Source organism: Pseudoduganella sp. (assembly GCF_041914865.1).
Classification (GTDB): Bacteria; Pseudomonadota; Gammaproteobacteria; order Burkholderiales; family Burkholderiaceae_D; genus Rugamonas.
Genome location: NZ_JAYSCO010000008.1, coordinates 1 through 56,999 on the forward strand (window position 1 = coordinate 1; position 56,999 = coordinate 56,999).

48 protein-coding genes and 2 tRNA genes (1 of these 50 running past the window's edge) are annotated in these 56,999 nt (G+C 64.0%); 13 read left to right on the plus strand and 37 right to left on the minus strand.

Going from position 1 to position 56,999, the window contains the following annotated elements:
- Positions 1–88 precede the first annotated feature (88 nt).
- The 9 genes from ACE3TQ_RS05645 to ACE3TQ_RS05685 all read right to left on the minus strand — a co-directional run bounded on the left by ACE3TQ_RS05645 (position 89) and on the right by ACE3TQ_RS05685 (position 11,242).
- A tRNA-Val gene (locus tag ACE3TQ_RS05645) sits at positions 89–164 on the minus strand.
- Positions 165–205: 41 nt separating this feature from the next.
- The gene (locus ACE3TQ_RS05650; RefSeq protein ID WP_028102781.1) at positions 206–478 is read right to left on the minus strand and encodes an HU family DNA-binding protein; all 273 of its coding nucleotides are present in this window, start codon (positions 476–478) and stop codon (positions 206–208) included.
- Between the two features lie 270 nt (positions 479–748).
- Complete coding sequence (gene lon, locus ACE3TQ_RS05655) at positions 749–3,157, minus strand: endopeptidase La (protein WP_374580990.1); 2,409 nt, start codon at positions 3,155–3,157, stop codon at positions 749–751.
- A gap of 232 nt (positions 3,158–3,389) precedes the next feature.
- Positions 3,390–4,658: an ATP-dependent Clp protease ATP-binding subunit ClpX gene (clpX, locus tag ACE3TQ_RS05660; protein WP_374580991.1), complete on the minus strand. Its 1,269-nt coding sequence runs from the start codon at positions 4,656–4,658 to the stop codon at positions 3,390–3,392.
- 133 nt (positions 4,659–4,791) lie between these two features.
- The gene (gene clpP / locus ACE3TQ_RS05665) at positions 4,792–5,409 is read right to left on the minus strand and encodes an ATP-dependent Clp endopeptidase proteolytic subunit ClpP (RefSeq protein WP_374580992.1); all 618 of its coding nucleotides are present in this window, start codon (positions 5,407–5,409) and stop codon (positions 4,792–4,794) included.
- 58 nt (positions 5,410–5,467) lie between these two features.
- Entirely contained in the window at positions 5,468–6,805 is a 1,338-nt protein-coding gene (gene tig, locus ACE3TQ_RS05670; protein ID WP_374580993.1) for a trigger factor, read from the minus strand.
- A 34-nt stretch (positions 6,806–6,839) separates the two neighbouring features.
- Positions 6,840–6,926 (minus strand) — tRNA-Leu (locus ACE3TQ_RS05675).
- A gap of 162 nt (positions 6,927–7,088) precedes the next feature.
- Positions 7,089–10,172 carry an efflux RND transporter permease subunit gene (locus tag ACE3TQ_RS05680; RefSeq protein ID WP_374580994.1) on the minus strand — a complete coding sequence of 1,028 codons (3,084 nt, stop codon included), beginning with the start codon at positions 10,170–10,172 and terminating at the stop codon, positions 7,089–7,091.
- Positions 10,169–11,242, minus strand: a complete 1,074-nt coding sequence (locus ACE3TQ_RS05685) for an efflux RND transporter periplasmic adaptor subunit (protein WP_374580995.1) — start codon at positions 11,240–11,242, stop codon at positions 10,169–10,171. Before ACE3TQ_RS05685 ends, ACE3TQ_RS05680 begins: the two co-directional genes overlap by 4 nt.
- A 163-nt stretch (positions 11,243–11,405) precedes the next feature.
- On the opposite strand from ACE3TQ_RS05685, the gene hpnC reads away from it, so the two are divergent.
- The 5 genes from hpnC to ACE3TQ_RS05710 all read left to right on the plus strand — a co-directional run bounded on the left by hpnC (position 11,406) and on the right by ACE3TQ_RS05710 (position 16,253).
- Complete coding sequence (gene hpnC / locus ACE3TQ_RS05690; RefSeq protein ID WP_374580996.1) at positions 11,406–12,239, plus strand: squalene synthase HpnC; 834 nt, start codon at positions 11,406–11,408, stop codon at positions 12,237–12,239.
- 38 nt (positions 12,240–12,277) lie between these two features.
- Complete coding sequence (gene hpnD / locus ACE3TQ_RS05695; protein WP_374580997.1) at positions 12,278–13,111, plus strand: presqualene diphosphate synthase HpnD; 834 nt, start codon at positions 12,278–12,280, stop codon at positions 13,109–13,111.
- Positions 13,104–14,507, plus strand: a complete 1,404-nt coding sequence (hpnE, locus tag ACE3TQ_RS05700; RefSeq protein WP_374580998.1) for a hydroxysqualene dehydroxylase HpnE — start codon at positions 13,104–13,106, stop codon at positions 14,505–14,507. The genes hpnD and hpnE overlap by 8 nt, the downstream gene beginning before the upstream one ends.
- Before the next feature lie 133 nt (positions 14,508–14,640).
- On the plus strand, positions 14,641–15,426 hold the full coding sequence (locus ACE3TQ_RS05705) for a DUF1700 domain-containing protein (protein ID WP_374580999.1): 786 nt from the start codon (positions 14,641–14,643) through the stop codon (positions 15,424–15,426).
- An 11-nt stretch (positions 15,427–15,437) separates the two neighbouring features.
- Complete coding sequence (locus ACE3TQ_RS05710) at positions 15,438–16,253, plus strand: head GIN domain-containing protein (protein ID WP_374581000.1); 816 nt, start codon at positions 15,438–15,440, stop codon at positions 16,251–16,253.
- Here the strand turns inward: ACE3TQ_RS05710 and ACE3TQ_RS05715 are convergent.
- The 9 genes from ACE3TQ_RS05715 to kbl form a co-directional block, all read right to left on the minus strand.
- Positions 16,227–17,447, minus strand: a complete 1,221-nt coding sequence (locus tag ACE3TQ_RS05715) for a TIGR03862 family flavoprotein (RefSeq protein WP_374581001.1) — start codon at positions 17,445–17,447, stop codon at positions 16,227–16,229. The two genes, ACE3TQ_RS05710 and ACE3TQ_RS05715, sit on opposite strands and share 27 nt — an antisense overlap.
- Complete coding sequence (locus tag ACE3TQ_RS05720; RefSeq protein WP_374581002.1) at positions 17,420–18,031, minus strand: diguanylate cyclase domain-containing protein; 612 nt, start codon at positions 18,029–18,031, stop codon at positions 17,420–17,422. Before ACE3TQ_RS05720 ends, ACE3TQ_RS05715 begins: the two co-directional genes overlap by 28 nt.
- A gap of 4 nt (positions 18,032–18,035) precedes the next feature.
- Positions 18,036–18,824, minus strand: coding sequence for a substrate-binding domain-containing protein (locus ACE3TQ_RS05725; RefSeq protein WP_374581003.1), 789 nt, complete (start codon positions 18,822–18,824; stop codon positions 18,036–18,038).
- Positions 18,825–18,979: 155 nt separating this feature from the next.
- Positions 18,980–19,234 (minus strand): molybdopterin converting factor subunit 1, encoded by a 255-nt coding sequence (gene moaD / locus ACE3TQ_RS05730; RefSeq protein ID WP_374581004.1) that lies wholly within the window; start codon positions 19,232–19,234, stop codon positions 18,980–18,982.
- A gap of 1 nt (position 19,235) precedes the next feature.
- A complete protein-coding gene (gene glp, locus ACE3TQ_RS05735) occupies positions 19,236–20,432 on the minus strand; it encodes a gephyrin-like molybdotransferase Glp (protein ID WP_374581005.1) in 1,197 nt (398 codons plus the stop codon).
- Between the two features lie 9 nt (positions 20,433–20,441).
- The gene (thrC, locus tag ACE3TQ_RS05740) at positions 20,442–21,917 is read right to left on the minus strand and encodes a threonine synthase (RefSeq protein ID WP_374581006.1); all 1,476 of its coding nucleotides are present in this window, start codon (positions 21,915–21,917) and stop codon (positions 20,442–20,444) included.
- Between the two features lie 103 nt (positions 21,918–22,020).
- A complete protein-coding gene (locus tag ACE3TQ_RS05745; protein ID WP_374581007.1) occupies positions 22,021–23,400 on the minus strand; it encodes an L-serine ammonia-lyase in 1,380 nt (459 codons plus the stop codon).
- 20 nt (positions 23,401–23,420) lie between these two features.
- On the minus strand, positions 23,421–24,383 hold the full coding sequence (locus ACE3TQ_RS05750) for an NAD-dependent epimerase/dehydratase family protein (protein ID WP_374581008.1): 963 nt from the start codon (positions 24,381–24,383) through the stop codon (positions 23,421–23,423).
- A 21-nt stretch (positions 24,384–24,404) separates the two neighbouring features.
- Positions 24,405–25,607 carry a glycine C-acetyltransferase gene (gene kbl, locus ACE3TQ_RS05755; protein WP_374581009.1) on the minus strand — a complete coding sequence of 401 codons (1,203 nt, stop codon included), beginning with the start codon at positions 25,605–25,607 and terminating at the stop codon, positions 24,405–24,407.
- A 114-nt stretch (positions 25,608–25,721) separates the two neighbouring features.
- On the opposite strand from kbl, the gene ACE3TQ_RS05760 reads away from it, so the two are divergent.
- Positions 25,722–26,297 carry a helix-turn-helix domain-containing protein gene (locus tag ACE3TQ_RS05760; protein WP_374581010.1) on the plus strand — a complete coding sequence of 192 codons (576 nt, stop codon included), beginning with the start codon at positions 25,722–25,724 and terminating at the stop codon, positions 26,295–26,297.
- 3 nt (positions 26,298–26,300) lie between these two features.
- Entirely contained in the window at positions 26,301–26,630 is a 330-nt protein-coding gene (locus ACE3TQ_RS05765; RefSeq protein WP_374581011.1) for a hypothetical protein, read from the plus strand.
- Here ACE3TQ_RS05765 and ACE3TQ_RS05770 read toward each other — a convergent pair.
- The 8 genes from ACE3TQ_RS05770 to ACE3TQ_RS05805 form a co-directional block, all read right to left on the minus strand.
- Positions 26,627–27,040: a hypothetical protein gene (locus tag ACE3TQ_RS05770; protein WP_374581012.1), complete on the minus strand. Its 414-nt coding sequence runs from the start codon at positions 27,038–27,040 to the stop codon at positions 26,627–26,629. The genes ACE3TQ_RS05765 and ACE3TQ_RS05770 overlap by 4 nt on opposite strands.
- Positions 27,034–27,399, minus strand: a complete 366-nt coding sequence (locus ACE3TQ_RS05775) for a DUF6404 family protein (RefSeq protein WP_374581013.1) — start codon at positions 27,397–27,399, stop codon at positions 27,034–27,036. The genes ACE3TQ_RS05770 and ACE3TQ_RS05775 overlap by 7 nt, the downstream gene beginning before the upstream one ends.
- A 25-nt stretch (positions 27,400–27,424) precedes the next feature.
- Positions 27,425–27,817, minus strand: coding sequence for a GFA family protein (locus ACE3TQ_RS05780; protein ID WP_374581014.1), 393 nt, complete (start codon positions 27,815–27,817; stop codon positions 27,425–27,427).
- Positions 27,814–28,464 (minus strand): hypothetical protein, encoded by a 651-nt coding sequence (locus tag ACE3TQ_RS05785; RefSeq protein WP_374581015.1) that lies wholly within the window; start codon positions 28,462–28,464, stop codon positions 27,814–27,816. Before ACE3TQ_RS05785 ends, ACE3TQ_RS05780 begins: the two co-directional genes overlap by 4 nt.
- Positions 28,464–30,866: a zinc-dependent metalloprotease gene (locus ACE3TQ_RS05790; RefSeq protein ID WP_374581016.1), complete on the minus strand. Its 2,403-nt coding sequence runs from the start codon at positions 30,864–30,866 to the stop codon at positions 28,464–28,466. The genes ACE3TQ_RS05785 and ACE3TQ_RS05790 overlap by 1 nt, the downstream gene beginning before the upstream one ends.
- Before the next feature lie 3 nt (positions 30,867–30,869).
- On the minus strand, positions 30,870–33,044 hold the full coding sequence (locus ACE3TQ_RS05795) for a prolyl oligopeptidase family protein (protein ID WP_374581017.1): 2,175 nt from the start codon (positions 33,042–33,044) through the stop codon (positions 30,870–30,872).
- 91 nt (positions 33,045–33,135) lie between these two features.
- The gene (locus tag ACE3TQ_RS05800; RefSeq protein WP_374581018.1) at positions 33,136–35,532 is read right to left on the minus strand and encodes a putative bifunctional diguanylate cyclase/phosphodiesterase; all 2,397 of its coding nucleotides are present in this window, start codon (positions 35,530–35,532) and stop codon (positions 33,136–33,138) included.
- Entirely contained in the window at positions 35,516–36,151 is a 636-nt protein-coding gene (locus ACE3TQ_RS05805) for a methylamine utilization protein (protein ID WP_374581019.1), read from the minus strand. Before ACE3TQ_RS05805 ends, ACE3TQ_RS05800 begins: the two co-directional genes overlap by 17 nt.
- Positions 36,152–36,213: 62 nt before the next feature.
- Here ACE3TQ_RS05805 and ACE3TQ_RS05810 point away from each other — a divergent pair, with 62 nt between their 5' ends.
- Together ACE3TQ_RS05810 and ACE3TQ_RS05815 are read left to right on the plus strand one after the other, a co-directional pair.
- On the plus strand, positions 36,214–38,115 hold the full coding sequence (locus ACE3TQ_RS05810) for a GGDEF domain-containing protein (RefSeq protein ID WP_374581020.1): 1,902 nt from the start codon (positions 36,214–36,216) through the stop codon (positions 38,113–38,115).
- Positions 38,112–38,678, plus strand: a complete 567-nt coding sequence (locus ACE3TQ_RS05815) for a DUF5625 family protein (protein ID WP_374581021.1) — start codon at positions 38,112–38,114, stop codon at positions 38,676–38,678. The genes ACE3TQ_RS05810 and ACE3TQ_RS05815 overlap by 4 nt, the downstream gene beginning before the upstream one ends.
- Here the strand turns inward: ACE3TQ_RS05815 and ACE3TQ_RS05820 are convergent.
- From ACE3TQ_RS05820 to ACE3TQ_RS05845, 6 genes are all read right to left on the minus strand, one after another.
- A complete protein-coding gene (locus tag ACE3TQ_RS05820; RefSeq protein ID WP_374581022.1) occupies positions 38,662–39,009 on the minus strand; it encodes a hypothetical protein in 348 nt (115 codons plus the stop codon). The genes ACE3TQ_RS05815 and ACE3TQ_RS05820 overlap by 17 nt on opposite strands.
- The gene (locus ACE3TQ_RS05825; RefSeq protein ID WP_374581023.1) at positions 38,954–39,925 is read right to left on the minus strand and encodes a tetratricopeptide repeat protein; all 972 of its coding nucleotides are present in this window, start codon (positions 39,923–39,925) and stop codon (positions 38,954–38,956) included. The genes ACE3TQ_RS05820 and ACE3TQ_RS05825 overlap by 56 nt, the downstream gene beginning before the upstream one ends.
- Positions 39,926–40,000: 75 nt before the next feature.
- A complete protein-coding gene (locus ACE3TQ_RS05830) occupies positions 40,001–42,049 on the minus strand; it encodes a TonB-dependent receptor (RefSeq protein WP_374581024.1) in 2,049 nt (682 codons plus the stop codon).
- Between the two features lie 77 nt (positions 42,050–42,126).
- A complete protein-coding gene (locus ACE3TQ_RS05835; protein WP_374581025.1) occupies positions 42,127–42,474 on the minus strand; it encodes a hypothetical protein in 348 nt (115 codons plus the stop codon).
- 72 nt (positions 42,475–42,546) lie between these two features.
- Positions 42,547–43,320, minus strand: a complete 774-nt coding sequence (locus tag ACE3TQ_RS05840; protein ID WP_374581026.1) for a hypothetical protein — start codon at positions 43,318–43,320, stop codon at positions 42,547–42,549.
- 72 nt (positions 43,321–43,392) lie between these two features.
- Positions 43,393–44,643, minus strand: coding sequence for an Hsp70 family protein (locus ACE3TQ_RS05845; RefSeq protein ID WP_374581027.1), 1,251 nt, complete (start codon positions 44,641–44,643; stop codon positions 43,393–43,395).
- Between the two features lie 117 nt (positions 44,644–44,760).
- On the opposite strand from ACE3TQ_RS05845, the gene ACE3TQ_RS05850 reads away from it, so the two are divergent.
- Complete coding sequence (locus ACE3TQ_RS05850; protein WP_374581028.1) at positions 44,761–45,852, plus strand: LacI family DNA-binding transcriptional regulator; 1,092 nt, start codon at positions 44,761–44,763, stop codon at positions 45,850–45,852.
- 404 nt (positions 45,853–46,256) lie between these two features.
- Here ACE3TQ_RS05850 and cphA (ACE3TQ_RS05855) read toward each other — a convergent pair whose 3' ends face one another.
- Together cphA (ACE3TQ_RS05855) and cphA (ACE3TQ_RS05860) are read right to left on the minus strand one after the other, a co-directional pair.
- The gene (gene cphA / locus ACE3TQ_RS05855; RefSeq protein WP_374581029.1) at positions 46,257–48,827 is read right to left on the minus strand and encodes a cyanophycin synthetase; all 2,571 of its coding nucleotides are present in this window, start codon (positions 48,825–48,827) and stop codon (positions 46,257–46,259) included.
- A gap of 15 nt (positions 48,828–48,842) precedes the next feature.
- Positions 48,843–51,020 carry a cyanophycin synthetase gene (cphA, locus tag ACE3TQ_RS05860; RefSeq protein WP_374581030.1) on the minus strand — a complete coding sequence of 726 codons (2,178 nt, stop codon included), beginning with the start codon at positions 51,018–51,020 and terminating at the stop codon, positions 48,843–48,845.
- A 106-nt stretch (positions 51,021–51,126) separates the two neighbouring features.
- On the opposite strand from cphA (ACE3TQ_RS05860), the gene ACE3TQ_RS05865 reads away from it, so the two are divergent.
- The 3 genes from ACE3TQ_RS05865 to ACE3TQ_RS05875 all read left to right on the plus strand — a co-directional run bounded on the left by ACE3TQ_RS05865 (position 51,127) and on the right by ACE3TQ_RS05875 (position 54,354).
- Complete coding sequence (locus tag ACE3TQ_RS05865; RefSeq protein ID WP_374581031.1) at positions 51,127–53,412, plus strand: ABC transporter ATP-binding protein; 2,286 nt, start codon at positions 51,127–51,129, stop codon at positions 53,410–53,412.
- Complete coding sequence (locus ACE3TQ_RS05870; protein ID WP_374581032.1) at positions 53,402–53,869, plus strand: DUF1854 domain-containing protein; 468 nt, start codon at positions 53,402–53,404, stop codon at positions 53,867–53,869. The genes ACE3TQ_RS05865 and ACE3TQ_RS05870 overlap by 11 nt, the downstream gene beginning before the upstream one ends.
- Positions 53,870–53,967: 98 nt before the next feature.
- Positions 53,968–54,354 carry a bacteriohemerythrin gene (locus tag ACE3TQ_RS05875; RefSeq protein WP_374581033.1) on the plus strand — a complete coding sequence of 129 codons (387 nt, stop codon included), beginning with the start codon at positions 53,968–53,970 and terminating at the stop codon, positions 54,352–54,354.
- A gap of 61 nt (positions 54,355–54,415) precedes the next feature.
- Here ACE3TQ_RS05875 and fnr read toward each other — a convergent pair whose 3' ends face one another.
- The 3 genes from fnr to ACE3TQ_RS05890 all read right to left on the minus strand — a co-directional run.
- Entirely contained in the window at positions 54,416–55,189 is a 774-nt protein-coding gene (fnr, locus tag ACE3TQ_RS05880) for a fumarate/nitrate reduction transcriptional regulator Fnr (RefSeq protein WP_374581035.1), read from the minus strand.
- Between the two features lie 102 nt (positions 55,190–55,291).
- Positions 55,292–55,927 carry a response regulator gene (locus tag ACE3TQ_RS05885; RefSeq protein WP_374581036.1) on the minus strand — a complete coding sequence of 212 codons (636 nt, stop codon included), beginning with the start codon at positions 55,925–55,927 and terminating at the stop codon, positions 55,292–55,294.
- A protein-coding gene (locus ACE3TQ_RS05890; RefSeq protein ID WP_374581037.1) for a response regulator crosses the window boundary here: on the minus strand, positions 55,920–56,999 show its 3' portion. The gene runs 39 nt beyond the window's last position; only the last 1,080 of its 1,119 coding nucleotides appear in the window; its start codon lies off the right edge, out of view — the gene reads right to left on this strand; the stop codon is at positions 55,920–55,922. The genes ACE3TQ_RS05885 and ACE3TQ_RS05890 overlap by 8 nt, the downstream gene beginning before the upstream one ends.

The window sequence follows — 56,999 nt, forward strand, 5'->3', positions numbered from 1 at the left end:
CCGCGACCCCCGGCGTGACAGGCCGGTATTCTAACCAACTGAACTACCGCTCCAGCATTCACAACACAGGTACTACGATTTGTTTAAGTGGTGGGCGTTGAGAGGGTCGAACTCCCGACCTAATCCTTGTAAGGGATCCGCTCTACCAACTGAGCTAAACGCCCGCTTAAACTGCCCGGTAAGCATTACTGCTTACCGAAGGCCATTATTGTACAGCATCTTTCAGTGCTTTGCCAGCCTTAAATTTAGGAACTTTGGCGGCGTCGATTTTGATCTCTTCCTTGGTGCGTGGGTTGCGGCCGGTACGGGCTGCGCGCTCGCTCACGGAGAAGGTGCCAAAGCCGACCAGGGTGACGCTGTCGTTCTTGGCCAGGGTGGTGGTTACGCCGTCGATCATCGCGTCCAGGGCGCGTGCTGCAGCAGCCTTGGAGATGTCAGCGGAAGTCGCGATGTGGTCGATCAGTTCGGTCTTGTTCATTACAGTCCCCGTCACAAAGGTTTATATCGTTTATACCGTTTTCTATGCTGCGTTTTCGTTTGCATAAAAATCTCAGGGCCGTATTAGACAGGGCGGGATTGCTTTGTGTCAAGGGTAAATGCAAAACGGGCGCCAGCGATGGCGCCCGTTTTGGCTGGTTGAACCCGGTAAACCGGGGTCTGACCCAAGGGTCAGACCCTGTCTGCCCGCATTCCGCGGCTCCGGCACACACGGGGTCTGACCCTTGGGTCTGACCCTGCCCTGCCGGGTTTAATGCTTGACTACTTCGCTGCCGTCGGTGGTGGAAGCCACCGCCGGCACCTCGACCGCCGTCGCCACTTCAACAATCGGCTCCGGCTGGCGTTCCAGCGCCACTTCCAGCACTTTGTCGATCCAGCGCACCGGCACGATTTCCAGCTTGTTCTTCACATTGTCCGGAATTTCGGCCAGGTCCTTCACGTTCTGCTCGGGAATCAGCACGGTCTTGATGCCGCCGCGATGCGCTGCCAGCAGCTTCTCCTTCAAACCGCCGATCGGCAGCACTTCGCCGCGCAGGGTAATCTCGCCGGTCATCGCCACGTCCGCGCGGACCGGGATGCCGGTGAAGGTCGACACCATCGCCGTGGTCATCGCAATACCAGCCGATGGGCCATCTTTCGGCGTTGCGCCTTCCGGCACGTGGATGTGGATGTCCTGCTTCTCGAACACTTCGTTCTTGATGCCCAGGCGCGATGCGCGGCTGCGCACCACGGTGCGGGCAGCTTCGATCGACTCCTTCATCACGTCGCCCAGCGTACCGGTGCGGATCACATTGCCCTTGCCCGGCATGCCGACCGATTCGATGGTCAGCAGGTCGCCGCCCACTTCGGTCCAGGCCAGGCCGACCACCTGGCCGATCTGGTTCTGCTTTTCGGCCACGCCGAAGTCGTAGCGGCGCACGCCCAGGAACTTGTCCAGGTTTTTCGGCGTGACGGCCACCTTCTTGTCCGACTTCTTCAGCAGCAGCAGCTTCACGACCTTGCGGCAGATCTTGGAGATTTCACGCTCCAGCGAACGCACGCCTGCTTCACGGGTGTAATAGCGGATGATGTCGCGCACCGCCGCTTCGCTGACCGAGATCTCGCCTTCTTTCAGGCCGTTGTTCTTGATCTGCTTCGGCAACAGGTAGCGCAAGGAGATGTTGGTCTTCTCGTCTTCCGTGTAGCCGGACAAGCGGATCACTTCCATACGGTCCAGCAGCGCAGGCGGGATGTTGTACGAGTTCGAGGTCGCCACGAACATCACGTCCGACAGGTCGAAGTCGACTTCAATGTAGTGGTCCGAGAAGGTGTGGTTCTGTTCTGGGTCCAGCACCTCCAGCAGGGCCGACGACGGATCGCCGCGGAAGTCCGCGCCCATCTTGTCGATTTCGTCCAGCAGGAACAGCGGGTTGCGCACGCCGACCTTGGCCAGCGACTGCAGCACCTTGCCCGGCATGGAGCCGATATAGGTGCGGCGGTGGCCGCGGATCTCGGCTTCGTCGCGCACGCCGCCCAGCGCCATCCGCACGTATTTGCGGTTGGTGGCCTTGGCGATCGACTGGCCGAGCGAGGTCTTACCCACGCCTGGCGGACCGACGAAGCACAGGATCGGTGCTTTCAGCTTGTCCACGCGCTGCTGCACCGCCAGGTACTCGACGATGCGTTCCTTGATCTTTTCCAGGCCGTAGTGGTCGTGGTCCAGCACCTTTTCGGCGTTGGCCAGGTCGTTGTTGACCTTGGACTTCTTCTTCCATGGCAGCGACACCAGGGTGTCGATGTAGTTGCGCACCACGGTGGCTTCGGCCGACATCGGCGACATCAGCTTCAGCTTCTTCAGCTCGGCCTGCGCCTTTTCCAGCGCTTCCTTCGGCATCTTGGCGGCGGCGACCTTCTTCTCGAGTTCGTCGATATCGGCGCCCTCTTCGCCCTCGCCCAGTTCCTTCTGGATGGCTTTGACTTGCTCGTTCAGGTAGTACTCGCGCTGCGACTTCTCCATCTGGCGCTTGACGCGGCCGCGGATGCGCTTTTCCACCTGCAGGATATCCAACTCGCCTTCCAGCTGGCCGAGCAGGTGCTCCAGGCGCTTGGCAACGTTAATGATTTCCAGGATGACCTGCTTCTGCTCGAGCTTGAGCGGCAGGTGCGCCGCCACGGTGTCGGCCAGGCGGCCGGCATCGTCGATGCCCGACAGCGAAGCCAGGATCTCAGGCGGGATCTTCTTGTTCAGTTTGACGTACTGGTCGAACTGCTGGACGATGGCTCGGCGCATCGCCTCGATTTCGGACTCGTCGCCGATTTCGGATTCGAGCGGCACCAGGTCGGCCACGAAATGGGTTGGGCTATCGGTGATTTTCTTGATGCGGGCACGCTGTGCGCCTTCCACCAGCACCTTCACGGTGCCGTCAGGCAGCTTCAACATCTGCAGGATGTTGGCCACGCAGCCGATTTCATAAATATCCGATGGCGAAGGTTCGTCCTTGGCGGCCGCTTTCTGTGCGGCGAGCATGATGCTCTTGCCTTGCTCCATGGCGGCTTCGAGCGCCTTGATGGACTTTGGTCGGCCAACAAACAACGGGATTACCATGTGCGGGAACACGACTACGTCACGCAGTGGCAACAGAGGCAGTTGAGTTTGCTCAGTTAATTTGGTAGTTGTCATGGCGTACCTTATTTAAAAACCTGGCCTTTATGTGTGCCCCAGCGGCAATTTCACAAGGCCAGTACTGCAATTATATTTGCTTTGAGAAAATGCAGTAGCACTCTAATAAAATCTGGATCCGGAACAAAAAAAGCCACGCGCGACCGCAATCGCGAGTGGCTTTTCGACTGAAGCCGGCGTTCTATTATTGAGGTTGATTGTAACGCCTTGCCTCAGGGATTCAAAACCCTATTTAGTTTTCCCCTGCTGCTTTTGGGGATTCCTGGTAAATCAGTAGGGGTTTTGCGCCACTGGTGATCGTATTTTCATCAATTACGACTTTGGTGACGTTCTGCTGGTTAGGCAGGTCGAACATAATGTCCAGCAACGCGTGTTCCAAAATGGAACGCAGGCCGCGGGCGCCGGTCTTGCGTGCCAGCGCCTTGCGGGCGATGGCGTGCAGCGCGGCAGGACGGATTTCCAGTTCGGCGCCTTCCATTTCCAGCAGCTTCGAGTACTGCTTGACCAGTGCATTCTTCGGCTCGACCAGGATCTCGATCAGCGCTTCCTCGGTCAGTTCCGACAGGGTCGCCACAACTGGCAGACGACCCACCAGTTCCGGGATCAGGCCGAACTTGATCAGGTCTTCCGGCTCGGCTTCCATCATCAGGTCGCTGTTCGAGCGCTGTTCCTTGCTCTTCACTTCCGCCGAGAAGCCGATGCCGGACTTTTCGGAACGGTTGGAAATGATCTTCGCCAGGCCGTCAAATGCGCCGCCGCAGATGAACATGATGTTGGTGGTGTCGATCTGCACGAAGTCCTGGTTCGGGTGCTTGCGGCCGCCTTGCGGTGGCACGGACGCCATGGTGCCTTCGATCAGTTTCAGCAGGGCTTGCTGCACGCCCTCGCCCGACACGTCGCGTGTGATCGACGGGTTGTCGGACTTGCGCGAAATCTTATCGATCTCGTCGATATAGACGATACCGCGCTGCGCCTTCTCCACGTCGTAGTTGCAGCTCTGCAACAGTTTCTGGATGATATTCTCAACGTCCTCACCCACGTAACCGGCTTCGGTCAGGGTGGTGGCGTCGGCGATCACGAACGGCACGTTTAGCATGCGCGCCAGGGTCTGCGCCAGCAGGGTCTTGCCGGAGCCGGTCGGGCCCACCAGCAGGATGTTGGACTTGGCCAGTTCGACGTCGTCCTTCTTGCCCAGGTGCTTGAGGCGCTTGTAGTGGTTGTACACCGCCACGGACAGGATGCGCTTGGCAGTGGCCTGGCCGATCACGTACTGGTTCAGCAGGTCGGTGATTTCCTGCGGGGTGGGCAGGTCCGACTTGGCTCCCGTGACAGATTCGATGCTGGACGTCTCGTCGCGGATGATGTCATTGCACAGGTCAATGCACTCGTCGCAAATGAAGACGGACGGGCCGGCGATCAGCTTCTTCACCTCATGCTGGCTCTTGCCGCAGAACGAGCAGTACAGGAGTTTTTCGCCGCTGGAGGATTTTTTCTCTGACATGGGACTATTCTTTAGTTTGGTGCAAGTTTGCAATGCGCATAAGCAAGAAATCCTGCGCACAACCACATGCTACCCGAAATAAATGCAAAACGCCCGAACGTTGTAGCGTCCGGGCGTCGTATTGCTTGGACGCTTATGCGCGGCTGGTCAACACTTTGTCGATCAGGCCGTACTCAGCCGCCTCGTCGGCGGACATGAAGCGGTCGCGGTCGGTATCCTTGGCGATCTGCTCGATCGACTGGCCGGTGCGGTCTGCCATGATGCTGTTCAGGCGGTGGCGCAGGTAGAGGATCTCTTTGGCCTGGATTTCGATATCGGACGCCATGCCCTGCGAGCCACCGGACGGCTGGTGGATCATGATGCGGCTGTTCGGCAGCGAGAAACGCTTGCCCTTGGCGCCTGCGGCCAGCAGGAAGGCGCCCATGGAGGCGGCCATGCCGGTGCACAGGGTCGACACATCAGGCTTGATGAACTGCATGGTGTCGTAGATCGCCAGGCCGGCGGAAACGGAGCCGCCCGGGGAATTGATGTACAGCGAAATGTCCTTGTCCGGATTTTCGCTTTCCAGGAACAACAGCTGGGCGACGATCAGGTTGGCCATCTGGTCATTGACCGGGCCCACCATGAAGATCACGCGTTCCTTCAGCAGGCGCGAGTAGATATCGTACGAGCGCTCACCGCGGCCGCTTTGTTCGATCACCATCGGCACCAGGCCGAGCATTTCCGTATCGAGTGCGGGATTACGATTCATTCCAATTCCTTGTGAAAACAACGCCGGCTCTAGGCCGGCGTCGAATATTGTCAAGCTATTACGCTTGTACGCTTCCCATGAGTTCGTCGAAAGCTACTTCTTTCGAGACGTTCTTGCACAGGCCCAGGACGTAAGTAACGACGTTTTCTTCCAATACAAGTGCTTCCACTTCGGCCAGGCGACGACGGTCGGAGTAGTAGTACTTCAGCACTTCACGTGGATCTTCGTAGCTTTGTGCGAAGTCTTCGATCTGTGCCTTGACCTGCTCAGGAGTAGCTTGCAGTTCCTGCTCGCCCACCAGCTTGGACAGGATCAGGCCCAGGCGTACGCGACGCTCGGCTTTGTCCTTGAACAGTTCTGCTGGGAATGGTACATCTTTTACGTTCATGCCGCGCTGCGCCATGTCCTGGCGGGTCATTTCGGCCAGGCGCTCGGAGTCCTGGGCGATCAGCGACTGTGGCACTTCCAGTACGGCGGTCTTCACCAGGGTTTCCATCACGGCTTCCTTGTTGCGTGCTTTCACGCGGCCGGCGACTTCACGCTCCAGGTTGACTTTGATGTCTTCGCGCATTTTGGCCAGGTCGCCATCAGCCACGCCCAGGGACTTGGCGAACTCAGCGTCAACTTCCGGCAGGTGCGCCCACTCCAGGTTCTTCAGGGTGATGGTGAACTCGGCGGTTTTGCCGGCCACATCCTTGCCGTGGTAGTCCTCTGGGAACGACAGCGGGAAGGTCTTGGACTCGCCCACTTTCAGGCCGACGGTGGCGGCTTCGAATTCTGGCAGCATGCGGCCTTCGCCCAGTACGAACGGGTAGCCTTCAGCTTTGCCGCCTGGGAACTCAACGCCGTCGATCTTGCCGACGAAGTCGACGGTCACGCGGTCGCCGTTGGCAGCGATGGCTTCACCGCCGTCGCCGTGCTCGCCCTTCTCGCCCTTCACGTGGAAGTGCACGCGCTGCTTGCGCAGGATTTCGATGGTCTTGTCGATTTCGACGTCGGTCACGTTGGACTTGACGGTTTCGATCTCAACCTTGGTCAGGTCGCCGATTTCAACTTCTGGGTACACTTCGAAGGTAGCGTCGAACGACAGCTGGCCTTCCGGTGCGTCTTGCTTTGGCTCGATCTTAGGGAAGCCGGCGACGCGCAGCTGGTTTTCGTTGGCAGCGGCGTTGAAGGCTTGGCCGACTTTATCGTTCAGCACTTCGGTCTCGATCTGGTAGCCGTATTGTGCGGCAACCATCTTCATTGGCACTTTGCCTGGGCGGAAGCCAGGAGCGCGTGCGGAGCGGGCCTGTACTTTCAGGCGCTTTTCCACTTCGGAACGCACGTCCGACAGTGGGAAGGAAATCGTCATGCGGCGTTCGAGTTTGCCCAGGGTTTCAACTGCAGTTGCCATTGTAAAAATCGTCCAATAAAAATAAGTGTACTTATGGTGCGAGGAGGGGGACTCGAACCCCCACACCATTGCTGGCGTCAGGACCTAAACCTGGTGCGTCTACCAATTTCGCCATCCTCGCGGCATATTTGCACAAAAGCAAAGGGCGACCTTTCAGTGAAAACGGGGTCGCCCGGGGCTTTCAACTTCAACCCGGCATTCTATACGGTGTTTCTACCGTGCGGAAGTGGTTTTTTTGCGTTAAGCGCAACATTTGGGTCAGACCCTTGGGTCTGACCCAGGTTTACCGGGGTTTCGGCACGCGGAACCAGGCTGCATACAGCGCCGGCAAGAACAGCAAGGTCAACGCCGTAGCCAGGATCAGCCCGCCCATGATCGCCACCGCCATCGGCCCCCAGAACACCGAGCGCGACAGCGGAATCATGGCCAGCGCCGCCGCCGCCGCGGTCAGGATGATCGGCCGGCAGCGCCGCACCGCCGACTCCACGATCGCATCCCAGGCCGGCACGCCAGCCTTGATATCCTGCTCGATCTGGTCCACCAGGATCACCGAGTTCCGGATAATCATCCCGAACAGGGCAATAATCCCCAGGTTGGCCACAAAGCCCAGCGGCCGGCCCATGATCAGCAATGCCATCGCCGCCCCCGCCACGCCCAGTGGCCCGGTCAGGAACACCAGCAGCGAGCGCGAGAAGCTATGCAGCTGCAGCATCAGCAGGGTAAAGATGATGAACACCGCCAGCGGCAGGTTGGCCGAAATCGACTCCTCGGCCGCGCTGCTGTCCGACGCCGCGCCCTTCACCTTGATCTCGTAACCCGGCGGCAGTTTGGCGCGCAGCTCATCGAGCTTGGGATTGATCTGGCCCGACACGGTCGGCCCTTGCACGCCCTCCACCACATCCGACTGCACGGTAATGGCCCATTCGCGGCCCTCGCGCCACACCACGCCCGGCTCCCACACGAAGTGCACGCGCGCCAGTTGCGAGATCGGCACCGAACGCCCGCTGTTGGTCGGGATGTAGGTATCGTTCAGCACCGCGATGGTGCGCCGCTCGTCCAGCGGCTGGCGCACCTGGATGTCGATCAGGCGGATGCCTTCGCGGAACTGGCCGATCGGCGTGCCGGACAGGATGGTATTCGCGGCCCGCATCACCGTCTGCGACGTCACGCCCAGCGCACGCATCTTGTCCTGGTCCAGGTCCAGGCGCAGCACCTTGATCGACTCGTTCCAGTTGTCGTTGACGCCCACCGTGTTCGGATTGGCGCGCATGATGTCCTTCACCTGGTCGGCGATGGCGCGCACGCGTTCAACTTCGGTACCGGTGACGCGGAACTGCACCGCGTACGGCACCGGCGGACCGTTCGGCAGCAGCTGGACGCGGCCGCGCACTTCCGGGAAGTCGGTCTTGAAGATGGCCGTGATTTTCTTGCGCAGCTCTTCCCTCGCCTTCAGGTCCTTGGCCAGCACCACCGCCTGCGACACGTTCGTCTGCGGGAAGATCTGGTTCAGCGGCAGATAGAAGCGCGGGCTGCCAGTGCCGACGTAGGTCGTCACGCTGGCCACGCCGGGTTCCTTGCGGATAAATTCCTCGAACTTCTTGGCCTGGCGCTCGGTCTGGGCGAAGGCCGTGCCTTCCGGCGACCACATTTCCACCATCAGCTCCGGACGGCTCGAATCGGGGAAGAACTGCTTTTCAATGAACTTGAAGCCGTACACGCCGAGGAAGAACACGACCAGTGTCGCCACAATCGTGGTCTTGCGGTACTCGACGCACCAGTTCACGACGGCGCGGAACTTGCGGTAACCCGGCGTATCGAACAGTTCGTGGTGGCCGCCGCCTTCCGAATGCGGTTTGACCTTGAGCAGTACGAAGCCGATGTAAGGCGTGAACATCACAGCCACGATCCACGACGTCACCAGCGCGATCGCGTTCACCGAGAACAGCGAGAAGGTGTACTCGCCCGCTGCCGACGCGGCCAGGCCGATCGGCAGGAAGCCCGCCACCGTGATCAGGGTGCCGGTCAGCATCGGCATGGCGGTGGAGGTGTAGGCGTAGGTCGCCGCCTCCAGCCGCGAATGGCCCTCCTCCATTTTGCGCACCATCATTTCCACCGCGATGATGGCGTCGTCCACCAGCAGGCCGAGTGCGATGATCAGGGCGCCGAGCGAAATCTTGTGCAGGTCGATGTCCAGGATGCGCATGAACAGGAAGGTCACCGCCAGCACCAGCGGAATAGTCAGCGCCACCACCAGGCCCGGGCGGGCATCCAGGCGCAGTTTTGGCTTGGAGTGCAGGCCGAGCGAAACAAAGCTCACCGCCAGCACGATCAGCACCGCCTCCACCAGCGTGCGCAGGAACTCACCGACCGAGGCAGTCACCGCCGCCGGCTGGTTGGAGACACGCTCCAGCTCAACGCCGACCGGCAGCTTCGTCTTCATTTCGGCGACGGTCTTCTCCAGGTCCTTGCCCATCTGGATGATGTTGCCGCCCTTCTCCATCGACACGCCCAGGCCGATCACTTCCTTGCCGTTAAAACGCATCTTGTCGCGCGGCGGGTCCTGGTATTCGCGTTTGATGGTGGCAAAATCGCCCAGGCGGAAGGTGGTGCCATTGGCACGCAGCTCCAGCTCCTCCAGGTCCTTCACCGTACGCAGCGCGCCGGATACGCGCACCTGCAGGTTGTCGGTCGGCGTGACGACGACGCCGGTCGCCTCCACCACGTTCTGGGTCGTGATCTGGTTGGCGATCTGCTCAATGGTCAGCCCCAGCTGGGCAAACTTCTTGTGCGAGAACTCGATATTGATCTTCTCATCCTGCACGCCGAACAGTTCTACCTTCGAGACCTTCTTCACGCCCAGCAGCTGCTGGCGCACCAGGTCCGCGTAGTCCTTCAGCTCGGCATAGGTAAAGCCGTCGCCGGAAAGCGCGAAGATGGAGCCATAGGTGTCGCCGAATTCATCGTTGAACACAGGCCCCTGCACTCCGGCCGGCAAGGTGGCGCGGATATCGCCGATCTTCTTGCGCACCTGGTACCAGGCCTGGGTCACTTCCTTGGGCGGCGTGGATTCGCGCACGCTGACCAGGATCAGCGTCTGCCCCGGCTTGGAATAGCTGGTGATCTCATGGATGTACGGGGTCTCCTGCAGCTTCTTTTCCAGCTTGTCGGTGACCTGCTCGGCCATCTGCAGCGCCGTGGCGCCCGGCCAGAACGCCTGCACCACCATCGCGCGGAAGGTGAACGGCGGGTCCTCGTCCTGCCCCAGGTTCTTGTACGCCAGCAGGCCGCCGATCAGCAGCACCGCGATCAGGTAGCGCGTAAGCGGGATGTGCTCCAGCGCCCAGCGCGAGAGGTTGAAGCCCTTCATTTGGCGGCTCCAAGGATGGTGACCTTCTGGCCCGGCTTGAGCAGGTTCACGCCCGCCGTCACCACGGTCTGGCCCGGCTTGACGCCGCTGCCCAGCACCAGCTCATTGCCGGATACGCCGTTGACCGTGACCGGCACCAGGCGCACCACGCCATTCTCCACCACCCACACCGACGTCGCCGCCTTTTCATGGAACAGCGCGGTCAGCGGCACCTTGATCTGCGGCTGCGGCGTGCGCGAGGCGAATGCCACCAGCGCGGTCATGCCCAGCTTTGCTTCCGCCAGGCTGGCCGGGATCGATACGCGGAAGGCGTAGGTGCGGGTGAACGGGTCGGCCACCGGCGACACTTCGCGGATCTTGCCCGGCACGGATTTATCGGGGTTGGACCACAGGCGCACATGCACATCCGGGATCGCGCGCAGGGTGTCGACCTTATCCTCCGGCACCCCAAAGACGATTTCCTTCTCGTCCGTCTTGGCGACGCGCACCACCGGGGTACCCGGCGCAACCACCTGCCCTACTTCGGCATCCACCGCCGTCACCACGCCGTCGATATCGGACACCAGGCTCGCGTAGCCAGCCTGGTTCGACATGCCGCGATAGGCCGCCTGCGCCGAATCGACTTGCGCCTGGGCCGACTTGGCCGCCGACAGTTTGGCGTCGAGCACGGCCTGGCTGACGAAGTTTTTCTCGCGCAGTTCCTGGTAGCGCTTCAGTTCCGCGCTGGCCAGGTCGCGCGTGGTTTCCGCCGCGCGCAGGGCGGCCAGGGCCTGTGCCTGGGACAGCTTCAAGTCCTGCGGGTCGAGATCCATCAACACCTGGCCGCGCTTGACGACGCTGCCCACATCGACCTTGCGCGACACGATCTTGCCGCCGACACGGAATCCCAGGCGCGATTCGACGCGCGCGCGCACCTCACCGGAGAATTCGGCGTTCACGTCAATATCGCTGGCTTGCAGCACCATGGCGCGCACGGGGCGGATATCTTCGGTCTTGGGGGCCTCTTTCGAGCAGGCGGCGAGCAGCAAGGCGCAGGCCGCAACCACAGGTAGTTTTTTTGCTACGAACACGATGGAATTCCTTTTTAGTGTCTCAGGCAATTGCCGGGGGTGCATCTTTGCCATTATTATTTCCAGTCTGGAACTAAATGACTTTCCGTTTAGTAAAAAATTATAGCTGGGTCAACAAAACTTGCAAATGACTTTTGCGTCATTAATTTAGAACCACGCCTCTATGTCCGTTGACCATTACGAGAATTTCCCTGTCGCCTCCATCCTGATGCCGCGCCGCCTGCGCCCGGCGGTGGAAGCGATTTACGCCTTCGCCCGCAGCGCCGACGATATCGCCGACGAGGGCGACGCCACGCCCGAGCAGCGCCTGGCGGGCCTGGCCGCGTACGAAGAAGCCCTGGGCCGCATTGAGCGCGGCGAAGTCGGCGCCCACGGCCCGGAACCCATGTTCGAGCGCCTGGCCGCCGCCATTGAACGCCACCAGCTGCCGCTGCGCCCCTTTTACGACCTGCTGTCCGCCTTCAAGCAGGACGTGGAGGTGACCCGCTACGCCAGCTACGACGCACTGCTGGACTACTGCGCGCGCTCGGCCAACCCGGTCGGCCTGCTCATGCTGCACCTGTATGGCGCCGCGGACGAGCAGAATATCCGCGACTCGGACGCCATCTGCTCCGCGCTGCAGATCATCAACTTCCTGCAGGATGTCGCCATCGACGAGCATAAGGAACGCATCTACCTGCCGATGGAAGATCTGACGCGCTACGCCCTGTCGCCGGCCCACCTGGCGCGGCCCGACAACAAGGCCAAATGGCGCGCCATGATGAAATTCCAGGTCGAACGCGCCCGCGCCCTGATGCTGCAGGGCGCCCCGCTGGCCTGCCGCCTGAAGGGCCGCATCGGCCTGGAACTGCGCATGGTGGTGCAAGGCGGCCTGCGCATCCTGGAGGCCATCGAGGAAGTCGATTACGACGTTTTCCTGCGCCGGCCCAAGCTGGAAAAGCGCGACTGGTTCAAGGTTTTCTGGCGCGCGCTTCGGATGAAGCGCTCTTCACTATAAAATAGCGCCTTTCCCAGCGTTACCCAAGCCATAAGAATATGTCCCCCGACGAATACTGCCAGCAGAAGGCCGCCGCCAGCGGTTCCAGTTTCTACTACAGCTTCCTGTTCCTGCCGCCGGAACGCCGCCGCGCCATTACAGCGCTGTACGCCTTTTGCCGCGAGGTGGATGACACCGTGGACGAATGCAGCGACGAATCGCTGGCCCGCATCAAGCTGGCCTGGTGGCGCAATGAGATCGCCCAGATGTATGAGGGCAAGCAGACGCACCCGGTAACCCAGGCGCTGCAGCCGCATATCGCCGTCTACAACCTGAAGCAGGAACATATGCAGGCCATCATCGATGGCATGGAGATGGACCTGAACCAGACGCGCTACCTCGATTACGCCGGCCTGTCGAAATACTGCTGGCACGTGGCGAGCGTGGTGGGCATCCTGTCCGCCTCCATTTTCGGCGTGACGCGCCCGGAGACGCTGCAGTATGCCGAGAAGCTGGGGCATGCCTTCCAGCTGACCAACATCATCCGCGACGTCGGCGAGGATGCGCGCAAGGGCCGCATCTACCTGCCGGTGAATGAACTGCAGCAGTTCAACGTCACCGCTGCCGACCTGCTGAACGCGCGCGAAACCGAGAATTTCGCCAAACTGATGCAGTTCCAGGTGGCGCGCGCGCAGAAAGCTTACGACGAAGCCTTCGCCCTGCTGCCGAAAGAAGACCGCCGCGCCCAGCGCCCGGGCCTGATCATGGCGGCGATCTACCGCACCCTGCTCAATGAAATCGAGGAGGACGGCTACCACGTCCTCAAGCAGCGCATTTCGCTGACGCCTATCCGCAAGTTGTGGCTGGCGTGGAAGACCTGGGTCCGTGGCTAAGCAATTTGCCGTCGTCGGCGGCGGCTGGGCGGGCTTCAGCGCGGCGCTCGAACTGGCGCGCGCCGGGCACAGGGTCACCGTGTACGAGGCGGCCCGCACCCTGGGCGGCCGCGCGCGCCGCGTCGAGGTCGACGGCCGCGTGCTCGACAACGGCCAGCACATCCTGCTGGGCGCCTATCGCGAAACGCTGCGCATGATGCGCCTGGCCGGCGTCGACCTCGACGCCGCCATCCTCAAGCTGCCGCTGCAGATGCGTTACCCGCCCGGCGATGCCGGCATGGACTTTGTGGCGCCGCGCCTGCCCGCGCCGCTGCACGTCGGCGTCGCCCTGCTGCGCGCACGGGGCCTGGCGCGCGACGATAAACTGGCCCTGGCCCGTTTCAGTACCACGGCGCGCTGGATGGGTTGGCAACTGAATAACGATTGCAGCGTGGCCGAGCTGCTGGAACGCTTTGAGCAAACGCCCCGGCTGGCGCAGCTGATGTGGCGTCCGCTCTGCCTGGCAGCCCTCAATACGCCGCTGGAACGCGCTTCGGCCCAGGTCTTCCTGGCGGTGCTGCGCGACAGCCTGGGCGCAAGGCGCGCCGCTTCCGACATGCTGCTGCCGCGCACCGACCTTAGCGCCCTGTTCCCGGAAGCCGCCTGCGCATGGCTGCGGCGGAATGGCCACCAGGTGCACCTGGGCGCCAAAGTCGGCGCGCTGCAGCCGGATACGGGTCAACCAGAGGGCCAGGCCCCGGGCTTGCCAGCGGCCGGCGCGGCGCGGTGGCTGGTGCAGGCTGGCGGGGCGGCGCTCGGTGGTTCGGAGCGCGCCGCATTCGATGGCGTGGTGCTGGCGTGCGCGCCGGCTGCGGCGGCGGCTTTGCTGCAGCCGCTGGAAGCCGCCGCACCGCTGGCGCGCCAGTTGGAGGCCTTCGACTACGAGGCGATCACCACCTGCTACCTGCAATACGCGCCCGGCACGCGCCTGCCGACGCCGTTCTACGCTTTGCTCGACGATCCGGCCAGCCAGCGCTGGGGGCAGTTCGTCTTCGACCGTGGCCAGCTGGATGCGGCGCAGGATGGCCTGTTCGCGGTGGTGATCAGCGCCGCCGGCGCGGCCGCCGCGCTGGCGCAGGACGAGCTGGCGGCCGCCGTCGGGCGCCAGCTGGCGGCCGACCTGGCCATGCCGGCCCTGGCGCAGGCGGCATGGTCGCGTGTCATCACCGAAAAGCGCGCCACGTTCGCCTGCACGCCAGCCCTTGATCGTCCCGACAACGCGACCGCGCTGGATGGCCTGGTCCTGGCCGGCGACTACACCAAGGGCGACTATCCGGCGACCCTGGAAATGGCGGTGCGCAGCGGCCAGCAGGCGGCCAGGCTGCTGTCGGCGCCTGCCCGCCGCGCCCGGGCGTGAAAAGGCGTGCCCCGCCTGTCCCCTCTTTTGGTCGCCTGCTCCCGCATTTCTGCAGCCTGTCGCACGCCGGTGGAGCGCGGGCATCTTGTCCACTACAGTGACAGCATGGAGTAAAAGAAGGCTGGAGTTACTAATGAGCAAGAATGAGTACCTGGACGCATTGAAGAAGGCCCTGACCGGCTTGCCGCCCGATATTGCGGCTAAGACGATGGCCTATTACGAACAGCGTTTCATCGACGAACTGGCCGCAGGCCGCAGCGAGGCCGAGATCGCGGCCGACCTGGACGAGCCGCGCAAGATCGCCATGACGCTGCGCGCCAGTACGCACCAGCAGGCTTTCGAGCAAAACCGCAATCCGGCCAACCTGGCGCGCATGGTGTTTTCCTTCATCGGCCTGGGCATTTTCAACCTGTTCATGGTAGTGCCGGCGGCCGTGTTCTCGGCCCTGCTGATTTCCGTATATGCGAGCGCCTTTGCCTTCTACATCAGCGGCATTGCCATTACGGCAAGCGGCCTGGCGGGCGCCAATGAGCTGGTGCTGAGCGGCCCGCTGCGCCACCTGGTCATTTACGACGACGAGGGCGAGCAGGTCGAGGCCCGCATGCAGACCAAGGTGTCGATCAGCGAACAAGGCGTGGAAATTTTCCAGGAGCCTTCGCCGGGCCTGCGCAAGGAGTGGGATGAGGCGTCCAGCAAGTCGGAAAAGCTGCTGGAAGGCGCCGAGGCCATGGCCGAGGGCGGCGTGCACATCACCTCGGACCTCGACAGCGAGTCGCGCGCCACCCAGACGGTGGTCGGTATTGGCCTGGTGCTGCTCGGCATTGTGCTTACGCTGGCCAGCATCGTCATCACCCGCTATTCGCTGATCGGCTTGAAGCGCTACATCCAGATGAACGTTTCGCTGCTGCGCGGCGCTTGAGAGGAAAGACCATGAACTTCCGTTCCCTGTTCAAGATCGGCCTGGGCATGGCGCTGCTGGCGGTGCTGCTGACCGCCGTTTCCTACAGCATGCTGCGCGCCCAGGGCGCTTCCAACCCAACCAGCGTTGCCGGCCGCACGGCCCGCACCGAAGTGCGCGAAGTGGCTGCCACCACCTCCGCTGTCGAACTGGTGGGGCCGATCGACCTGCGCCTGAAACAGGGCGATGTGCCGTCGCTCAAGGTGCGCGGCGAGCAGCGCCTGCTGGGCAATATTGCGACTGAACAGATGGGCAATACCCTGCGCATCGGCTCCAAAGGCTTGCTGCTGCATCCGCGCCGCCCGATCGAAGTCGAGCTGGTACTGCCGTCGCTGAACGAACTGGTGATCAACGGCAGCGGCGACAGCACGGTCACTGGCTTCAGCGGTGAGCGACTGAGCGTGCAGCTGCAGGGTTCCGGCAACCTGACCTTCAATGGCCGCTACAAGCAGGTGGAAGCCGGCGTGCATGGCAGCGGCGATTTGAACCTGAATACCGGCCACGGCGAACGCGTGGCCCTGGAAATGGTGGGTTCTGGCGCCATCACGTCGAGCGGCAGCTGCAAGGAGCTGACCGCCGACCTGACGGGATCGGGCGACCTGGACGCGCAGCACCTGGCCTCCGACAAGGTGACCGTCACCCTGCAGGGCTCTGGCACCACCAACGTCTTTGCCCGCCAGTCGGCCGATGTGACGGTGAAAGGCACCGGCGACATCCGCATCTACGGCAACCCGAGCGACCGCAATGTGAGCCGCAGCGGCTCAGGCGGCGTGAGCTGGGTCCATTAAGTAGCGCAGCACGTCTTTGCCGGCGGCCAGGCCGCTGGCGAAGCAGGCGGTCAGCAGGTAGCCGCCGGTCGGCGCTTCCCAATCCAGCATCTCGCCCGCCACGAACGCGCCGGGCACCGCCTTCAGCATCGTTCCCTGCAGGGACTCGAAGCGCACGCCGCCGGCGCTGCTGATCGCTTCATCGATCGGGCGCGGCGCGTATACCGTGACCGGCAGCGCCTTCAAGGTGGCGGCCACGCGCTGCGGATCGTGGAAGGCTTCCTTGTCCAGCACCTCGTGCAGCAATCCTGTCTTGACGCCTTTGATATGCACGCGGCTTTGCAGGAAGCTCGACATGGAACGCGAGCCGCGCGGATGCGACAGTTCCTGCCGCAGGCGATCCAGCGGCCAGTCCGGCAGCAAATCCAGTTCGATGGTCGCGCTGCCCTCGGCGGCAATGCGGTCGCGGATCGCGGCCGAGACGGCGTAAACCAGGCTCCCTTCCACACCGGTCGCGGTGATCACCATTTGCCCCTTGCGGCCGCCGATGGCAACCGTCGTCAATGGCTGCCCGGCGTATTTCGCAGCGAAATGCGCGCTCCAGCGCGCATCGAAGCCGCAGTTGGCGGGCACCAGCGGCGCGACATCCACGCCGCGCGCGGCCAGCAAGGGCTGCCAGGCGCCATCCGAACCAAGCCGCGCCCAGCTGGCGCCGCCCAGGGCCAGCACGGTGGCGTTTGGCCGCACTGTAAGCTCGCCGTCCGGCGCGGCAATGCGCAGCGCGCCGTCCGCCGTCCAGCCCAGCCAGCGATGGCGCTGGTGGAAATGCACGCCGCTCTCGCGCAGGCGGTGCAGCCAGGCGCGCAACATGGGCGCAGCCTTCATCTCGGTCGGGAACACGCGCCCGGAAGTGCCGACAAAGGTGTCGATGCCGAGGCCATGCACCCAGGCCCGCAGGTCATCTGGCGTGAACGCATCGAGCATGGGCTGCAGCGCAGCGGCCCGGCTGCCGTAGCGCGCCACGAACTGCCCGTAGGGTTCGGAATGGGTAATGTTCATGCCGCCGCGCCCGGCCAGCAGGAACTTGCGGCCGACCGACGGCATGGCGTCGTACACGTCCACGCGTACGCCTGCCGCCGCCAGTACCTCTGCCGCCATCAAGCCGGCGGGGCCGCCGCCGATCACGGCTACACATTGCTTGTGATTACTCTCCATAGGGGCAGCATTGTATTCGATCTTGCCCGATCGGCTGCCAGTGCTTCGCACCCGCAGCGCGCCACGCGCCGCAAGCGCGCTTCCAGAGCCCAGATGCGCGCGCTGCGCTCATTCATCTCCTGGCGGTAGAAGCAGAAACGGTTGCCGCCCAGGCTCAGGGCCTGCGCCATGGCCGAATTAGCCGCGCGCAGCATGCCCGCGCTGTCGCCCGCGTCGCGCGACAAGGCAATGCCGACGCTGGCCGTGGCCGCCACACTGCAGTCTTGCCATGGCATCGGCTCTTTGACCGCCTCCAGCATCCGCTGCGCCAGGGGCAGCACGTCTTCGCCTTGCGCCAGGTCGGGCAGGAGGAGCGCGAACTGGCTGCCCAACAGGCGGGTCATGCTGTCGCCGGGCCGCAGGCGGCGCGACAAGGCTGCCGCAACATGCGCCAGCAATGCGCCGCAGGCGTCGAAGCCGTGATTGAGTTTGATGCCGCTGTAGCGGTCGATAGTCAACACCAGCACCGCTGCCGTGCTGCCGCTGCTTTCCGCTGCCGCGACCATTTGGCGCAGCCGGTCATGGAATTGGGAGATGGGTTCCATAAGCTCAGTCCAGGTAGGGGGCGAAGTCAAAGGCGCTCAGGATGCCGTTCACCTGGGCCGACAGGCAGAAGGCGAAGAAGCTGCGCGCCACGCCTGTCGGCGCTTCCCTGCTGGCCAGTGTGAGCGAACGGCAGATCGGATAGCTGCCGTCGCGGATGTTTGCCATGCTGGCCGCCACGCCGGCAATCGGCAGCAGCCGTATCGAGACGCCTTGCGCAATCGCGCGTTCGGCCGCGCCGACCGAGACGAAGGCGATGGCGTTTTCGCAAGCAGCCACCACCGCCATGCGTTCGGTGTTCGACTCCACGGCGGCATTGGGCCGGAAAGTGTCTAGCGATTGCTTGAGGTAGCGCGCAAACAGGGCGTTGGATGCGCTGCCGGGCTGCGCGCCAACAACATGGTAGTGTTCCATACGCCCGGTGAAAATCGCCTGCAGCTCTTCGTAGTCCAGCTGCTCGACCGGGCTATTGGCGTGCACCACGACGCCCAGCCCGTCGCGCGCGATCGGGATGCCATACAGGTCATGCTCGCCCGGCGCGAGTGCGCGCGACAACATGGCGATCTGCGCATGGCCGGCGCGGACTGCGTCCAGCCCGTGCAGTGAACCTCCCAGTTCCACGTCGATGGTAACTTCCGGGTGCAGCAGCCGGTATTTGGCTGCGATCTCGCGCAGCAATGGCCCCATGGTGGTGGAGCCCACGATATGCAGGTGCGCGGGACGGACCTGGGGCGGACCGGCGGCCCTGTCGGGCGCGGCGCCATTCACACTAAGGGCGGCGAAGACGAAACCCATTGCGACTCTCCTTGCAAGACAAAGGAAATAAGCCGCAGGGAAGAGGCGACGGGAAGGAATCAGAAGCGCGGCGCAGGTTTAGGGCCGCACAGTGAGCAGTATATGCTGATGGCTGTGCAGGTCAACAGTGCCCTGCACAGTGTTGTGCCGAAGTCTTAACCGCCTGTCACTGGTGGGAAAAAGGCAACCTCATCGCCCGCCGCCACCGGCGCCGACGCCTCGCACATGCGCTGGTTGCAGGCCATGCGCAGGGCGCGCCCTTCGGCCAGCGCACCGGCCCAGGGATCGCCACGGCCAATCAGCCAGGCGCGCACCGCCCCCACCGTGGCCACGCCGTCCGGCAGTGCCACCGTTTCGCCGCTGCCGAGCGCTTCGCGCACACTGGCAAAATACTTAAGGTTGATCTGCATATCAATACATCAATTCACTGAAGGGGATGAAGCGCACCAGGTCGCCGGCGGCAATCGGATTGCCGGGCGGGTTATCGACCAGGCCATCGCCCCACACGGTGGAAGTCAGCACCGCCGAGCCCTGGTTGGGGAACAGGTCCAGGCCACCCTTGTCGTTCAGTTTAGCGCGCAGGAATTCGTTGCGGCGGTCGGCTTTGGGCCAGTTGAAATCCGCCCGCAGCAGCATGCTGCGAGGCTGGGCCGGTACGTCGGCGCCCTGCAGGCGCAGCAGGAAGGGGCGTACGAACAGCAGGAAGGTGACAAAGCTGGAGACGGGATTGCCCGGCAGGCCAATGAAGAAGGACTGCCCTACTTCGCCGAACGCCAGCGGCTTGCCCGGTTTCAGGGCGATCTGCCACATACTCAGCTTGCCCTCGGCTTCCACCGCTGGCTTGACGTGGTCCTCCTCGCCCACCGAAACGCCGCCGGAGGTGATGATCAGGTCATTGCCTTCGGCCGCCTGGCGCAGCACGGCGCGCGTGGCTTCCAGCGAATCCGGCACGATGCCGAAATCCCGCACTTCGCAGCCCAGGTTTTCCAGCAATGCGCGCAAGGTGAAGCGGTTGGAGTTGTAGATGGCGCCTGGGGCCAGCGGTTCGCCCGGCATCGCCAGTTCGTCGCCGGTGAAGAACACCGCCACGCGCAGCTTGCGGCGCACCGCCAGCTCGGCCATGCCGATGGAAGCAGCCAGGCCCAGTTCCTGGCTGCGCAGGCGCGTGCCGCTGGCCAGGATGATGCTGCCGACGCTGATGTCTTCCCCGATACGGCGGATCCATTCGCCCGCCTTCGGCGTGTGGCGGATGGTTACCAGGCCTTCCGTAGCCTCGCATTGTTCCTGCATCACGACCGCGTCGGCGCCTTCGGGGATCATGGCGCCGGTGAAGATGCGGGCAGCGCAGCCGGGCAGCAGCGGCTGGCCGATATGGCCGGCCGGAATGCGCTGCGTCACTGTCAGCGTGGCGCTGCCGCTGGCGCAATCGGCGGCGCGCACCGCGTAACCGTCCATCTGCGTGTTGTCGTAGCCGGGCACGTTCATGCCCGACACCACGGCGCGCGCCAGGACGCGGCCATTGGCTTCCAGCGTGGGCACGGTCTCGACCTCCGCCACCGGGCGCGCGGCGGCCAGCAGGAAATCGAGGGCTTCGCGGACGGCGAGCATGGCCATTGCTTACAGTCCCGTATTGGCGGCGATGTACGCCTTCATTTTCGCCACGTCCGCTGGCATCACTTCAAAGCGCTGCGGCAATGCTTCGATGTTCTCGAAACCGGCCGGACGCTCGGCGTCCTGGCCCAGCGCTTCCAGGATGGTTTCATTGAACTTGGCAGCCAGCGCGGTTTCCAGCACGATCATCGGCACGCCAGGTTCCATATGCTCCTTGGCGACCTTGATGCCGTCGGCGGTGTGGGTGTCGATCACGATGCCGTAATCGTCCGCCACGTCGCGGATGGTCTGCAGGCGGTCGGCATGCGACGATTTGCCCGATTTGAAGCCGTAATTATGCACCAGCTTGAACTCGTCGCCATCGCTGCCGGGCGCGCCGGACAGGTCGAAGCCGCCTTCCGTTTCAACCTTCTTGAACAGCTCGCGCACGCGCTTGCCGTCGCCCTGCACCAGGTCGAAGACGAAGCGCTCGAAGTTCGATGCTTTGGAGATGTCCATCGATGGGCTGGAGGTATGGTAGGTCTCGGCCGACTTGCGCACGCGGTAAATGCCAGTGCGGAAGAACTCGTCCAGCACGTCGTTCTCATTGGTGGCGACGACCAGCTTATCGATCGGCAGGCCCATTTGGCGGGCGATATGGCCGGCGCAGATATTGCCGAAATTGCCCGACGGGACGGTGAAGGACACATTCTGCTCATTGCTTCTGGTGGCCGCCAGGTAGCCGCGGAAGTAGTACACCACCTGCGCCACGACGCGCGCCCAGTTGATGGAATTGACGGTGCCGATCTTGTGGCGCGCCTTGAATTCCAGGTCGTTCGAAACGGCTTTCACCATATCCTGGCAGTCGTCGAACACGCCTTCCACGGCGATGTTGAAGATATTCGGGTCCTGCAGGCTGAACATCTGTGCGGTCTGGAAGGCGCTCATCTTCTTGTGCGGCGACAGCATGAAGACCTTGATGCCCTTCTTGCCGCGCATGGCGTATTCCGCCGCGCTGCCGGTGTCGCCCGAGGTGGCGCCGAAGATGTTGAGCTGCGCGTCCTGCTTGGCCAGCGCGTACTCGAACAGGTTGCCCAGCAGTTGCATGGCCATGTCCTTGAAGGCCAGGGTCGGGCCGTTGGACAGCGATTGCAGCACGAGCTTCTTGCCGTCGGTTTCCTCCAGCACGCGCAGCGGGGTGATGTCGGCGGCCTTCTCGCCCTCGCGCACGTTGCGGTAGACGTCGGCGGTGTAGGTCTTGTGCGCCAGGGCGCGCAGGTCGGCTTCAGGAATGTCGCCGGCGAACTTCTTCAGGATTTCCACCGCCAGGTCGGCATAGGACATGTAGCGCCACTTGTTCAGCTCTTCGCCGGTGACTTGGGGGTATTCAACAGGCAGGTACAGGCCACCATCCGGTGCCAGGCCGCCCAAAAGAATGTCGGAAAACTGCTGTGGAGAGTGTGCTGCAGCCGACGCGTCGGCCCGGGTAGACACGTATTGCATAGAGTAGAAAGTCCGGTTGGCGGGTGAAAACGGACATTTATTATAGTGCCAACCGAATATTCGTGGGGCGACGCCCCACGAAACCTTGTCAAAGCTTTGTTTTTCAGCAGGCAGCGTGGTTCACGGTTACCACATGGATGGCCAGGCCGCCCAGCGAAGTTTCCTTGTACTTGGCCTGCATATCGGCGCCGGTCTGGCGCATGGTTTCGATCACATTGTCCAGGGTGACAAAGTGGGTGCCGTCGCCTTTCATCGCCAGCGAGGCGGCGGTAATGGCCTTCACCGCCCCCATGCCGTTGCGTTCGATGCATGGAATCTGCACCAGGCCGCCGATCGGGTCGCAGGTCATGCCCAGGTGGTGCTCGATGCCGATTTCTGCCGCGTTCTCGATCTGGGCATTGCTGCCGCCCAGCGCCGCCACCAGCCCGGCCGCCGCCATCGCGCAGGCCACGCCGACTTCGCCCTGGCAGCCGATTTCGGCGCCGGAGATCGACGCATTGCGCTTGCACAGCATGCCAATCGCCGCTGCGGTGAGCAGGAAGGCGCGCACGCCCGCCACCGGGTCGACCGGTTTACAGTCTTCCGCGTAGTATTTCAGCACAGCGGGAATGATGCCGGCAGCGCCATTTGTAGGCGCCGTTACAACACGTCCGCCTGCCGCGTTCTCTTCGTTGACCGCCATCGCGTACAAACTGACGCCGTTCAGCGCATCGTGCGGCAGCTGGTTGGCGCGGTCGCCCTGCTGCGCCTGGCGCCACAGGTCGGCCGCTCGGCGCTTCACATTCAGGCCGCCCGGCAGCTGGCCGCGCGTTTCCAGGCCGTGCTGGATGCAATCGCGCATCACGTGCCAGATACGGTCCATGCCCGCGTCCAGCTCCGCTTCGCTGATGCGTTTCAGCTCATTCTCACGCAGCATTTGCGGGATGGTCTTGCCGCTGCTGACGCCGTGGCCCAGCAGTTCCGCCATGGTGTTGAACGGGTATGGCAGGCGCACGGCGGGCTTGCCGTCGGTGCTGGCCTCTTCACCTTCGGCGCGGATAAAGCCGCCGCCAATCGAGTAATAAACCTTGGTAACGCTGCTGCCATCGGCGCGGCGCAGGGTGAAGCGCATGCCGTTCGGGTGCTCCGGCAGGTTCTCCGCCATGTGGAACAGCAGGTGTTCCTTGCGGGTAAACGGCACGGTCTTCTCGCCCAGCAGGCGCAGTTCGCCGTCCACGTCGGCCGCCGCCAGCATATCGTCCACCGCGTCGGGGTTGACGCCTTGCGGCGTTTCGCCCATCAGGCCAAGCAGCACGGCCTTGTCGGTGCCGTGGCCGACGCCAGTCAGGGCCAGGGAGCCGAACAGCTCAGCGGTCACCGAGATCACGTCGTCCAATGGACTGTTCTCGACCAGGAAGCGGCGCGCCGCCACCATTGGCCCCACCGTGTGGGAACTCGACGGGCCAATGCCAATCTTGAAAAGGTCGAAAACACTCATGTCCATTGTTACTTGTCTCTCTCTGGTTATGCGGCCTCGCTGAGGCTCACGTCAATATTCGCCAGCATGTCCTTCACCATCTCGTCCACGCCGATGCGGGCTTTCCAGCCCCAGTCCGCAGTCGCCGTGGAATCGTCCAGGCTGCGCGGCCAGCTGTCGGCAATAGCCTGGCGGCTGTCCGGAGTGTAGGCAATCTTGAATTCAGGCACCGCACGGGTGATCGCTGCTGCCAGTTGTTCCGGGTTGAAGGAAACGCCGGCGACATTGTACGACGAACGGATCTTAATTTGTTCGGCAGGTGCGTCCATCAATTCAATGGTTGCACGGATCGCGTCGGGCATGTAGATCATCGGCAGCGTGGTCTGCGGGCCGAGGAAGCAATCGTAGCGTTCACCGCGCAGCGCGGCGTGGAAAATCGCGATCGCGTAATCGGTGGTGCCGCCACCTGGCGGCGATTTGAAGCTGATGATGCCTGGGTAGCGGATGGAACGCACGTCCACACCGTACTTCAGGAAGTAATATTCGCACAGTCGTTCGCCTGCCAGCTTCGAGATACCGTAGATGGTGGTCGGGTCCATCACGGTGTACTGCGGAGTGTTCTCGGCCGGGGTGTTCGGGCCGAAGGCTGCGATCGACGACGGCCAGAAGATGCGCAGCGGCTTGCCCTGCTCGCCGCGCTCGCGCGCCACTTCCAGGATGTTCAGCAGGCCGTCCATGTTCAGGTCCCACGCCTTCAGCGGCGCCGCCTCGCCGGTGGCCGACAGCATGGCCGCCAGCTGGTACACCTGGGTGATGCCTTCCGCCGCTACCAGCTGCTCCAGCGCGGCTTTGTCCATCACGTTCAGCACCTGGTAGCGCGCCGCATTGTATTTGTTGACCGGGCTGATGTCGGTGGCGATGACATTCTGCGCGCCGTGCTGCTTGGCCAGCGCTTCCACCAGTTCAGAGCCGATTTGGCCGTTGGCGCCGATGACGAGGATACGTTCCATGTTCTTACCTGCTTTTTCCAGTTAGTTCTTGATGATGCCCAGTTCTTTGCCTGCCTGTTCGAAGGCGGCCAATACCTTGTCCAGCTGCTCGCGGGTGTGGGCGGCGGACAGCTGCACGCGCACGCGCGCCTGGCCCATCGGCACCACCGGATAGAAGAAGCCCGACAGCAGCACGCCCAGTTCATACATGCGGGCCGCGAATTTCTGCGCCACCGGCGCGTCGAACAGCATCACCGGCACCACCGGGTGGGTGCCCGGCTTGATGGTGAAGCCGATGCGTTCGATCTCCTTGCGGAAGTAGGCGGTGTTTTCGTGCAGGCGGTCGCGCAGCTCGGTCGACGCGGAGAGGCGCTTCAGCACTTCCAGCGAGGCGCCGGCGATGGACGGGGCCAGGGTGTTGGAGAACAGGTATGGACGCGATTTCTGGCGCAGGGTGTCGATCACTTCCTTGCGGCCGGAGGTAAAGCCGCCCATGGCGCCGCCCAGGGCCTTGCCCAGGGTGCCGGTGATGATGTCGATCTTGCCCAGCACATTGTGGTGTTCGTGGGTGCCGCGGCCGGTCTTGCCCATGAAGCCGGAGGCGTGGCATTCGTCGATCATGACCAGGGCGCCGTACTTTTCAGCCAGCGCAACGATCTTGTCCAGCTGGGCGATGGTGCCGTCCATCGAGAACACGCCGTCAGTCACGATGATCTTGTGGCGCTTGTCGGCGGCTGCCTGCAGCTGCTTTTCCAGGTCGGCCATATCGTTGTGGGCGTAGCGGAAGCGCGCGGCCTTGCACAGGCGGATGCCGTCGATGATGGAGGCGTGGTTCAGCGCATCGGAAATGATGGCGTCGTTCTCGTCGAACAGCGGCTCGAACACGCCGCCGTTGGCGTCGAACGCAGCCGCGTAGAGGATGGTGTCCTCCGTGCCGAGGAACTCGGAGATCGCCTTTTCCAGCTGCTTGTGCACTGTCTGGGTGCCGCAGATGAAGCGCACCGAGGACAGGCCGTAGCCGTATTTTTCGGTCGCTTCGATGGACGCTTGCGCCACCCATTCCTGGCCCGACAGGCCGAGGTAGTTGTTGGCGCACATATTGATCAGGGTACGACCGTCTTCCGACTGCACTTCGCTGCCCTGGCGCGACGCGATCACGCGTTCCGGCTTGTACAGGCCCTCGTTACGCAGCTTTTCCAGGTTCTGTTGCAGGCCCGTGTAAAACGCATTCGTCGCTTGGCTCATGGTCGTCCTCTGATGTAAAGTTTACTCTTATTTCACTAATCCGGATGGAATTCACTATATTGAACGTAAATTCGATATACAGAATCCTACGTTACTACATTGAACTTTGCAAGCGTGAAGCAGACCACTTCGACCAATGCCCCGCCGGAAGTCGGCGCCGCCCTGCAGCGATTGCGCCTGGCGCGCGGCCTGACGCTGGAGGATTTGTCCCGCATTGCCGGGGTTTCCAAATCCATGCTATCCCAGATTGAGCGCGAAAAGGCCAATCCAACCATCGCCATTACCTGGCGCCTGGCCAATGCCCTTGGGGTGCAGATCGGGGAGTTGCTTTCCGACGTCGAAAAGGATGTCGAACTGATAAAGTTGGTGGATGCGCACGAGACGCCCACCCTGCCCGGCGCGCATGCCGGCTATGTGCTGCGCATCCTGGGCCCGATGGAGCTGGCGGGCAAATATGAGTGGTACGAGCTGACCCTGGCCCCTGGTGGCGAGCTGGTCTCGCAGCCGCATGACCCGGGCACCACCGAGCACCTGACCATCCTGCACGGATCGATGGAGCTGGAAGTCGCTTCCAGCAAGAAGAAGATCAAACTCGGCGGCACCGCGCGCTATGCCGCCGACGTGCACCACGCCATCCGCAATCCCGGCAAGGCCGAGGCCAAGGCGCTGCTTGTCGTAATCCACCGCTAATCCATGCAGATCAAAACTGCCAACTGGCTGCGCGCCCTGTCCTACCTGCTGGCCATTGGCGGCACCGTTGCCCCACTGGTCTACGAAGAGGCATCACGGAGCGAATACAGGGGCGTCAGCGGCTGCGCCAACGCGGGCTGCGTCGGTGCCGGCACCGGGGAAGGCCTGCTCTACATGATATTCCTGATCTTCTTGTGGGCATTTTGCTCGCTGGTCAACGCGATCGCGTTCCACGGCTATCCGGGCCGTACCAGTTGGCTGCGCCGGCTGGAGCTGCTGATGTTCACCTTGCCTTGGGTGGGCATCGTAACCTTATTAGCAGTGCGCTACTAAGCCAGATAAGCCAACACCAAAGCGCCGAGCGAAGCAGCAACACCGGCGCAGGCGGACGCCACGTTAGTCTGCGCGGCGGGATTAACCCGGCGCAAGGTGATCGTCACATAAACCGAGACGAAACCGTGCGCCACCAACAGCGTCAAGATGGCCCAGATGGGCCAGCGCTCGCCCTGGCTCAGCGGCAGTACGAGCCACGCCAGCGCTACGCCGAACGCGAGCATGCCCGCGCCAACCATTTTCAGCATACCGAGGATAATGGCCTGGTAACGCGGCGGAATATCGCCCCACGCCACACCGGTCAGTTCCGCGTGATACGACATGTACCGCCGCGCGAACAGGTACCAGAACCCGTACACCATCGAGCTTAATGCGATAAGCAGCAGGATTGCGGAAGCGGCGGCTAGCATTTGTCCGAGCGCCCCAGGTCGCGCCAGGCCGGCAGGCCGTTCCTGCGCTTCGCCCTTTCATAGGACGTGGCAATGACGCCGCCAAACATCGCGCCTGCGACGGTGGCGTATGCCAGGCCGGCATAAAAGCTCGTGCCCTCCTTGGACCAATGCAGTAGCCACATCGGGCCGCCCCACAGCACCGTGTAATACGAGCCGATGATAAGGAAGTTCTGCCAGAACGAAGCAAAGTGCGGTGGCGTCAGGTCGATGCCGACGCGCCACAGGCCGCGCAACACACGGGGGGCGATGAGATCGCGGTCAATGCCTAGGGATTCGAGATGCTGAAGCGCTGCTTCGCGCTGGGGATGACGTTTCATTTGCCAAAATCATAACATGCTTCGGCTAGAAAATGTGCTCCGCATCCGCCGGCGGCACCACCCATTGATGCATGCGTTCTTCGTAGACGGAGACGGTCGGCGGCGGGAAGGCCGGGTCGGCGAATGCACCAACCGGTATCGCAATGCATCCATCCGCGCCCGACTCGTAGTAGACCGTCGCGCCGCATGTGGGGCAGAAATGGAAGGTCGCAGCACCACCTTCGTCGCCCACCCGCACGTACCGCGTCGAGGCACCACTGACCTTCACGTTCTCACGAGGAAAGCGTGCCTGCTGGCCGAATACGCTGCCTGTCCTGCGCTGGCATGCCAAACAATGGCAAATGGAGACGCGCTGTGGATCTCCCTTCACTTCCGCAGTCAGCTGGCCGCAACTGCAACTGGCAATCCGGTCTGTCATTCGCGCTTCCCCTTCACGCGACGCATCCTCTCCGCCTGCGTCGCCATATAAGTTGTGTGATAGGCCTTGAGAACCACGTCCACCCGGTTAACCGTTTTGCCCCTGCAATCGCGCACGGTAATGCCGGGGCCTCGCCGTTCCGGGCTCGGCGGCAGGAATTTTACGTCTGGATTCTCCCCGTCGTACCATACCCGCGCGAGGGTCACGGATTTCTCACAATAGTCAAAGGCGGCGACATCGTGGATGGCGTGCAGCCTGATTGCGCCATCCAGGTCAAATAGCATCATTGCAGAATCGGGCAGCCCACGGTTTGACAGCCCTACGAACAGTCTTCCATCGGGCGAACCCGCAATGTGCTCGAACGAGACATGCGGGACAATGGCCTTCAGTTCCTGTCCATGGAAGATCTGCATGGTGAAATCCGGATATTTCCGGTCCTTCGTACCGTCGGTGACCAGCACGATCCTGGTCGCGCCGAAGTCGAAGACTCTTTCCGTACGCTCCGCAGGGTACCTCCATGAATCGGCGCTTGCCATGCCGCTTAGTGGCAGCAAAATCAGCAGAATGGCGGCCCGCACGGCCGTGAGGATTGGCGCACGCAGCGCCTCCCCGACTGCCTCAAACGGGCCGGTACAGTGCCAGCGCATCAGATCGGCGCGCCCGGCGGGATCGTCGGCAGGCTGCGGAGTTTGACACTGCGCGGGTCGGCCAGGTAGCGCAGGACGTGGTCGGCGGCCTGGGCGCGGCTGGCGGCGGTGGTGCCTTTGCCGGGGTTGGCCTTCAGCCAGGCGGCAAGGGAACGCAGTCGCTGGCGCAGGTCGGCCTCGGCGTTGGTGTGCAGCTTGCCGCCGTCCACCGCTTGCAGCAGCGCGTCGAGCACGACCCAGTTGGCGGCCAGCTGAACGGCTTCACCGCCGGCGAGCTTGGCGGGGATGGCGTCGCGCTTCCAGGTGCTGGCCAGCGCGGCGTCGATCACTTCACCGGTGCCGGGCATGGCGGCGTCGCGCGCGTGCTGCCAGTACAGGCGGTTCAGGCGTCCTGCGTCGAACAGGAAGCTGGCTGTCTGGGCGGCCCCGGTCTCGGCGGCGGAAAGCGCGTCGAACACGGCGCTCATGCGGGTGCCGAAGTACTCCCTGTTGCGGTCGAAGCCCGCCGCAGGCGGCGAGAGCTGGTCGAGCAGGCCCGCCGGCAAGGCGAGGTATTCCGCACGCAGCGTTTCGGCCAGGCGGGTGATGGCGGCACGCTGGGTGGCGGCGGGCGTGGTCTTGACGCCCGCTGCGGCGCGGCCGGCGCGGATGTCGGCGCTGGTGGCGGATTCGTATTCGCCGCCAGCCAGCAGGCGCGCCACGGCTTCGCCCTGGTAGCGCTGCAGCAGGTAGACCGGCACCAGGCGCGCTTCCAGTTCGCCCACCTGGCGCTCATCGGGCAGCACATCGAGAGAGAAGTTATCCAGCGCGCGGCGGCGGATGGTCCCCAGCTGGTCCCAGGTTTTCAGGGTGTCCGGGCCGAAGTCCCACAGCAGGCCATTCGGGTGCGAGGCGCCGCCTGAGCGCGCGTCGTTGTCGGAGACGTACTGCAGGCCGGCGGCGCGGGCCTCGCTGCGCAGTTTGGCCAGGGCGGACGCTTCGGCATCGCCGCTGCCGAAGTCACCGTAGACGTACTTCACCATATATTCGTCCCACGGGCCGACACCGACGCCGTAGGCGTCCTGCAGGTCGATCGCGCCGTCAGCGCCCAGCTTCAGCACCGGGTGCGGATAGTCCATGACGGAGCCGTTGCCATGTCGGCTGGCGGCGAAGTTGTGGGCGAAGCCGAGCGTGTGGCCGACTTCGTGCGCGGACAGCTGGCGCAGGCGCGCCAGGGCCATCTGCTCGGCGAGTTTGCGGCGCTCGGCCGGGGCGGATTTGCCGTAGGGCGCCAGCAGCGCTTCGGCAATCAGGATGTCCTGCCGCACGCGCTGCGAACCCAGCGTCACCGCGCCACGGATGATCTGGCCGGTGCGCGGATCGGTGATCGCATTGCCGTAGGACCAGCCGCGCGTGGCGCGGTGCACCCAGGTGATCACGTTGTAGCGCACATCGGCAGGATCGGCGCCTTCCGGCATCAGCTCGACGCGGAAGCCGTCTTTATAACCTGCCTTCTCGAACGCGGTGCTCCACCAGCGCGCGCCCTCCAGCAGCGCGGAACGCACCGGCTCCGGCGCGCCACGGTCAAGGTAGTACACGATCGGCTTGCCGCCCTTTTCCAGGCGATGCCGGATCTGCCAGCGCACATCCAGGCTGCTGGCCAGCGGCGTGGCGAAGTCGTAGTAACCGGTGTCGATGCCACCGGAGAAAGGATGATAGCGGCGCGGCTGGTAGCCGTTGTCCGGCAGCCGCACCAGGGAAATATGCTGGCGCATGCTCAGGCTGGCCGCATCGGCCGCCACCTGGCGCACATACTCGCCGCTGCCGGGACCGGCGAAGGTCAGCAGCGCTTCAAGTTCAACATTGTCGGGGAAGGCTTTCGCTTCGGCCGGCAGCACGGCGCTGCGCTTCTCGTCGACGCGGTAAGCGCCCTGCTTCGTATCGGCCAGGCGCTGCGCCACGCCATGCTGGTCCGCCAGCAGGAAGCTGGAGAAGTCGACCAGGTGGCGCGCGCCTTCGCTGGCCAGGATGTCGCCCGACCACAGCACGGCGCCGGCGAACGACTGCGCCACCGCATTGCGTTCATCGGCATCGGCGGAGCGCGCGACAAAGCGCGTGTTCTCCTGCACCAGGAACAGGCGGTTGCCGAACTTCTGGAAACGCACCACCTTGCCCTCGCCCGCCTGCGCGCGGTCCAGGCCAACGTCGTTGGAGCCCAGCGCGTAAGGCAGCGAGGTGGTGAGCAGGAAGGGCTGGTCCAGCTCGCGCACGGAAAGGAGCACGCGCCCCTTGTCCGCGTCGCGCCACAGCTCGATGAAACCGGGCTGCGGCGCCAGTGCGCGCGTGTGGTCAGCGAAGGTCTTTGGCGCCTCTGCTGCCGTGGCCGGCGCAATCAGGGCAGCCCACAGCAGCAGCGCGCGCATGGCTTACTGTCCGCCGGTAGTGGATGCGGCCGGTGCGGCAGGCTGCATGTCCAGTGCGCGGGTCAGGAAGCCCCAGCGGTCAGCCACTTCCTCGATCTGCTTGGTGGTCGGCTTGCCGGCGCCATGGCCTGCCTTGGACTCGATGCGGATCAGGATCGGGGCCGCGCCGCCCTGCGCAGCCTGGGCCGCCGCAGCGAACTTGAAGCTGTGGGCAGGCACCACGCGGTCGTCGTGGTCGGCGGTCAGCACCATGGTGGCCGGGTAGCAGCCGCCCTGCTTCAGGTTATGCAGCGGGGAGTACTTGACCAGGGCCTTGAACTCTTCCGGATTGTCGGACGAGCCGTAGTCCGAAGTCCAGGCCCAGCCGATGGTGAACTTCTGGAAGCGCAGCATGTCCAGCACGCCCACCGCAGGCAGTGCCGCGCCGAACAGGTCGGGACGCTGGGTCATCGCCGCGCCCACCAGCAGGCCGCCGTTGGAGCCGCCGCCGATCGACAGCTTGGCCGGCGACGTCACCTTGTTGGCCACCAGCCATTCGGCCGCGCCGATGAAGTCGTCGAACACGTTCTGCTTCTGCAGCTTGGTGCCGGCCTTGTGCCATGCCTCGCCGTATTCGCCGCCGCCGCGCAGGTTGGCCACTACGTACACGCCGCCCATCTCCACCCAGGCCAGGTTGGCCACGGAGAAGCTCGGGGTCAGCGAGACGTTGAAGCCGCCGTAGCCGTACAGGTAAGTCGGGTTGCTGCCGTCCAGCTTCATGCCCTTCCTGGACACGATGAACATCGGCACCTTGGTGCCGTCCTTCGAGGTGTAGAACTGCTGGCGCACGTCGAACGCGCTCGGGTCGAAGTCGACCTTCGGCTGGCGATAGATGCTCGACTTGCCAGTCTTCATGTCCAGGCGGTAGATGGTGGCCGGGGTGGTGAAGCTGGTGTAAGCGTAGAACGTTTCGGTATCGGTCGCCTTGCCACCGAAGCCGCCCGCCGAACCCAGGCCCGGCAGCGCGATATCGCGCACATGCTTGCCTTTCAGGTCCACGATCTTCACCGCGCTGTGGGCGTCGGTCAGGTAGTTCAGCACAAGTTGCTTGTTGACGATGCTGGCGCTGGTCAGGGTCTGCGCGGTTTCAGGCACGATCTCTTTCCAGTTCTCGCTGCCCGGCTTGCGGATGTCGATCGCGATCACGCGCGAACGCGGCGCGTTCTTGTCGGTCAGGAAGTAGAACACCGGGCCGTCGTTGTCGATGAAGTTGTAGGAGGCGTCGAACTGCACCAGCAGGTCTTCCACCTTCGCATCCTTGGCCTTCAGGTCCTTGACGAAGACGCGGTTCTTGCGTTCGGTGCCGTGCGAGCCGTTGATGATCAGGTAGCGGCCATCGTCGGTGACTTCCGCGCCGAAGCCCCATTCCTTCTGGTCGGGGCGGTGGTACACCAGCACGTCGGCGTCCTGCGCGGTGCCCAGCTTGTGGAAGTAGACCTTCTGGAAGTAGTTCACGCCGGCCAGCTTGTTCGCTTCAGTCGGCTCGTCGTAGCGGCTGTAGTAGAAGCCCGAACCGTCGGCCGCCCAGGCGGTGTTGGAGAATTTAACCCACTTGATGTGGTCGGCCAGGTCCTTGCCGGTTTCGATATCGCGCAGCTTGATTTCGTTCCAGTCGGAGCCGGAGGCGGCAATGCTGTAGGCCAGATACTTGCCGTTCGGGCTGACGGCGGTGCCGGCCAGCGCCACGGTGCCGTCGGCGGCCAGGGTGTTCGGATCGAGCAGTACGCGCGGGGTTTCGGTCAGATTCCTGGCGGTGTACAGGACCGACTGGTTCTGCAGGCCGTCGTTGCGGCTGTAGAAGTAGCGGCCGCCCTTCTTCGATGGCACACCATAGCGCTCGTAGTTCCACAGCTTGGTCAGGCGCGCCTTGATCGCTTCGCGCTGCGGGATCTGGGCCAGCCAGGCATTGGTCACCTTGTTCTGTTCCACCACCCAGGACTTGGTCTCGGCGCTGTTCGCGTCTTCCAGCCAGCGGTAAGGATCGGCGATGGTGGTGCCGTGGTAGTTGTCCTGCTGTTCAACCTTCTTGGAAACCGGATAGGTCACGGCGGCGGCGCCTGCTGGGCAGGTCTGGGCCAGGGCCTGGCCGCTGAAGGCGGCAATCAGGGAAAATGCGAGGGTAGCGCGCTTGAATGACATGTGTCGTCCATATAGTGGTTATGAATGCGGCGAAGATCATAACGTGGAATTTGACAAATAAGTAACTATCCGGAGCGCTCCGGACAAGCTTTTATTCGGCAAAAGCTGGCGCGCGCCAGCTCTCGACCCAGCCGGCCAGCTGGTCGGCCGGCATCGGCCGGCTCATGAAGTAGCCCTGGCCCTGGTCGCAGCCCATCTCCGCCAGGATGTTCCATGCGGCGTCGCCCTCCACCCCTTCGGCCACCACGCGCAGGCCCATATTGTGGCCAAGGTCGATCGTGGAGCGGACGATCTTGGCGTCGCCCACATCGTTGGCCATGTTCATCACGAAGGATTTGTCGATTTTCAGTTCATCGACCGGCAGGCGTTTCAGGTAGGCCAGCGAGGAATAGCCGGTGCCGAAATCGTCAATCGACAGGTCGCAGCCCATGGCGTGCAGGCGCTCCAGCGTCTGCTGGGCGCGCACCGGGTCGTCCATGATGGCGCTCTCGGTGATCTCCAGGCAGAAAGCGCCGGGCGAAACATGGTGCCGCATGAAGATTTCGCCGAACTTGGCCGGCAAGTCCTGGTCGAGCAGATCGCGGGTCGACAGGTTGACCGACACCTTGAGGTGGATGCCGCGCTGCGCGAGCGCGTGGCACAGTTCCGCCGAGCGTTCCAGCACCCATTGCGTCAGCACGCGGATAAAGCCGGTCTGCTCGGCGAACGGGATGAACTGGTCCGGGAACACATTGCCGCGCACCGGGTGCTGCCAGCGCACCAGCGCTTCCACCCCGACCACATGGCCGGAGGAGAAGGTGATCTTCGGCTGCACAAACAGGCGCAGTTCATTGTTCTCCACCGCCTGCCGCAACTCCGTCAGCAGCGACAGGCTTTGCTGGCTGCCCTTGTCGATCGCCTCCTCGTACACCACGGCGCCGTCATTGCGCTGCTTCGCCGTGTACATGGCCACTTCGGTCTTACCCAGCAGCTCCTCGCCGTCCATGCCATGCTCGGGATAGCCGGCAATGCCGATACCGGCGCCGATGTCGACCATCTGTTCGTCGAGCTGCAGCGGCGACTCCAGCGCGTGCAGGATTTCCGACGCCACCACCACCGCGTGCCCCAAATCCGAGCCCGGCAGCAAGACGGCAAACTCGTCGCCGCCCAGGCGCGCCACATACGCCTGCTGGCGCCGGTTGGCCAGCAGCTGCTGCAGGCGGCCGGCGACCAGCTTGAGCAGGGCATCGCCAAAACTGTGGCCCATCACGTCGTTCACGTGCTTGAAGCGGTCCAGGTCCATCATCAATACATAGACCGAGCCGCCGCGCTTCTTGGCCTCGGCCAGCGAGTCGTTCAGCTTGAGCAGGAACTGCGCGCGGTTCGGCAGATTGGTCAGCGGGTCCCAGTACGCCAGGCGCTTGATCTCCTGTTCGCGCTTGGCGATACCGTCGCGCATGCTGCCAAAGGCATTGGCCAGCGCGCCTATCTCGTCGGCGCGGGAGGAGGCGATATCCACCTTGTAATCGCCCTGTTCCAGGCGCCGGGCCGATTCCGCCAGCTGGCGCAGCGGCTGCGCGATCCGCTTCGCCGTCAGCACGCTGGCCACGGCGCAGATAATGATGCCGGCCACGGTCAGGCCAAGCAGCCAGTGCTCCAGGCGCGCATACTCGGCAGTCGCCTCGTCGATCGAGCGGCCCAGCATGGCCACGGCAACGTGGCCGTCATCCTCGCCGATCGGCGTCATGCGCACCGAGAAACGGTCGCCGTCAATCGCCAGGTCGATCGCCTCTTTCGGCATCGGGCCCAGGCCCTGCAGCTGCTCCATGATCGCGCCGACCGATGCCGGCGGCCAGCTGGACGCCACCGGCAGCCAATGGCCCTTGGCATCGCGCGTCAGCAACAGGGTCTGCAAGGCCGTGGTGTCGCGCATGTCGCGCGCCAGGCGCTCGTCCAGCGGAAAGGCCATGACGACGAAACCGATGGTGACCGGCGCCTTCACCGGCACCACCACGATCTGGTACGGCAGGCGCTCCACCACGGCCACGCCGTTGGCGCCATCGCTTTCCTCGGCCTTCTCCAGCATGCTCATGACCATATGTTCCAGGCCCGCCGCCTGGGCGTCGCTGGTCGCCGCCACCACCTTGCGCTCGGCGCTGACCAGCATGGTCATGGAGGCCTTGATGCGGCGCCCATGGTTGGCCAGGGCCGACTCGATGGTGGCGCGGTCTTCCTCGTCGGTATTGCCTACCGCGGCCAGGAAACCGGTGTCGCGCGCCAGCAGGCGCGCGCCGTTGCGCAGGGTCTGGGCATTCTGCTCCATCAGGCGCGCGAACACCTTGCCGCCGTTGACCAGTTCAGAGGCGATGGCGGTGCGGGCATTGCTGTCTATGCCGCGCTGGATCACCAGCAGGCCGACCAGCTGCACCACGATCAGCAGCACCAGGAAGAGCGTGACGATCCGGCTTTCCAGGCTGCGGAACCGCATGGCGTCAGTTAGCCGGCGCATCGGCATCGGCGGCACGCGGTTTGAGGGACATCCTGAAACTGGCGCTGGCGCTGCCATCGGCCAGGCGCGCGGCCTGCTCCAGCGGATTGCCGCCGACAATGTCAGGGTGCCAGGCTTTCAGCACGTACTTCCCGGCCGGCGCATCCACGCTGACGCTGCCGCTCGCGTCGGTCTTGCCGAAGTACGGCGTATCGACAATCCGTACGTAGGCGATCATCTTGTCATGGATATTGCAACCCAGGACCACGGTGCCCGGCTTTTCAAACGTCTGCGGTTCGGCCGTGGTGCCCGTATACAGCTTCTGGTCGAACTTGTGCGGCGGCGAGAAGGAATAGATGTGATGCCGCACCTTGTCGTTGTTCGGGAAATAGATCTTGCTGCCGGTCTGGATCACCGTCACCAGCGGGATGAACTTCAACCCCTTCTGGCTGATTTCGCCCGCTTTCAGCGTCTTGGGGAGCGGCTGGGCGCCATCGGCCTCCAGGTATACCACGGCGTCGGGCACCGGTTTGCCGGCTGCGTCCAGCACCTGCACGCTGATTCCGCCAGCAGCGTGCACTGCGCCGGCGCAAAAGAAGGCCGCCATCGTGGCGGAACGGATAAAGAGCTTGCTCGGCATCGTTCTCTGGCTTGGACGAGGAAACCTATTGTAGCGCTAAATAAGTGTTTCCAACATTCATCATGTTGTCACAATCACGCAGCAGAATCCTATTGTTGCCCATCTTCCGCCGGACCACCGTGAGCCCTTCCGCCGCCCTGCCCAACAACGTGACCTACCTGCGCCCCTCCCCGGACGAGCTGTTGGGCCAGCACCTGCTCGACATCATCCAGCGGCGCCAGCTGCACGCCCTGTTCCAGCCCATCGTACACATGCAGAGCGGCGAGATCATCGCCTACGAAGGCCTGGTGCGCGGACCGTCCGACAGTCCGCTGCATTCTCCGCTCAACCTGTTCCGCGTGGCGCGCGCCAACCACCTGGCGCGCGAAGTGGAATACCTGTGCCGCCGCATCGTGCTGGAGCGCTTCGCCGAACTGAAGCTGCCCGGCAAGCTGTTCCTCAACGTCAGCCCGGAATCACTGGTGCGCCAGCCGGACGGGGTGCAGGGCGAGACCCTCGGCTACATCCATGAATTCGGCATCAACCCGGCCAACGTCATCATCGAACTGACCGAGAACCAGCCCACCTACGACTATGAGCTGATGCGCGAAGCGGTGCTGCACTACCGCAACATGGGCTTCCAGATCGCGATCGACGACCTGGGCGAGGGTTTTTCCAGCCTGCGCCTGTGGTCGGAACTGCGGCCCGAGTTCGTCAAGATCGACATGCACTTCATCCAGGGCATCGACCACGACCCGGTCAAGCTGCAGTTCGTGCGCTCGATCCAGGAAATCGCCGACAAGTCGAACACGCTGGTGATCGCCGAAGGCATCGAAAAAGCCGCCGAACTGCTGGTGCTGCGCGACCTGGGCGTGGCCTACGGCCAGGGCTACCATCTGGGCCGCCCGCACGCCCAGCCGGCCAAGGCCCTGCCGGCCGAAGTGGTCAAGGTACTGGGCCGCAATGGCGTGGCGGTCTATCCGCAGCGCGCGGCCGACCGCAACGCCGTCAGCATCCGCAAGCTGCTGCACGAGGTCGCCACCGTGCCGCCATCGATGAACAATAACGAGGTGTACGAGATCTTCATGGCCGACCCCAAGCTGCTGATCATCCCCGTGGTGGATGGCGGCCAGCCGCTCGGCCTGGTCTCGCGCTTCGACATGCTCGACCACTTCGCCCGCCCCTACCAGCGCGAGCTGTACGGCAAAAAGCCGTGCGCGCTGTTCATGGATCCCAAGCCCATCATTGCCGAAGCCGACACCAGCCTGCAGGACCTGTCGCGCCGCATGGCCGACTCCGACGCCCACCACCTGTTCAACGGCTTCATCATCACCGACGGCGGCCGCTACATCGGCATGGGCACCGGCCACGACCTGATGCGCGAGATCACGCAGATGCAGATCACGGCGGCACGCTATGCCAACCCGCTGACCCAGTTGCCGGGCAACGTGCCGATCAACGAACATATCGACCGCCTGCTGGAAAGCGCCACCCGCTTCTGGGTCTGCTACGTGGACCTGGACCACTTCAAGCCCTTCAACGACGTCTACGGCTACCGCCGGGGCGACGATGTGATCCAGCTGACGGGCAACATCCTGGCCAAGCATGCCGACCATGGCCGCGACTTCATCGGCCACATCGGCGGCGACGACTTCGTCATCCTGTTCCAGAGCGAGGACTGGGAAGCGCGCTGCCGGGCCATCCTCGATGATTTCGCTACGGCAATAACCGACTTCTACAGCAACGAAGACCGCGAGCGCGGCGGCTATATCAGCGAAGACCGCCAGGGCAAGAAAGTGTTTTACTCGATGATGAGCCTGTCGGCCGGGGTGATCCGGGTGGAACCGCAGCAGTTCTATTCCCACCACCAGATCGCGGCGCGCGCCGCAGATGCCAAGAAACAAGCAAAAAAGATACACGGAAACAGCCTTTTCTTGGATCGCAGGATGCAATCCACTGAGTCGTCGCCTATATTGAATGCATGACCCCTTTTCTCTACAGCTTGTGCCAGAAGCCCGTCGTTGGCATTGCCATGGCGGCGGTGGCGCTGTGCGAGTTCCCGCCCCTGGTCAAGGATGCACCGATGCAGCTGGACGCGGCAGGCAGCGTGGTCAACGTCGATGTCGAGGTACCGGTCGACCTGAGCTACACCCTGCTGGTGGAGATGAGCAACCGCGCCGGCGATTCCCTGAGCAAGCAGGAAGTCAGCATCCTGGGCGACCGCCGCGTGGAAGACTGCCGTGAAACGGTGGACCTGGCCAAGGTGCCGCGCCAGGAGCGCCCCAGCTACGGCCGCGCCATGCCGTTCAAGGTGGAGGTGCGGCGCAAGGCCGACAATATGCTGGTCCATACGCGGCTGGTGACCACCCTGTGCGTGGCCAGCAAATGGGCCAACCAGCGCTCGCGCAGCCTGGGCAATATCGCGCTGGTGCGCGGCGCCTACAGCCTGCGGGTGGAGAATGTTGCCGCCCAGCCCGGGCTGGAGCGGTTGCACGCCACCGTGCTGCTGGCGCCGGGGGCGGAAAAACCGCTCACCGCGCAGCGATAGTCTCTTCCAGCCGTCCGCTCTCGACCCAGCCCAGCGTTACCCGGCCGGTGCGCGGATGCACGTACTGCACTTCCGTGAAGATGCCGTACTCGTGCAGCGCCTGTAGCACATCGCCTTTGACGACGAACGTGCCGCGCAGGCGGCAGTCGCGCTCGGGCGCGGAATGGAAATGCACGCGCTCCTTGCCGGCCACACGGCGCCCCGCCTGCCAGTCGGCCACGGCCACCTGCTGCTCGCGGGCACGCAGCAGGAGCTCGCCACAATCGGGCGCCGCGCTAGCGCGGGCTGCTGCGAGCATCGCGATGGTGAGGATGGGGACGGATCGCTTCATCGAAGTTAATGCTGCCATGGAAATGCTCGTCAGGCAATGCCGCGTCCACCACGCCGCCGCGCAAGCCTTCCAGATTGTGCTGCGCCAGCGCGTGGCCCTGGGCGGCGGCCTTGCGGTACCAGTGCAGGGCTTCGGCTTCATCCTGGACCACGCCCTGGCCGGTGGCATACAGCACGCCGAGGTTGTTCTGCGCCGCCGCATCGCCCTGTTCGGCGGCGCTGCGGTACCAGCGCACCGCCTGTTCCAGGTCGCGCGGCACGCCCTCGCCGCTGGCGTACAGCACACCGACGCTGAACTGCGCCTGGGCTGAACCGCCTTCGGCAGCCAGGCTGTACCACATGAGCGCCTGCGCCGAGTCGCGCCCGACGCCGGTGCCATGGGCATACATGCTGCCGAGCAGGCACTGCGCATGCACTTCGCCGCGCACGGCGGCCTTGCGCAGCCAGGCCAGGGCGCGTTCGCAGTCGGGCGCCACGCCGCGCCCGTTCAGGTAAGCCTCGCCCAGCAAAGCCTGGGCGCTGGACACGCCCTGCTCCGCCGCGCGGCCAAACCAGCGCACGGCCATCTCCTCATTCAGGGCCACGCCGCGCCCGCGCCGGTACATCTGGCCCAGGTTCTGCTGGGCGGCGGGATCGCCCTGGCGCGCGGCGCGCCGGAACCAGTACACCGCCTCCACATCGTTGCAGGCGGTGCCGCAACCGCGGTAGTACATGGCGCCCAGCTGGTTCTGCGCAAAAGCCAGCCCCTGCAGGGCCGACAGGCGCATCCAGTTGAACGCCTGGCGCAGGTCGGTTTCCACCCCCTGGCCGTTCTTGTACAACAAGGCCAGGTTGAACTGGGCGTAGGGGTCGCCGCGCTGGGCGGGGCCAAGGAACCACCGGAAGATGCGCTCCCGGTCCGCAAGACGTTTGCCCATCGCCGCCTCCCATGCTTCAGATTGTTATCTAAAGTATAAGAAGCGACTTCGGGCTGGGTTTGATTTGCCTCAAACTCAGAACTTGGCGCGCACACCAAATACGAAGTTACGGCCCGGCAGCGGAGAAACATCTTTCAGCAGCGAGGTCGACACGCGGATTTCATCGTTCAGCACGTTCTTCGCCAGCAAGAACCAGGTCAGGTCCATATCCTTCAGCTTTTGCGTGTAGGAGATGTTGGCGTTGAGCTGGTTGTAGGCCCCGGTCGGCGTGCTTTCGAACGATGCCAGGCGTTCCTGCGACTGGGCGTGGATCCAGGTCGCGCCCACGCGCCAGCTGCTGCTGCGGTAGCCGACACTGGCGCCAAAGCGCGTGGCCGGCTGCAGCGGCAGGCTGCCCGCATTCTTCAGTTCCCCGCGCGAGGTATCGGCGAACAGGCGGCCATTCAGGCCCAGGCCCAGCGGGTTGTATTCGACTTCCGCCTCGGCCCCGCGCACGGTGGCGTCGCCCTGGCTGAACAGGCGTTCGCGGAACTGTTCGCCATCATGCCCTTCATGGCCTTCGCCATCGACCACGCGGCCGGTCACGCGGCCGTAGATGAAGTCCGAGATGCTGTTGTGGAACAGGTTGGCTTTCCAGCGCACCAGGCCGGCAGTCTTCTGCACCGACAGTTCGATATTGCGCGAGGTTTCCTTGCCCAGGTCGGGGTTGCCCTGGTCGAAGGTGATCGTGGCGTGGTGCGGGCCGGCCGAATACAGTTCCTCGGTGGTCGGCGCCCGTTGCGCGCGCGACAGGGTCAGGCCGGTGGCATAGCCGGGTGTGAACGACCACAGCGCGCCCAGCGCGCCCGACTGCAGCGAGAACGAGCGGTCCAGGCCGGTCACCGGCTGGCGCTTCACGTGCTCCACGCGCACGCCGGCATTCACGCGCACCGGGCCCCATTCCTTTTCCTCCACCAGGAAGGCGGCGGTCGATTTCGAGCGGGTGGCAGGCACGGTGTCGCCATGGTGGTGGCCATGGTCGTGGTCATGCTCGTCCTCGCCCTCGTGTTCATCATGCCCTTCGTCATGGCCGGCGGCTTTGGCGGCGAAGTGCGTCAGCTCGGTCTGCAGGCCGAAGGTGCCGTGCCAGCCATTGATCGCCTTGTGCACCATCTCAGCCCGGGTCTCCAACGCACGGTTGGTGAACTGCACTTCCGGCTCGCCGTTCTCGCCCAGCTCCGCGTGGCGGTAATCGGTGTAGCCCGCCTTGAACTTGGCCGATTCGATGCCCGGCAGGATGTTCTTGAACAGGCTGTCGATGTCGTAACGCGTCTGGTGCTGGTCGATCACCGCGCCTTCGTCGCTTGGCACGCTATAGCGGTTGTCCAGTCCCGACACGGACGCGCCGACATAGCCCCAGGCGTCGATATAGGAACCACCCAGGCCGCCGCCCTTTTCCTTGGTGCCGGAATTCGGCAGGCGGCCTGCCGCCGACGAGGGGTCGCCCGCCACGCGGTTGCCCGGGATCTTGTAATCGCCCGACTGGCGCGCGTTGGCGTCCAGGTGCAGGGCCAGCTTGCCGATCGCGCCGTCCAGGGTACCGGAAGTGGCATGGCCCTGGTCGACCGTGCTGTAGCGCGCTTCGGCCTGGCCGGTGAGCTTTGGCTCCAACGCCGGCGGGATGCGTTCATTCACGACATTGACCAGGCCGCCGATGGCGCCCGATCCGTACAGCAGTGCCGCCGGGCCGCGCAGGATCTCGATCTGGTGCGCCACCGCGCCGTCGCCCGCCACCGCGTGGTCATTCGACAGGCCGGAAACGTCCGAGACGGCCATGCCGTTTTCCAGCATCTTCACGCGCGCGCCTTCCAGGCCGCGGATGATCGGGCGCGACGCGCCGGCGCCGAAAGCGGACGACGACACGCCCAGTTCGGACGACAGGGTCTCGCCCAGCGAGTTCGCCATCTTGTCGCGCAGTTCGTCGCCCGACAGCACTTTGGCCGGCAGCAGGATCTGTTCGGTTTCGCCCTTATGGAAAGGGTTGGCGGTGACAATGACCTTGGTCACTTCGCCGTCCTCGGCGTGGGCGAATGCGGATACGGCCGACAGGACAGCGCCTGCCAGCAGGGAGTACTTGAAATTCATGTTTTACCTCTGGATACGACAAACGATAGCCGGCCAGCGCCAGGCGGCGCGGCGGCAGCAGGGATTACTTCGTTGTGTCAGGCCAGGGGTGGTGCGCGCGAATCGTAGGCGCGCACGCTGCGCCCAGCGTGCGCGGCGGCCAGCGCCACGCCGGCTTGCGGCGCCGTGTACTCAAGCGAGGGGAAGGTGAAACTCGGCGTGTGGATCGCCGACGCCAGCGACGCGAAGGCCGCGCACTGGCTGCAATTGTGGTCCAGCGCAAGGCCGGCACTGAGGCCGCCCTCGCCGCCATCGACGGCCTGCTGCTGTTCGCTGCCATGGCGGTAATCCGACCAGTGCGAAACCGCGTGCGCCATCCCAAGCTGCTGGGACAGGACCAGCAGCAAGGCAAGCAGCACGTGCAGGATGTGGCGGTTGGCTTTCACGGCAGCTATTTTAAGCAAGGTTGTCGTTTATTCGCAAGGCGCGCGAAACAAAGTGCAAAACCGACAACCTCGTCAACTGAGGAGCGTGGTCCACCGTGGCTCGTCCACATAGAAGTTCGGATTGCCGGCTGAGAACCGTTCCAGCTCTCCCCTAACCGATATCATGGCGCGCCCCGACTCCTCCACGTCGTATCCCCGCCTGTCGCCCGTAACATTGACTGCACGCAAAGCAGCCCTTGCGCTGCCGGTTGCAAGCTCCTCGGCAATCCGCGCATGCGCTGCCTTTCTCGAACCTGCGGCAAGCTTGCGTATGGCCTGGTCGGGCTCCAGTAGCCAATAATGCTCCTGCCCCTCCGCCAGCACTTCCTTGCCGCTGCTGTAGGCTTCCTGTACCGATTCGAACAGTCGACGCTGGCACGGCCCCATGTCTTCGATTGTGCCCTCGAATGGGTAGGGATTCGGAACCACGCCGGCCAGCCGCTCGACCCTGCCATGCGCACGGCGCTCAGCCTCGACCGCATGGCGATGCGGGATTTTTCGGCTTGGCCAAATGCTGCCCTCGACTTCCTGCAGCGCGTAGATCCCGTTCCGGTCATCACCCGCGACGAAAAACTCGTAGGACATCCTCAGGAGCTCGCGGAGCATGAGCGCCAGGTGCGGATCTTTCAGCTTCTTCTCAACCAGCGGGAACGCTTCCTGGAGCACCTCGAAAGCCTGGCGCAAGGCGCGCGGCTGGCCCACCGGCGTATCGTCCAAGGAGGAAAAGCGGTCCGGACTCTGAAGCATGACGGACACAAGCTTGTCGTGAAATGCAGCAACCGTCTGCGGAATGTAACGTGAACTCATATAGATAGCCGAAATTGCGTTGGGCCCGATTCTGCGGCCTTCCCAGGCCGGCCGCAAGCCGCGCCAGGCGCGCTATCCGAACTTACGCAATGCGTCGCGCGCCAGGCCGGCGCCGATGCTGCCGAACAGGTCGCCCTCAACGCGGCGCGCGCCTGGCACGAGGGCGGCGATGCGGTCGCGCAGCAGGCGTACGCCGCTCGAACCGCCGGTGAAGAAGATGGTGTCGACCTGGCCCGGCTGTACGCCGGCATCGGCCAGCAGCTGGGTCACGGTGGCGCCGACGCTGTCGACCAGGTTGCCGACGGCGCCATCAAAGCCCGCGCGCGTCACGTCCAGCAGCGCCGGCGGCGCCAGGCGGTCCAGCGCAAGCTGCACCAGGTCTTCGGTCGACAGGCCGATCTTGGCTTCCTCCACCTTGAGCGCGAGCCAGTGGCCGGCGCGCTCTTCGATCAGGTGCTGCAGGCGTTCCAGCTTGGCCGGTTCGCGCGCGTCGCGGATCATTTCCGTCAGCTGCGCCTGCATCTTGCGGGTATAGGCCTGGTTGATGGTGTGCCAGGTCGCCAGGTTGAAGTAATAGCTGGACGGGACTTCGGCGCCGCTCAGGAACTGGCTGCCATAGCCCAGCAAGGGCATCACGCTCGACAGGCTGAGGTATTTGTCGAAGTCGGTGCCGCCGATATGCACGCCGCCCGTCGCCAGGATGTCGCCGGCGCGCTCGCTGCGCGCCACGCGGTCCGGTCCCAGGCGCACCAGGGTGAAGTCGGAGGTACCGCCGCCAATGTCGGCGATCAGGACCAGCTCCTCGCGGTCGATCTGCGACTCGTATTCGAAAGCGGCGGCAATCGGCTCGTACTGGAAGGCCACCTCGCGGAAGCCGACGCTGCGTGCGATCTCGGCCAGGGTGTCCTCAGCCACCTTGTCGGCGGCCGCATCGTCGTCGATAAAGTGCACCGGACGGCCCATCACCACATGCTCGAATTTGCGGCCAGCCGCGCTTTCGGCGCGGCGTTTGACTTCGCCAATGAACTGCGACAGCAGCAGGCGGAACGGCAGCGCACGGCCGCCGACCTCGGTCTGGCCGTCGATCAGGCTGGTGCCCAGCAGGCTTTTCAGGGAACGCATCAAGCGCCCTTCGCAACCGGCCAGGTATTCGGCCAGGGCGGCGCGGCCGTAGCTGGTTTCCTCGTCCTCGGCATTGAAAAAGACCACGGACGGCAATGTCATTTTGCCATCTTCGAGCTCCAGCATGATCGGGTGGCCGGGGCGCACCCATCCCACCGTGGAGTTGGAAGTGCCAAAGTCGATGCCGCACGCGTTAGCCATCTTATTCGTCCGCTAAGAAAAAGGGGCGGTATTTTACCAGAGAAGACGCGGCTAGCACGCCACAACCCAAGTTTATAAACGCAGGGCAACTATTGCCATGTGGTAAGATTATAGGATATGCGAGCAACCAAGCCCCAATCCGCCATCAACCCCGCCGAGCAAAAGGCCATCATCCTCCAGGAGGGACGCCGCGTCACCTCCTATGATGTCGCGCTCGTTGCCGGCGTGTCGCAGTCGGCGGTGTCGCGTTGCTTCAAGCCGGGCGCCAGCGTCTCCAAGTCCACCTATGCGCGGGTCATGAAGGCGGCCGAGAGCCTGGAATACATCCCGAACGCGGCCGCGCGCAGCCTGATTACGCGCCGCACCAATATCGTGGCCATCGTGGTCTCGCATTCGAGCATGCTGTACAACCCGGCCGCCCTGTCCGAACTGTCGCAGCAGCTGAACCGGCGCGGCAAGCGCGCCCTGCTCTTCACCATGCAGCACGAAGGCGAGATCGAGGGCATCCTGACCGACCTGTGGCAATTCCAGGTGGATGGGGTGGTGGCGGCATCGACCGTGAGCGCGGGGCATGTGGCCGAGTTCAAGCGGCGCCAGGTGCCGCTGGTGGTGTTCAACCGCCATCTGCGCGACCTGGACGTCAACAGCGTGCTGTGCGACCAGCAGGAAGCGGCGCGCGTGGTGGTGAGTCGGCTGGCGGCTGCCGGGCACCGGCAGCTGGCCATCATCGGCGGCCCGAGCCAGAACTCCGTTGCGCGCGAGCGCCTGCGCGGGGCGCTCGAACGCATTGACGAACTGGGCTTGCCGGAGGCGCCTGTGTTCTATGGCAGGTTTGATTACGCCAGCGGCGTGGCGGGGCTGCATGAGTTGATCGCGCGCCTGGGCGTGGTGCCGGATGCGGTGATGTGCGCTAACGATGCGATGGCCATGGGCTGCGTTGATGCGGCGCGCCAGCACTTGCATATCGATGTGCCGTCTGCCATGTCGGTGGTGGGATTTGATGCGGTGGAGGGCTCGAACTGGTTGAGCTATGAGCTGACCACGGTGCGCCAGCCACTGCATAAGATGGCTGTCGCGGCGGCGGATTTGCTGTGCAACCTGATTGAGGCCGATGGCGAGGTGGAGGCCGAGAAGCGGGTCTTCGCGGCACAGTTTGTCGAGGGGGAAACGGCCAGGCTGGTGGCGGCGAAGGCTGCGCTGGCGGCTTGAAAACCCGGTAAACCAGGGTCTGACCCAAGGGTCAGACCCTGTCTGTTCATCTTCCCGGGGTGGGGTGTGCGCCGTTGACCCTCGCCGAACGTCAAGGACTCAAACCCAAAACCTGTGACCCCGGCAAGTAAGGGGTCTGACCCTTGGGTCAGACCCTGTCTGTTCGTCTTCCCCGGGGTGGGGTGTGCGCTGTTGATCTTCGCCGAACGTCAAAGACTCAAACCCAACACCTGTGACCCCTGCAATGCAAGGGTCTGACCCTTGGGTCAGACCCTGTCTGTTCGTCTGCCGGGGGTGGGGTGTGCGCTGTTGACCTTCGCCGAACGTCAAAGACTCAAACCCAACACCCGTGACGCCCGAAATGAAGGGGTCTGACCCTTGGGTCAGACCCCGGTTTACCGGGTTTAAGCAGCAGCAATCCGCTTGGCGATGTACGCCAGCGACTCTTCCACCTGGTCCACCAGGATCAGGCACAGGTCGCCATCCTGCAGGCGATCCATGGCGGTATCGATCGCCTTGAACTCACCGGTGATCTCATCGATGCGCGAAGTGCGGCTGGCGCCCTGCAGGCCCTGGCGCAGCAGGCCAACCACCTCGCCGTCGGCGCGGCCGCGCTGGCAGGCGTCCTGGTAAAGCACCACGTCGTCGAAAGCCTTGCCCAGGATCTCGGTCTGCTCGCGGATATCCTGGTCGCGGCGGTCGCCGGCGCCGGAGATCACCACCGAACGGCGCTTGGCCGGCATCGCATCGACCGCCTTCACCAGGGCCAGCATGGCGTCCGGATTGTGGCCGTAGTCGGCGATCACGGTCGCGCCGCGGTACTTGAAGATGTTGAAGCGGCCCGGCGCATTGTGGCTGTCGGTGGTGAAGGTCAACAGGCCGCGACGGATCGCATCCCAGCTGATGCCCGCCGCCCACGCCGCAGCCACCGCTGCCATGGTGTTCTCCACCTGGAAGCCGATGGTGCCGTTGAAGGTGATCGGCACGTCGGACAGCGGGATGCGCTGCTCGTTCTTGCCTTCCACCGCCACCAGCTGGCCGTTCTCCACGTACACGGTACGCTTGCCCTGCGCCAGGTGGGTCGCCACCACCGGGTGGTAGCGGTCGGCGCCGAAGAAGATCACCTTGCCCTTGCACTTGGCCGCCATGGCAGCCACGATCGGGTCGGTTGCGTTCAGCACGGCGTAGCCATGCTCGTCCACGTTCATCACGATCACGCGCTTCAGCACGGCCAGGTCTTCCACCGTGGTGATGTAGTTCAGGCCCAGGTGGTCGCCTGCGCCGATATTGGTCACCACCGCCACCTTGCAGCGGTCATACGCCAGGCCTTCGCGCAGGATGCCGCCACGGGCGGTCTCGAACACGGCCGCGTCCACGTCCGGGTGGTTCAGCACATTGCGCGCCGAACGCGGGCCGGAGCAGTCGCCGGAATCGATCTGGCGCCCGTTGACGTACACGCCGTCGGTATTGGTCATGCCCACGCGCAGGCCGGATGCGGCAACCAGGTGCGCGGTCAGGCGCACGGTGGTGGTCTTGCCGTTGGTGCCGGTCACTGCGATCACCGGGATGCGGCCATCTTCACCTTCAGGGAACATGGTGTTGATGATGGCTTCGCCGATCGCGCGGCCCTTGCCGTAGGACGGCGACAGGTGCATGCGCAGGCCCGGCGCGGCATTCACTTCCACCACGCCGCCGTTCTGCTCTTCGATAGGACGCAGCACGGAATCGCACACCACGTCCACGCCGCAGATATCCAGGCCGATCATCTGCGCCGCTTCCACCGCGCGCGCCGCCACTTCCGGATGCACGTCGTCGGTCACGTCGGTGGCGGAACCGCCGGTCGACAGGTTGGCGTTATTGCGCAGCACCACGCGCTGGCCTTGGGCCGGCACGGAGTCGGCCGCCAGGCCTTGCAGCGCCAGGCGCGCCAGGGCGATGTCGTCGAAGCGGATCTTGGTCAGCGCGGTGCCATGGCCGGTGCCGCGGCGCGGGTCGGAGTTGACGATATCAACAAGCTCGCGCACCGAGTGCACGCCGTCGCCCACCACATGCGGCGGATCGCGGCGCGCCGCTGCCACCAGCTTGTTGCCGATCACCAGCAGGCGGAAATCGTGGCCGGCCAGGAAGCGCTCAACCATGATGTCGTCGCGGAATTCCTTGGCCGCGTTGTAGGCGGCGATGGTCTGTTCGCGGGTGGTGATGTTGACGGTGACGCCCTTGCCCTGGTTGCCGTCTTTCGGCTTGACTACGACCGGCAGGCCGATTTCCAGCGCCGCCTTCCAGGCGTCTTCCGCGTCTTCCGCGGTGCGGCCGGTCGGCACCGGCACGCCGGCTGCGTCCAGCAGTTTTTTGGTCAGTTCCTTGTCCTGCGCGATGGTCTCGGCGATGGCGCTGGTGGAATCCATTTCAGCGGCCTGGATGCGGCGCTGCTTGGAGCCCCAGCCGAAGCTCACCATCGAGCCTTCGGTCATGCGGCGGAACGGGATCTTGCGCGCAATGGCGGCATGCACGATGGAACCGGTCGATGGGCCCAGGCGCACGTCTTCGTCCAGCTCGCGCAGCTCATGCAGCGCAGCGGCCAGGTCGAACGGCGTGTCGTCCATGGCGGACTGGCACAGCTTTTCCGCCCACTGCATGGCCAGGCGGCCAACCTGCTCCTCGGTGTACTCCACCACGGTCTGGTAGATGCCTTCCTCCAGCGTGGGCGTGGTGCGGCTGAAGGTGACCGGGCAGCCGGCTTCCGCCTGCAGGCCCAGGGCCGCCAGTTCCAGCACGTGCGCCATCGGGATGGTGTCGGCGTGGCCGTCCGGCTGCAGCTGCGCCAGGCGCGGGAAACGGGTGCGCAGGCGCACTTCGAAGCCAGGGATCTTGTCGATCGAACGCTCTTCCGGCGTGCACGACACGATGCATTCAACCGCCGTGTGGTGGCTCCACAGATTTGGACCGCGCAAGGCGCGGGTGCGAATAACTTCCATTCCTCGTAATCCCGTTTAGTTTTTCTTGGTGTTCCACTCGAAAGTGCGCAGCGCAGCGCCGATCAGGTCCGGCGACAGGCCCATGGCCCAGCCGGCGCCAATCGCCGCCAGCACCGCTTCGGTGCGGTCTTCTTCGCTGGCCGGCAGGCAGGACGGCGGCAGCACGGCCAGCTCGTCGCGCCCGGCAGCCATGACAAAGCCGCCCTCGCGCAGGAACACGGCGCGGCCGCCATCCTGGCGGTGCGAATCGATGGCCGGCACATGCTCGTCCTTGCCGTAGAAGATCACGTCACCGTCGCACAGTTCGGCCATTTCGACCACCTGCGCATCGGATGCGTTCAGCACCGCCGCGCCTTCCGGCAGCACCACGTCGACCTGGGTGCGCAGCACGCCGAACATCTGTTCCGGGTTGTTGATGTAGAACTCGCCCAGCTCTTCGTGGCCGGCGGCGTCGGTCACCACGCCCACGGTGCACTTGTCGTAGGAGAAGCCTTCGCTCAGGATCATGCGGTTGGAATTGGCGAATACCGCCGCTTCCACATTCTTGTTAATCAGCAGGCGCTGGCCGGATTCCCATTCGGTCAGCGGGCCGCGCGCCACCGGGCGGCCATTCAGGTACACGCCCTGCTCGGTGGCGGTGCCGACATAGCGGCCGCCCATTTGCAGCAGCCAGCCGATCAGGCGCGCGATCAGCGCGTTCTGGCGCGAGCCAGCCACGCCGACGATCGGGATGCGGCCGTCTTCGCCTTCCGCGAACAGCTGGTCGGCGATCGCGTGGCCCACCGGGCGCGCAATGCCGCCGGCGGCCGGCTTGAGGTGGGCCAGCAGGCCCGGGCTGGCGTTCACTTCGATGATCGCGCCGCCCTGTTCCTCCAGCGGTTTGGAGATGTCGGCTGCCACCAGGTCGATGCCGGCGATGTCCAGGCCGATGGTGCGCGCCGCCAGCGCCGCCATTTCGGCCACGGCCGGATGCACCAGGTCGGTCACGTCGTTGGCGACGTTGCCGTTCACCTGGATCAGCACCTTGCGGCCGGCTTCCACCACGGAGTCCGGGGTCAGGCCCTGGCGCTTCAGGTCCAGCTGCACTTCCTCCGACTTTTTCGGTTCCACGATATTCAGCGGGAACTCTTCCGTGGTGCCGCGGCGCGGATCGGTGTTGATCTGCGTATCCACCAGCTCCTGCACGGTGGACTTGCCGTCGCCGGTCACCCACAGCGACTCGCCCATGGAGGCGGCCACCATGCGGCGGCCCACCACCAGCAGGCGATGCTCGTTACCGACAATGAATTTCTCGACGATGACGCTCTTGCTGCCGCCGCGCACCACGGCGATATCGTAAGCCGCCTTCACGTCGGCCTCGGTCATCAGGTTCAGCGACACGCCGCGGCCATGGTTGCCGTCGTACGGCTTGACTGCCACCGGCAGGCCGATGTCCTGCGCCTCTTCCCACGCCTCGTCGGCGCTCTTGACCAGGGTGCCCTCGGGCACCGGCACGCCGACCGATTTCAGCATGTCCTTGGTCATGTCCTTGTCGGACGCGATGCCTTCCGCGATGGCGGAAGTGTTGTCGGTTTCCGCCGTCCAGATGCGGCGCTGGCGCGCACCGTGGCCCAGCTGCACCAGGTTGCCGTCGGTCAGGCGGATGTGCGGGATCTTCCGGTCGGTGGCCGCATCCACGATGGAGGCGGTCGATGGACCCAGGCACAGCGACTCGACCATCGAAGTCAGTTTTTCCACCGTGGCGGCCAGGTCGTACGGCTTGTCTTCAATCGCCGCCATCATCAGGTCCTTGCCGGCTGCCAGTGCGGCGCGGCCGACCTGTTCCTGGCGGGTGCGGAATGCCATTTTATAAATGCCGCTGCCTTCGGCGGTCTGGCGCGTCTTGCCGAAGCCGGTGCGCATGCCGGCCAGGTTCTGCAACTCCAGCACAACGTGCTCGAGGATGTGGCCGGCGTACGTGCCATCGCGCAGGCGCTCCAGGAAGCCGCCGCGTTCACCGACGCCGCAGCGATGCTCGACCAGGCCTGGCAGGAAGGCGATCAAGCGTTCATAAAAACCGGGGAGTTTGTTCGAAGGGTAGTTTTCAAGCTCGCCGATATCCAGCCAAGCCTCGATCACCGGGCGATAGGTCCAGATGTTCGGTCCGCGCAGGTGTGTTACACGGAGAAACTCAATGTCTTTCTTTTTTGTCATGTTTTAGCTCTTGTACCTCTTGCGGTATACTCCGCCCGTCCTTCTATTTTCCCACTGTTTCGCAATTCTTGCCACTTGGCAAAGAGTGCCCGGAGTCTGATTCACAATGATAACAAACCAACTTTCCTCTGAGCTCAGCCTGACAGAACTTCCCGACAGGTGGCGCACAGAGATCCCGGCGCTGCTTGCTCCTGATGAAAACGTACTCGGCGCGCTGGAGGTTGACCTCGACTCCCGACTCCACTTCAACAAAGGGCTGGTCCTTATCACGGAGCGCCGCATTATGGCACGCGCCCCCGGGGAAACGGTATGGCAAGACTGGGCTTATCGTCGTGGAATGGCTCTAAAGCTGCACGACCACGCCGGCGTCGGCCACCTCGAACTGGTGGACGACAAACAGCGCCTGGCCGCATGGCGCTTCACTCTGGGCCAGAACCTGCTGGCTATCCGCCTGCAGGAAAACTTCGCGCGCCTGCATGAAGCGCATGTGGAAGGAAAACCACTACAGCAGGTCGAACAGAACGCCTGCCCCACCTGCAAGGCTCCGCTGGAAGCGGACCAGGAAGAATGCCCGGTGTGCACCAAGGTGGTCCACACCCCGCCTTCCACCTGGACCCTGTTCCGTCTGTGGCGTTTTGCCAAGCCTTACCAATGGCAGCTGCTGCTCGGCTTCACGCTGATGCTGCTGTCCACCGGCGCGCACCTGATCCCGCCCTACGTGATCATGCCGCTGACCGACAACGTGCTGATCCCTTACCAGAACGGCAAACCGGTCGATACCTCGCTGGTCGCGCTGTATATGAGCGCCCTGGTGGGCGCCGCCATCCTGGCCTGGATTTTCGGCTGGGGCAAAACCTATGTGCTGGCCCTGGTCTCGGAACGCATCGGCGCCGACCTGCGCACCACCACGTATGAGCACCTGCTGCGCATGTCGCTTGAATACTTCGGCGGCAAGCGCACCGGCGACCTGATGTCGCGCATCGGCTCCGAATCCGACCGCATCTGCGTCTTCCTCTCGCTGCACCTGCTGGACTTCGCCTCCGACTGCCTGATGATCATCATGACCGGCGTGATCCTGTTCACGATCGACCCATGGCTGGCCGTCACCACCCTGCTGCCGCTGCCCTTCATCGCCTGGATGATCCACCTGGTGCGCGACCGCCTGCGCACCGGCTTTGAGAAGATCGACCGCGTATGGGGCGAAGTGACCAACGTGCTGGCCGACACCATCCCCGGCATCCGCGTGGTGAAAGCCTTTGCGCAGGAAACACGCGAAGCGCAGCGCTTCCGCACCGCCAACAAGCACAACCTGGCCGTCAACGACAAGCTGAACAAGGTATGGTCGCTGTTCTCGCCGACCGTCTCCTTCCTGACCGAGCTGGGCATCCTGGTGATCTACGTGTTCGGCATCTACCTGATTTCCAAGCACAGCGTCACGGTCGGCGTGCTGAGCGCCTTCGTCACCTACGCCACCCGTTTCTACGGCCGCCTGGACTCCATGAGCCGCATCGTGTCCGTGACGCAGAAATCGGCCTCCGCCGCCAAGCGCATCTTCGACATCCTCGACCACGTATCGAGCGTGCCGGACCCGGCCCAGCCGGCCAAACTGGAAAACGTGAAAGGCGACATCACCCTGCGCGAAGTCGGCTTCCGCTACGGTAACCGCGCGGTCAACCGCGGCGTCAACCTGGAAATCAAGGCCGGCGAGATGATCGGCCTGGTGGGCCACTCCGGCTCCGGCAAATCCACCCTCGTCAACCTGATCTGCCGCTTCTACGACGTGGCCGAAGGCGCCATCCTGCTGGATGGCCAGGACATCCGCAATTTCGCCGTCTCCGACTACCGCCGCAACATCGGCCTGGTGCTGCAGGAGCCGTTCCTGTTCTTCGGCACCATCGCCGAGAACATCGCCTACGGCAAGCCGAACGCCACGCGCGAAGAGATCATGAAAGCGGCGCGCGCCGCCCACGCCCACGACTTCATCCTGCGCCTGCCGCAGGGCTACGACTCGATGGTGGGCGAGCGCGGCCAGGGCCTGTCCGGCGGAGAGCGCCAGCGCATCTCGATTGCACGCGCCCTGCTGATCGACCCGCGCATCCTGATCCTCGACGAAGCCACCGCCTCGGTCGACTCCGAAACCGAAAAGGAAATCCAGAAAGCGCTCGACAACCTGGTGGCCGGCCGCACCACGATCGCCATCGCGCACCGCCTGTCCACCCTGCAGCGCGCCAACCGCCTGGTCGTGATGGACCGCGGCAAAGTGGTGGAAGAAGGCCCGCACGAGGAGCTGATGGCCAAGGAAGGCGCCTATTACCGCCTGTACCAGGCACAAGCACGTAACGTCGACACCGACCTGGATGACAAAGCAAAGAGCCGCGAAGATGACAATTGATTTCCAACTGAGCCGCGACAGCTTCGGCAAACTGAACCTGGTCGACGCCAACGGCGTGCGGCACGAAAACGTCTCGCCGGTGCGCGCCTTCCCCATCCAGGCCCCGGAAGAAGGCCTGTCGCTGGTGAACACCGACGGCAAGGAAGTGGCATGGCTGGATCGGATTTCCGACCTGCCGCCGGAGATGGCCGACATCGTGCGGGAAGAGCTGGCCGGGCGCGAATTCATGCCCGAGATCACCCGCATCATTGATGTGGGCAGCTATGCCTGTCCGTCCACCTGGACCGTGGCCACCGACCGCGGCGAGACCAGCTTCGTGCTGCGCGGGGAGGAAGATATCCGCCGCATTGGCAGCGTCTCGCTACTGGTCTCCGACAGCCACGGCATCCACTTCTTGATCCGCGACCAGTTCGCGCTCGACAAGCACAGCAAGAAGATCCTCGACCGCTTCATGTAGCACGGGCGCGCCCGTTGCAGGGCAAATTTGATCTGGGTCATGGGCGGACGATGTTGCCGCCAAGCACAATAGCTCCATTACATAAAGTGGTGGTGTGCATGGATTCTATCGTTTTCGGCCCCGACCTGGCACTCGGCATCCCCGTGATGGACCAGTCGCACCGCATCGTCTTTGACCTGCTGGAGTCGATGCAATCCCTGGCGCGCCCCGCTTTCGACGCCGCTTGCCACCAGCTGGCGGCCGAACTGGCCGAAGACCTGGCGGAGGAGAACCGGCTGATGGCGACCATCCAGTATCCGCTGGCCGCCACCCACCGCGCGGCCCACGACGGCCTGCTCGCCTCCCTCGACCATGCGCTTTGCCTGCTGGCAGCGGGCGACGAGGCCGGCGCACGCCAGATCGTGCATTCGCTGCCGGACTGGTTCGCAGCACATATCAACACCATGGACCTGGCCCTGGCAATCGCCGCCAGCCGCCTGGAATAAAAAGGGGGCAGCCGAAGCTGCCCCATACACCCCCTACAGGTGAGAAACTTGTACGCGCGGATTATGCAACCGCGAGTTCTTGCGCCATGCCGCCGGAGGACATCGCCTCGAGCTTGGCGCGGTCGAGAATGCGCAGGTCGCGGTTCTGCAGCACGATCGAGCCATCCTGGCGCAGGCGAGCCAGCTGGCGGCTCACGCTTTCCACCGTCAGGCCCAGGTAGCCGCCAATGTCTTCACGCGACATGCGCAGCTGGAAGCTGGTCGACGAATAGCCGCGCTGGGCGTAGCGGCCAGCCAGGTTCAGCAGGAACAGGGCCAGGCGCTGCTCGGCGCGCATATGGCTCAGGAACAGCATCACCGACTGTTCGCGCTGGATTTCGCGGCTCATGGTGCGGTGGAACTGCTGCAGCAGGCCGGGAATCTGCATCACCAGCTCCTGCAGGCGGTTGAACGGGATTTCACAGACCTCGCTGTCTTCCAGGGCGACCGCATTGCAGGAATGCTGGCCGGCGCCGATCGCTTCCATGCCCAGCAGGTCGCCGGCCATGTGGAAGCCGCCGATGGTCTGTTCGCCGCGCTGGTTCACCTGCACGGTCTTGAAATGGCCGAAGCGCACCGCATACAGGCTGTGGAAGCTGTCGCCAGTCTGGTACAGCGGTTCGTCGCGGGCCACGCGGCGGCGGCGCGCAATGATCTGGTCCAGGCGGGCCACGTCATCCTCAGCCAGGCCCTGCGGCAGGCACAGGCGGTTAAAGCTGCACAGCGAGCATTTGGGTGCGACTGGTGCGCAATTCTTGGTGGCGTTTGCAGGGGTGATTGGGATGACCGGGCTCATGATGCTGCTCCTTGTTTTCGATGGAGACAGTATCGCGCCCGGAACCATTTCCCGGTATCAAGCTTCCTGTGTAGTTGCTGTAGTGGTTCCCCTACACCCGGTTCAGATGAGTCCGTGCTCCAGGGCATAGCGGGTCAGCTCTGCATTGCTGGACATGCCCATTTTCTCGAGGATGCGGCTACGGTATGTTGTCACTGTATTAGGACTGAGGTGCAGTTTCTCCCCGATCTGCACCAGCGGCTCGCCCTGGGCGATCAGCTTGAACACTTCCAGCTCGCGGTTGGACAGCTCCTCGTGGTCGCCGCTCGGGCCGCCGCCCACCAGGGTTGCCAGTTTTTCAAGTAACGCCGGGCTCACGTGCTTGCCGCCGGCCGCCGCCTTGCGCACCGCTTCCACCAGGGTTGGCGTCGGGGCGTCCTTGGTCAGGTAGCCGGACGCGCCCAGCTTGAGCGCGCGCACGGCGTAAATCTCCTCCGAATAGGTGCTCAGCACCAGCACCGCCATGCGCGGGCATTCGCTGCGCAGGGTTTTCAGCAGGTCCAGGCCGTTCTTGCCCGGCATTTTGATATCGACCAGCGCCACGTCGAAACTGCGCTCCGCCACCCGCGCCATCGCTTCCACGGCGTTGCCGGCTTCCCCTTCCACGCTGATGTCGGGCGCGGTGCCCAGCATCAGGCGCACGCCGTTGCGCGCGATGGCGTGGTCATCGACCAGCAGTACGGTGATCTTGTCACCCATTCTTATCCTCCAATGGCAGGCGCAGTTGCAGGGTGGTGCCCTGCCCGGCCTTGCCGCTGATTGTCAGTTCGCCGGCAAAGCGGCGCGTGCGTTCGTGCATGCCGAACAGGCCCCACGATTCGCGGTCGGACAGGCCGGCGCTTTCGATGCCCTTGCCGTCATCCTCCACCCGCAGCACGACGTTGTCGCCATCCCGGTCGACCAGCACGCGCGCCTCGCTGGCTTCGGCGTGGCGCACCACATTGGTCAGCGCCTCCTGCGCCACGCGGAACAGCATGGTGCTGCGCTCGGCGTCCAGCTCCAGTGCCGCCGCGTCGGGCGTGATATGGCAGCTGCAGCGCAAGCCGCTGCGCTGGGCCACCTGTTCGGAATACCATTCCAGCGCAGGCCAGATGCCCAGTTGGTCCAGCACGCTGGGCCGCAGGTCGGTGATCACGCGGCGCACGGTCTCGATGGCGTCCTGCGCCAGCTTGGCGGCATCCTGCAGCAGCGGGTCCGATTGCTCGCCGCCGCGCTCGATGGCCACCGAAATGTAAGCCTTGATGCCGGTCAGCAGGCCGCCCAGTTCGTCGTGGATCTCCTGCGCGATGCGGGTGCGCTCATGTTCCTTCAGCTTTTCCTGGTAGGCCGCCAGCTCGCGCAGCTCCTTCTGCGATTGGCGCAGCACGCGTTCGGCCTGCAGTTTTTCCTCGATCAGGCGCTGCTCGCGCAGCAGGCGGTCGATGGCGCCGGCCAGGAAGTCCAGGTAGCGGCCGTCGCTGTCCTTCACCAGGTAGTCGCGCGCGCCGCGGCGCATGGCTTCCGCCGCCACGGTGGCGCTGTCGGCGCCGGTCAGCATCATGACCGGGATGGTGGGCTGCGCTTCACCCTGGTCGGCCGCCAGGCGGGCCAGGAACTCCAGGCCGGTCAGGTCCGGCAGGTGGTAATCGAGCAGGATGCAGTCCGGCTTTTCGCGCAAGGCGATATCCAGGCCATCCTGGCCGCTTTCCGCTTCCAGCAGCTCGCACTCGAAACCGGGCGCCTGCGCAAACGCGCGGCGGCAGGCGATGCGGTCGACGATATCGTCTTCCAC

Coding starts and splice junctions, on each gene's coding strand:
- ACE3TQ_RS05650 (WP_028102781.1), bottom strand. CDS start 478: ATGAACAAGACCGAACTGATCGACCACATCGCGACTTCCGCTGACATC.
- lon (WP_374580990.1), bottom strand. CDS start 3,157: ATGACAACTACCAAATTAACTGAGCAAACTCAACTGCCTCTGTTGCCA.
- clpX (WP_374580991.1), bottom strand. CDS start 4,658: ATGTCAGAGAAAAAATCCTCCAGCGGCGAAAAACTCCTGTACTGCTCG.
- clpP (WP_374580992.1), bottom strand. CDS start 5,409: ATGAATCGTAATCCCGCACTCGATACGGAAATGCTCGGCCTGGTGCCG.
- tig (WP_374580993.1), bottom strand. CDS start 6,805: ATGGCAACTGCAGTTGAAACCCTGGGCAAACTCGAACGCCGCATGACG.
- ACE3TQ_RS05680 (WP_374580994.1), bottom strand. CDS start 10,172: ATGAAGGGCTTCAACCTCTCGCGCTGGGCGCTGGAGCACATCCCGCTT.
- hpnC (WP_374580996.1), top strand. CDS start 11,406: ATGTCCGTTGACCATTACGAGAATTTCCCTGTCGCCTCCATCCTGATG.
- hpnD (WP_374580997.1), top strand. CDS start 12,278: ATGTCCCCCGACGAATACTGCCAGCAGAAGGCCGCCGCCAGCGGTTCC.
- ACE3TQ_RS05705 (WP_374580999.1), top strand. CDS start 14,641: ATGAGCAAGAATGAGTACCTGGACGCATTGAAGAAGGCCCTGACCGGC.
- ACE3TQ_RS05710 (WP_374581000.1), top strand. CDS start 15,438: ATGAACTTCCGTTCCCTGTTCAAGATCGGCCTGGGCATGGCGCTGCTG.
- ACE3TQ_RS05715 (WP_374581001.1), bottom strand. CDS start 17,447: ATGGAGAGTAATCACAAGCAATGTGTAGCCGTGATCGGCGGCGGCCCC.
- ACE3TQ_RS05720 (WP_374581002.1), bottom strand. CDS start 18,031: ATGGAACCCATCTCCCAATTCCATGACCGGCTGCGCCAAATGGTCGCG.
- ACE3TQ_RS05725 (WP_374581003.1), bottom strand. CDS start 18,824: ATGGGTTTCGTCTTCGCCGCCCTTAGTGTGAATGGCGCCGCGCCCGAC.
- moaD (WP_374581004.1), bottom strand. CDS start 19,234: ATGCAGATCAACCTTAAGTATTTTGCCAGTGTGCGCGAAGCGCTCGGC.
- glp (WP_374581005.1), bottom strand. CDS start 20,432: ATGCTCGCCGTCCGCGAAGCCCTCGATTTCCTGCTGGCCGCCGCGCGC.
- thrC (WP_374581006.1), bottom strand. CDS start 21,917: ATGCAATACGTGTCTACCCGGGCCGACGCGTCGGCTGCAGCACACTCT.
- ACE3TQ_RS05745 (WP_374581007.1), bottom strand. CDS start 23,400: ATGGACATGAGTGTTTTCGACCTTTTCAAGATTGGCATTGGCCCGTCG.
- ACE3TQ_RS05750 (WP_374581008.1), bottom strand. CDS start 24,383: ATGGAACGTATCCTCGTCATCGGCGCCAACGGCCAAATCGGCTCTGAA.
- kbl (WP_374581009.1), bottom strand. CDS start 25,607: ATGAGCCAAGCGACGAATGCGTTTTACACGGGCCTGCAACAGAACCTG.
- ACE3TQ_RS05765 (WP_374581011.1), top strand. CDS start 26,301: ATGCAGATCAAAACTGCCAACTGGCTGCGCGCCCTGTCCTACCTGCTG.
- ACE3TQ_RS05770 (WP_374581012.1), bottom strand. CDS start 27,040: ATGCTAGCCGCCGCTTCCGCAATCCTGCTGCTTATCGCATTAAGCTCG.
- ACE3TQ_RS05775 (WP_374581013.1), bottom strand. CDS start 27,399: ATGAAACGTCATCCCCAGCGCGAAGCAGCGCTTCAGCATCTCGAATCC.
- ACE3TQ_RS05780 (WP_374581014.1), bottom strand. CDS start 27,817: ATGACAGACCGGATTGCCAGTTGCAGTTGCGGCCAGCTGACTGCGGAA.
- ACE3TQ_RS05785 (WP_374581015.1), bottom strand. CDS start 28,464: ATGCGCTGGCACTGTACCGGCCCGTTTGAGGCAGTCGGGGAGGCGCTG.
- ACE3TQ_RS05790 (WP_374581016.1), bottom strand. CDS start 30,866: ATGCGCGCGCTGCTGCTGTGGGCTGCCCTGATTGCGCCGGCCACGGCA.
- ACE3TQ_RS05795 (WP_374581017.1), bottom strand. CDS start 33,044: ATGTCATTCAAGCGCGCTACCCTCGCATTTTCCCTGATTGCCGCCTTC.
- ACE3TQ_RS05800 (WP_374581018.1), bottom strand. CDS start 35,532: ATGCGCCGGCTAACTGACGCCATGCGGTTCCGCAGCCTGGAAAGCCGG.
- ACE3TQ_RS05805 (WP_374581019.1), bottom strand. CDS start 36,151: ATGCCGAGCAAGCTCTTTATCCGTTCCGCCACGATGGCGGCCTTCTTT.
- ACE3TQ_RS05810 (WP_374581020.1), top strand. CDS start 36,214: ATGTTGTCACAATCACGCAGCAGAATCCTATTGTTGCCCATCTTCCGC.
- ACE3TQ_RS05815 (WP_374581021.1), top strand. CDS start 38,112: ATGACCCCTTTTCTCTACAGCTTGTGCCAGAAGCCCGTCGTTGGCATT.
- ACE3TQ_RS05820 (WP_374581022.1), bottom strand. CDS start 39,009: ATGAAGCGATCCGTCCCCATCCTCACCATCGCGATGCTCGCAGCAGCC.
- ACE3TQ_RS05825 (WP_374581023.1), bottom strand. CDS start 39,925: ATGGGCAAACGTCTTGCGGACCGGGAGCGCATCTTCCGGTGGTTCCTT.
- ACE3TQ_RS05830 (WP_374581024.1), bottom strand. CDS start 42,049: ATGAATTTCAAGTACTCCCTGCTGGCAGGCGCTGTCCTGTCGGCCGTA.
- ACE3TQ_RS05840 (WP_374581026.1), bottom strand. CDS start 43,320: ATGAGTTCACGTTACATTCCGCAGACGGTTGCTGCATTTCACGACAAG.
- ACE3TQ_RS05845 (WP_374581027.1), bottom strand. CDS start 44,643: ATGGCTAACGCGTGCGGCATCGACTTTGGCACTTCCAACTCCACGGTG.
- ACE3TQ_RS05850 (WP_374581028.1), top strand. CDS start 44,761: ATGCGAGCAACCAAGCCCCAATCCGCCATCAACCCCGCCGAGCAAAAG.
- cphA (WP_374581029.1), bottom strand. CDS start 48,827: ATGGAAGTTATTCGCACCCGCGCCTTGCGCGGTCCAAATCTGTGGAGC.
- cphA (WP_374581030.1), bottom strand. CDS start 51,020: ATGACAAAAAAGAAAGACATTGAGTTTCTCCGTGTAACACACCTGCGC.
- ACE3TQ_RS05865 (WP_374581031.1), top strand. CDS start 51,127: ATGATAACAAACCAACTTTCCTCTGAGCTCAGCCTGACAGAACTTCCC.
- ACE3TQ_RS05870 (WP_374581032.1), top strand. CDS start 53,402: ATGACAATTGATTTCCAACTGAGCCGCGACAGCTTCGGCAAACTGAAC.
- ACE3TQ_RS05875 (WP_374581033.1), top strand. CDS start 53,968: ATGGATTCTATCGTTTTCGGCCCCGACCTGGCACTCGGCATCCCCGTG.
- fnr (WP_374581035.1), bottom strand. CDS start 55,189: ATGAGCCCGGTCATCCCAATCACCCCTGCAAACGCCACCAAGAATTGC.
- ACE3TQ_RS05885 (WP_374581036.1), bottom strand. CDS start 55,927: ATGGGTGACAAGATCACCGTACTGCTGGTCGATGACCACGCCATCGCG.